Below are 57,671 nucleotides of genomic sequence, written 5' to 3'. Positions count from 1 at the left end.
TGTCATGTCACAGGCGTTCAACATGTTAATATTGGGAAATGCTCTACGGATTCCCTCTGAGATAATCGATTCTGGATTTGTATAATTTAAAATCCAAGCATTTGGCGCATGCTGTTGGATGTCTTCAACAATGGTTAACAACCCTCCCAATGAGCGCAAGCCATAAGCAAATCCCCCTACCCCACAGGTTTCTTGACCAACTAACCCGTATTTCAGTGGGATTTTTTCATCCTGTTCGCGCATGGCTAAACCACCCACACGAATTTGCGAGAAGATAAAATCAGCTCCTTTAAACGCTATCTCAGGATCGACCGTTTCAACCAACGTCACTGCCTGCATCTGATTCGTTGTTAATAATAATTGAATAATCAAGAACATGTCATGATTACGCTCCTGATCATTGTCATATAAACGAATCTCCTTTACGGGGAACACTTTTTTACTTTTTAAAATAGCCTGAATAATGCCCGGTGTATAAGTACTGCCACCACCTACAATGGTTATAATCAAGTTTTCCTCACTCAAGACTTTCACAACCTTCCATCCATTTAGTATACTTATAGTATAGTCAGTTACTTTTTGACCTACAATGCTTTCAAACTAAGTTGGTCCTGTGCTAAAAAATAAAACTCACGTCCAGTTTTTGGACTTTAGACCATCGACTATTATTATATGATGCTATTAAAAGGAGGAGTTATCATGTCTATCGAATTACGCATTAATCAATATTATTCAGCACTGAATGACAACGATTTAAGCGCTTTAAAATATATTATGGCAAATACTGAAAACGTCATTCATATGAGTGTGGAAGAAATTGCGACCAACTGTCATTCTTCTAAATCAAGCCTCATTCGACTCACTCAAAAATTAGCCTTTGCTGGTTTTTCTGAATTTAAATACTATTTACGCCACGAACAAAAAGAATCTCACACTGTTTATGAAAGTAACCTTAATTTGCTACATCAAGACATTGATGAAACCATTAAACTAATTTCACAAACCGATTTAACGCCTGCTCTTAAAGGGATTCACTCGGCTAAACGAATATTTGGTTACGGAACAGATTGGGGAGAGAAAAATGCCATTAACAGTTTAGCAAGAAATTTTATGTCTACAGGCACTTATATGATAACCATCCCTTCGATTACAGAATTTAACTGGATGATGGACTCTTTTACTGAGGATGATTTGATTATCTTGATCTCATACAGTGGCACGAATGGAGACTTGGAACAGAATATCGCAGTGTTAAAACTGCGAAATATTCCCTTTATTTCCATTACGCCTCTCGTCAAAAACACGTTGTCTCAAATGGCTACTTACAGCTTTTATTATCATGTAACCCCTTTGTATTTTGACGGTGACGATAAAAAAGAATACAATTTTTTTATCACATTAAATATTGTTGTCGATGCTATTTTCCGCGCTTACATCGACTATTACCCTTTTTATCAACAGGAAAAAAGCCAGAAACTTAAGCCCTGACTCTCTTTTTTCATATCTGTTATGTGATAGCCTCACTCAAAAAGGGAAACATTGGTTAACTATCGCAAAAGATTTTATTTGCTAGCTCCCACACCCAACCATATATTAGACAGCTCTGACACCCAAGGCGAAGGTCCACGTCTATTATCAAATGCTAAATACCCCTTGTAACGATAAATATAATCGATTTTCCATTGACGATTACCTAGATCTTTTTTAGCTAGTAACGTCATAAGAGCCTGAGCACGTGGCTCCTTTTGACTGTTGCTCTTCCCCACGATATAGACCAAGTCCATTAATGATAAACAATAACTTTGTGGGAACATCATATCCGTTATATGGGGACTAATCGGTTGATTAGTGGACCGTCTTAAAAATAACTGATGATCCAACATATAGTTGAGACCTTTCGCAATTAGGTTGGCAACCTCGCCATCTCTATTAGCTGTGTACTCCTGATAGGTTAACAAGGCCCGGAGAGTCTTGCCGACACCAATATAACAAGGCGTGGCTTTTAAGCAACCACCGTGCAGACAAATCCCTTTTCCTTGCCAACTTGATGTCTGATTCCGTTCAAAAAGTTGATACTTTTTTATCCAGTTTAACCCCCGAACAACTTCTGGACTTTGGGCCATTCCCAAACGAACATAGGATTCTAATAACATGGCGTTATAACAGGGCACGATTCCCCCTAGATCGCCTGTATAAGCAAACCCTTCTGATGTGGCCACTTCTTGATTAATAAACTTAACGATTTGTTGAGTGCCCCTTAGACGCTGACTTCCTGAAATTTCACTTAGCCCTACCAATTTAAAAATATTAGCTAATCGTTCTGAACTATTATCACGGGTTAACTTAACCACTAACAGAGATTGGTTGAGTAAACCGTCAATCTCTGTTTCCGATAATGATTCTCCCTTTTCCATTGCCAATCGTAATATTAAAGCTGAATCCATCCATTACTCCCTCCAACGACTTGTTTGACCAATTTCTTAAAACCAGACTAGCCAACAATCGTTTAGTTATTCTATTGTCATTATCCCCCCTCCTGTGCAGTGGAGGGCAAGTCCTTTGTTAATTTTTTTATTAGAAGGCAACATAAAATGAGCTCCTTTTTTCGAAGGGCCTCTGCACTATCTTAATAGACATTTTCCCCCTTACGAATCCTTCTTTTTGTGATATACTTTGACTTGACTTTGTATTTTTATACATTTGAGCTTGATAAGCTTAGATTAATCACCAGGAGGAGGATACTTAATGTCTAAAAAGTCTAATACAACACCTAAACGGGATTTAACTAAAATTAAAACGCCACATACTTATGCGATTATTTTTGGTGTTGTGATTGCTTGTTGGTTGCTAACTTTTTTAATCCCCGCAGGAAAATTTAGTGTCAATGAAATTGAAATTGAAGGGGCAGATGGGCAAACAACTACCCGAACAGTCCTTGATAAGGAGTCGTTTCGCTACAGCTATGCCATGAATAAGGAATTTGTCTTTGATCAGTTAGAAGAACTAGTCACTGATACATCAGCCTTAGCTGAACTCAACGTCGATCAGGAGGCACTAGAGGCAACTTTAGCAGCTGGAGAGCAAACGCTCTCTCAAGAAGCCCTAGATGAATTATCTTTGACCGATGACACTTTATACAATTTATACGGTGAAAAAATTTATCACACTGACAAAAAATTGCATAAAACGGCGAATCTCTGGGGAACAGATGATTTTGGCGGTTTTGGTTTTCTCAATTATATTTTTGAAGGGCTAACCTCTGGAGATAAGTATGGCTCTGCTGTCGGAATCGTTGCCTTGATTTTGGTCGTTGGTGGTTCCTTTGGGATTATCATGGCAACAGGCGCAATCGATGCAGGGATATACGCCTTTATTAGCAAGACCCGTGGACTAGAGCGTTTAGCATTGCCGGTCATTTTCTTTATGTTTTCATTAGGTGGGGCAACCTTCGGTATGGCAGAAGAAGTGATCCCTTTCGCTATGATCATGGTGCCTTTCGTGATTGCTCTTGGCTATGACTCGATAGTGGCTATAACCGTCACTTATGTGGCTTCTCAAATTGGAAATGCGGCGTCTTGGATGAGTCCCTTTAGTGTCGCGGTCGCTCAAGGAATTGCCGGCGTCCCCGTCTTATCTGGTGCCACTTTCCGGTTGACAATGTGGGTAGTCATTACGACTCTGTCAGCTGGTTATATGATGGTGTATGCCGAGCGCATTCGCAAAAAACCAGTATTGTCAACAACTCACGAATCTGATCAGTACTTCCGCGATCGAATTGCCACAACAACTGAAGAACAAAAACCATTTACTTTAGGTCACAAATTGATCCTGTTAGAAATGTTAGCCGTTCTGATTTGGATTATTTGGGGTGTTACCTCAAAAGGCTATTACATTCCTGAGATTGCCTCTCAATTCTTCGTCATGGGCTTAGTGGCAGGGATTATTGCCGTTGTTTTTAAGTTGAACGATATGGGCATTAATGACATTGCCAGTTCATTCCAAACAGGAGTGGCTGATTTAGCTGGCACAGCGATTGTGGTCGGAATGGCGAAAGGCATTCTACTTGTTTTAGGAGGTGCAGATGCTAACGTGGCTTCCGCACTTAACACCATTCTTTACAGCATTGGTAATCTCTTAACAGGTGTTCCAAGTGTCATCGGGGCTTGGTTCATGTACATCTTCCAGAGTCTCTTTAACTTAGTCGTTACGTCTAACTCTGGTCAAGCTGCTTTAACGATGCCAATCATGGCTCCACTAGCCGATATTTTAGGCGTATCACGACAAGTAGCCGTCTTAGCCTACCAATTAGGAGCAGGCTTTGTCGACGCCTTTACACCCGTTTCTGCTAGTTTAATCGGAGTTCTCGGTGTGGCTCGAATCGATTGGACAAAATGGGCGAAGTTCCAAATTAAAATGCAAGGATTCTTATTTGTTTTAGGAACAGCTTTTATTGTGATTGCTATTTTAATTGGGTTACAATAAACAGATCAAGTCATAGAAAGAGGGATTCAAATGAAAGTGATTCGTCAAGCAACAGTTTATGCACCTGATTACCTTGGGATTAAAGATGTCTTAGTGGTCAACGATAAAATTCAGTTAATCGCTGATAATATTCCCTTAGCTAGCTTACCTTTTGATGTCGAGGAAATAAACGGCACAGGCAAACTATTAACCCCTGGTTTTATTGACTGCCACTTCCATCTTTTAGGTGGTGGTGGTGAAGGTGGCTTTCAAAATCGCACACCAGAAGTAACTTTAACTAACTTGACCACTGCTGGGGTTACCACAGTAGTTGGTTGTCTGGGAACTGATGGCATTGGTCGAGATATGGTGGCATTAATCGCCAAAGCGAAAGGTCTGGAAGTCGAAGGAATCTCTACTTACCTCTATGAAGGGTCCTATCGGTTACCAATTGAACCGATCACCGATTCTTTGATTAAAGACTTTATGGTGATTGATAAAGTCATCGGTATTGGAGAGATTGCCATCTCTGACCACCGTTCGTCTCAACCGACCTTTGCAGAATTCAGTCGAGCCGTAGCAGATGCTCGGGTAGGCGGTATGTTGTCGAATAAAGCAGGCATTATCAACGTTCATCTGGGTGGCGGTAAAAGCAAACTCTCCCTGATTAACCAAGTCATTGAGGAGACTGAAATTCCGATTAGCCAATTCTTACCAACTCATGCCAATCGGACACCAGAACTTTTTGAAGCCTCATTGGCTTTTGCTAAACGTGGCGGCGTGATCGATTTCACCGCTAGCGATGATCCAGAATTTTGGGAGAAAACCGATGGTGAAGTCAGCTTCGCTAAAGGACTAAAACGTTTGTTAGCAGAGGATATCAATCTAAACAACTTCACGATGTCTTCTGACGGTCAAGGCAGCTTGCCTTATTTTAATGAAGCTAACGAATTTATCGGACTAGGAGTTGGCAGCTCAAAAGCCTTGCTGATCTGCATCAAAGATGCTTTTTTTAATCAGCAAATTCCCCTTGAAATTATTTTACGAGCAGTGACCAGCAATCCCGCTGCTATTTTGAAGTTGGCAACCAAAGGTCAGGTAGCAGCTGGCTATGATGCAGATCTGTGCTTGCTGGATGCTGACACACTAGATATCGATACGGTGATTGCCAAAGGGGAAACCATGGTTGCCAACCGACAAGTAAAGGTTTATGGAACATTTGAACAACACCCATAACAAAAAAAGCATTTAGCAGAGGTTATCACTCCGCTAAATGCTTTTTTACGTTTATTTTTGGTTATAGCGATCCATCAGTTTAATAATACACCAAGCTAGAACGCCTCCCGCCACCACTCCTGTTCCTAAGCCCAAAACATGAGAGGCCTCCTCTTTAGGAACAATCGCTGACACTCTTGAAATAACCAATAGACAGACCCCCAAAACAACTGCACCAGGCAACAGTCCTTTTTTGACCATTTGTTGGAAGTTAGTCGGTTTCTTAATTGAATACTGTAAATATTTGTTCTTAGCATAGACCGTAATAAACAAATTACCAAGCATGATAAACATAATAAGCAAGCTCGTATTACGCTCGATCTTAAACCCTTTCACCTCTAATAGATTCAACATGACTACTAGGAAAAGCAATAGATTGACTACCCCACTAGCACCTAAAACCACTTTACTCTCTTTTAATTCTGTCTTTCGTCTAATATCTTCCACCATACCGTTATCCTCCTTCAATAATCTGTCCAGAGAAATTTGATAGAGATTGCTCAAAGCGATTAAACTATCAATATCAGGATAGGTTCGCCCCGTCTCCCAACTGGAAATAGTCTGTCGTGACACAAATAAGTCAATGGCCACCGCTTCCTGTGTCAGGTTCAACTTATTCCGTTCATGTTTTAGTTGCTCGCCAAATTTCATCTCTTCACTTCCTCTGTGGATTAACTGTATGATAACTGTCTCAATAATACTAGACGAGGGATGTTGCCTGCAACTCATTTTTTGCTAGTTATTCAAGCAAGCTCAATCTATCAGCTTTTTTACAACAATCGGACTGTCGTAAAATAATTCAAACTCCTAGTTGCAACCCGCGTTGTTAACCCCAATTGTTCAATAATCTGAAACGATAAGCGGTTAACCTCACTTTTTTAGATCGTTAAATAAACAAATATTTTAAATACTAACCAGAAATACATGACGGCAAGTCAAATATCCGATACAATAAAGGAAGAATCTTAAAATGAGCAGCTGGATTTATGTGATTAGTCATAAATTTAGTACCGCTCTGAACCATACTAGAAGGAGGATGCACAATGAAATTCATTTCATGGAATGTCAACGGCTTACGCGCAGTAGTAAAGAAGGGCTTTGTTGATATTTTTAACGAGTTAGATGCAGATTTTTTCTGCCTTCAAGAAACAAAGCTTCAAGAAGGACAGATTGATTTGGAATTACCTGGTTACCATCAGTATTGGAATTATGCGGTTAAGAAGGGATATTCTGGTACAGCTATTTTCGCTAAAGAAAAAGCCTTATCAGTCTCTTACGGTATCGGCATTGAAGAACACGATCAAGAAGGCCGAGTAATCACTCTTGAATATCCGGAATTTTTCCTTGTCACTTGCTATACCCCTAACTCACAAAACGAGTTAAAACGATTGGATTATCGGATGACATGGGAAGAAGAGTTTAAAACTCACCTTAACTTGCTAGATGCTCAAAAACCTGTTATTCTCTGTGGCGATCTAAATGTTGCTCATCAAAATATTGATTTAAAGAACTGGAAAACTAATCGTAAAAACGCTGGGTTTACTGATGAAGAGCGTGAAAAATTCAGCTTATTATTAGCTGAAGGTTACGTCGATACCTTCCGTCATTTTTATCCTGATTTAGAAGGAGCGTACTCCTGGTGGAGCTATCGTTTCAACGCTCGTCAAAATAATGCTGGGTGGCGGATTGACTACTTTGTTACTTCTGAACGCTTAACAGACCGCCTTATCGATGCTAAAATTCATGCCGATATCGTCGGAAGTGACCATTGCCCTGTTGAATTACTCATAACTTAGAAGGGACCTACTATGAAAAAAATGCTTAACATCTTGATCATCACAGCCATCGCCCTACTGGGTTTTAGCCATTTTGATCACCACGTTTTGGCCGAAGATACCAAAGAGCCGCTTATTTCTGATTTAGTTTACGACAAAGAGAATCATGTCCTTACAGGGAAAACAGTCCCCAATGCCAATGTCTCCTTAGCTGATATTGTGGCGACAATTACAGCTGACGAAGAAGGTCATTTTTCGATACCAATCCCGGATGATTTAGAAAAAACAACCATTACCATTATGGACTTCCTTAATGATCAATCAACAGATGTAAACTACAACTTTGTGGCGCAAACAATCGATACGACTGAGGAGCATGTTGTGTCCCAATCAACGACCATTCCTAGCTCCCAGAGTAGTAGTACTCAGACTCAAACAGTGGCCAATAAACAAGAGCCAGATAAGCCCTCCCAAAAGGAGTCATCTGTCGTGATTTGGGTTGTGGTTCTGGTCATCATCGTGATTCTAACAATTCTAGGAATCTTTTTGGTCAATAAACAAAAAGCTGAAAAACAACAAGCTGAACTAATTCAGTCCAAAAAAACTCGTTCTGGTCGTCGAAAGCGACGTAAAAAATCATCAAAATAATTGGTTCGGAAGCGAGATTTTTCATTCTCCTTCCTTTTTTCTTTTGATAAAATGGGGTATAATAAAGGAATTCAGAGTGACGCTTAATCGCTTCACCCAACATTTTTTAGTAAGGAGTCTTATCAATATGAACTTTATCGCCTTTGACTTTGAAACGGCTAATTTCCAAAAACACAGTGCCTGTTCCGTCGCGTTGATTATGGTTCAGGATGACCAAATTGTGGGACGATACTACTCACTGATTCAACCAGAAACAGACTTTCATTGGAGAAATATCCAAATTCATGGCATTCACCCTGAAGACGTTGCAAATGCCCCTAAGTTTCCTGCTGTTTGGCAAGAAATCCAAGGCTATTTTCAGGAGAATCGCTTAATTGTGGCCCATAACGCTGCCTTTGACTGCGCTGTGCTAAAAGGTTGCTTAGAGTATTATGGAATTGAGCAACCCCACTATCTGTCTCTTTGTACCGTGCGAACGAGTAAAAAACTCTTTCCTGAGTTTGAAAACCATAAACTCAACACTGTCAGTGATAAACTTGGAATCAAATTGGACAACCATCACAACGCGTTAGACGACAGTTTAGCATGTGCAAATATTCTGTTGTATCAAGCCAATCGTTTTGGTGTTGACCCATTAAAAAAATTAGTTAAGTATATGTAAAAAGCGAAGAAATAACAACAGTTAATGTTATTTCTTCGCTTTTATTTAGATGGCTTGTTCAATTCTAGCCAATAAGTCTTGCCCCTTTGGTCCTGGGTAAATTTTTAGCTGACGGCTGTTAACCTCCGCTTGATAACTTAAGACTAATTCGACATAATCAGTTGGTAACTCCTCTTCAATCAATTTTCCCCACTCAATAATCGTTACGCCATCACCTTCAAAGTACTCATCCAACCCTAAGTCAGCAGCCCCCTCTTCTAAACGATACACATCCATATGAAAAAGGGGGACGCGACCTTTGCGGTATTCTCGAACAATCGTATAAGTAGGGCTCTTGACCATTTGTTCAATACCGAGACCTCGGGCAAGACCTTTGGTAAAAGTCGTCTTACCTGCTCCCAACTCACCGGTCAAAACCAAGCAGTCACCACTTTCTAGAACGGCCCCGATTTTTTCAGCCATTTCTTGGGTGGCTAACTCATTTTCTAAATATATTTCTTTCATGCTTTAACCTCACTTCATACAATATGCCATTTAAGCAGCTACTTACCTGACATATTATTTGGGATTAATACTCCTTAGTATCTTCTTCTCTAGTATACTCATTTACATGAAAAAAGACTACCCAACAAAATTGAGTAGTCCACGTGTAATCTAATCCATTAAAGACTGACCAGCAGTAATAATTGAAAGTTTGTAAACCTCTTCTTCATTGCACCCGCGAGACAAATCAGAAACGGGTTTGTTTAATCCCTGTAAGATTGGTCCAATTGCTTCAAAGTTACCAAAACGTTGCGCAATTTTATAACCTATATTACCTGATTGAATTTCTGGAAAAACAAAGACCGTAGCATGACCTGCAACTTTTGAATCTGGCGCTTTTTGTTGGCCAACTGATGCCACATAAGCCGCATCAAATTGTAATTCACCGTCAATTTCATATTCAGGTGCAAGAGATTGTGCGATTTTAGTCGCTTCTTCTACTTTAGTCACTTCTTCTGATTTAGCTGATCCCTTTGTTGAGAAACTCAACATTGCAACCTTAGGATCAATACCAAACATTTCAGCTGTTTTAGCACTTGCCACTGCAATTTCTGCTAATTCTTGTGCATTTGGATTAACGTTAATGGCACAATCTGAGAAAATATACTTTTCTTCGTCACGACCACGAACCATCAAGAAGGCACCGCTAGTACGGCTAATTCCAGGTTTAGTTTTGATAATTTGTAAGGCTGGACGAACAGTATCTCCTGTAGAATGAATCGCACCGCTCACCATACCATCGGCTTTATCCATGTATGTTAACATTGTTCCAAAGTAGTTAGGGTCTTTTAAAATAGTTCGCGCTTGATCGTCCGTTACTTTCCCTTTACGTCGTTCAACAAATGCGGCTACCATTTCATCAAACTCTGGGTATGTTTCGGGATCAATAAGCGTTAAACCTGATGTTCTTAAACCACGAGTGTTGGCAATTTCTTTCACTTCGACTTCATTTCCAATAACAATCGGTTCCAATAAACCTTCTGCACTTAACCGAATAGCTGCACCAAGCACTCTCAAATCCGTTCCTTCAGGAAAAACAATTTTAATCCCTTTGCCTTGAATTTGTTCTTTTAAGCCTTCAAAAATATCCACTGTAGTACCTCCAATAATTGTTTTATTGCTTTCTCTTCTATCATACACCCATTCCATGAAAAAGAACAGTTTAAATTAGCTGTATCACATATTTTTATACACGATTTAGACAACTATTCTCTAATTACAGCTTTTCTATTAATACAGATTAAAGATAATTATCATACAGTTTCCGATAACTGCCAATCAATTGGCTTTTTCCCCCATTTGGCCAAGGCACGATTGGTCTGCGAAAAAGGGCGCGTACCAAAAAAACCACGATGAGCCGACAACGGACTGGGATGTGGTCCCTCTAAAATCAAATGACGATCAGCGTCGATCATCTGAGCTTTGCTTTGAGCCGGTTTCCCCCATAAAATAAAAATAATTGGTTCTGACCGCTCATTCAACTGCCTGATAACTTCATCTGTTAAAATTTCCCAGCCCTTATTTCGATGGGAGTTAGCTTGACCATCACGAACTGTTAAAACAGTATTTAAGAGCAACACGCCCTCTCTTGCCCATTTCTCTAAATACCCATGGCCAACTGGTTGGTAACCTAAATCGCTAGCTAGCTCTTTATAAATATTGCGCAAAGAAGGGGGAATTTTATTGCCTGGCAAGACAGAAAAACTAAGCCCATGAGCTTGATTAGGACCGTGATACGGATCTTGACCTAAAATAACCACCTTAACCTCCTCATACGGCGTCAGTTTGAACGCCTCAAAAATTTTGTTTTGCGGCGGGTAAACTGCAGTCTTTTGATATTCACTCTTTAAAAATTCTTCCAGCTGTTGATAGTAAGGTTTAGACTTTTCAACAGCCAATAGCTTTTCCCAACTATTTCTTGGTAACTCCATCATCTGCTCACATCCTTTATCTCCTAGCATACTAAAACAACTTGAAACACTCAAGGGATTATCCTCTTTTTTTGCTCATTTAACCATCGTCTGTTACTCATTTGCTACTTTCTGAAAGGCAACAACAACTTTACATGCTGAATCAGTAAAAAAATGGTAAACTAGAGAGGACGACATTATGTCTAACTATTTGATGCACCACTAACCAACTAGTTAAATTAAGAATAGCTTTAAAAGCTGTCAATAAGGAGGAAATCAGATGATTAAATTAATTGCATCAGATATGGACGGCACGTTATTGGGGACGCGAATGAACGTCCCTCAAGAAAACATCGATGCCATTCGCTTTGCTGAAGAAAAAGGGATTCAATTTATGGTAGCCACTGGACGTGGGTACACCGAGGCCAAACCTCCTCTGGACGAAGCTGGTATTAATTGTCCAATGATAACGGTTAATGGAGCTCAAGCCTTCGATAAAGACGGCAACAACTTATTTACAGTTGATTTCGAGAGAGAAAATGCCAAAAAAATCGTCGCAGTTTTACAAGCTCATCATGTTTACTTCGAAATAGCCACAGACCACGGTATTTACTCTGATAATCAGCATCAGCGCATTGAAAACGCCGCTATTATGTTAGCCAATCAGCTGCCTCATTTAACCTTTAAAATGGCAATCGCGATGGCTGCTGCTCATTTGGAATTATTGGATATCAATTACATCACTGATTATCAGGAACTTCTTAATAACGGTGGCATTAAAATTTTAAAATTTATTGCCTTTGCTCCCGAAGAAATAAAAATATTAGGGCCTTTGCGAGAAGAAATCGAAAAACTACCGGATTTGATTGTCACCTCTTCGTACCCTAACAATATTGAGATCAATCATATTGATGCCCAAAAAGGAATCGCCGTTAAACACATTGCCAAAGATTTAGGTATTCCATTAAACGAAGTGATGACGATCGGCGATAACTTTAATGATGCGAGCATGCTAGAAGTTGCAGGTGTTAGCTTTGCTATGGGTAACGCAGAAGAAGGCGTCAAGAAAATTGCGCGCTATGAGACTGATCATCACATGGATGGCGGTGTCGGCAAAGCCATTATTCGCGCCATCGAAGAGAATCTTTAGTCGTTAAAAAACGCTTAGTTTGAGAAAGGGGTGACTGGATGAGCCACTATTATATTCGCCAAGACCTATTATCAAGTAGCAGTCGCACGATAATTAAAAACCAAAAAGGTGACGCCCTGTATCTTATGGTTGGTCGCTGGGGAATGCGTGGGGACGTCCTTTCCCTGTATCAACTGAATGGTGACATCGTTGCCAGTATTAAACAAGCCAACTTCGCCTTTAAACTTGGCTCGCGATTTGACCTTTACCATGAATTCGAAAAGGTTGGCTCCTTACAACGGGTCCTCTCGATTAATCGTGACTTTTACTTCGTTCATCAACTTGGATGGGTCGTCATGGGCGATATCAGCAATCATGATTACGCCATTTACCATCTGAACCGTCGTGTCATGAAAATGGAAAAAGCTTCCCTTACAACTGGTGACTTTTATGCTTTAGATATTCCTGAGAAAGAAGAAGCTCCTCTTTGTATTTGTATCGCTGCTGTTCTTGATTATTGGTTACTAAATCGAAAAAAAACCGAAGACCAACTCAAAAAACATGTCCCCAATTTAAGCTTTGATTAGAAAAAAGCTGGGACATCGAATCATTTTGTTTCCTCATAAGGCTACTGGTCACAGATAAGCACATGATCCAAGTAATCTCAAAATAGGATGCCCTCTCCTCTAGTATTTAAATGCATAGCGGTTTAGAGCATTAAAGATAGCAGACTTGTGGAAGGCGTCTAGCGCACAAGTTTCATGAAAACACTGGAGGCTGGGACAATAGTCCCAGCCTCCAGTTAACTTATATCTCCTTCTGCATATGGTCGTATTGATGACCACTAATGACAGCACGGCCAACCTCTTTAAATCCTTGCCGAATGTATAATTGCTTCGCTCGGGGATTGACATCATCCACACTCAACCCGATCTTATTAGCCCCTTGTTTAGTGGCAAACTTAGGCAAAGCTTCTAATAACTTGGCACCAATCCCGCGCCCGCGCTGGTCAGCACGTACCGCAATACTATCCAAATACCATTCATTTTCAAATGCTTCTTTGTCTCCAAACATCACTTCGTCCTCTGGAATCCCTAGTTTTCTATAGGCTGCTTTTAGCGGCTCATCGATCGTCGATTCTTCAGAATCGAGATAACCAAAGGCAACACCCAAAATTTCATTTTCTTCTTCTAACACGATGCCTCGTGCGTACCCAAAACGAAAATTTTCATCAGCAAAAGCTAACTTAAGGACCTCAACGAGTTTTTCCTCCCCGTATTTCTTTAAAAATACTAATTCCATGTCTTTTAAGATTATCATCACTAATGGTACAATCTGATCAACATCAGATTTTTTAGCTGAACGTATCAATTTTCTCCTCCTCACATCATCCCATAAAAATTGTACGGGTCTACTAGTTAAAAGTCAACCCTGACACATCCTCATTATTCTGGATGACATACAACCAAGTTGCCAACCAACTGCCACTCTCATTCCTAATTTCCAAACAAAAAAAGCCCCATCTAAAGTTAATTAGATGGGAACACAGTTTTTATTATAATACGGTAATAATGATTGAACGACGTCCAAAATTACGTGCTTCATTTTCACTGCCAACAAACATATCAATGATGTAACCATTAACTGCACCACCTGTATCTTCAGCAGTATAAACCCCTGAATATTGTGGCATGCTTGGTACTACGATTTGAACTCTGCTACCTAAAGGAATTCTACTAGGATCAACCGCAATCGTTCTGCCAACTGTTGGCACTGTGCCTGTGGCGGTATTATTACCAGTAGCAATATAAGCCGTGGCTTGTCCGTTAATGCCTCCTGTTGCTGGTGGAGTCACTGGCGGAACAACTGTCGGTGGAACTACTGGTGGTGTCGTTGTTTGGCCACCGCCAGAATTACTAGTATCCGTACCGGATTCTGTCGTGCTTGAGTTATTAGTAGCATTACTTGTTTGAACCAACTGCTTGGCAGCTTCTTCTTTAAGTCTCGTCTCTTCTGCAGCTTTCGCGGCAGCCGCTTCTCTAATTTCATTTTCTTTACTTACACGTTCCGCAGTTAAACTGTCTAATGTAGAAGCATTAGAGGCTAATTTATCTTTCAAACCAGCTACTTCAGTATCCAATGACGCTTTTTCAGCTTCGGCTGTTTGTTGTTGACTTTCTAAATTGGTTTGTGTTTCAATTAATTTCGCTTCTAGTTGACTAAGTTTTTCTTTGTCTTCATATAAAGACTCAATCTTAGAGTTTTCAGCATTTTGCAAAACGGTCACCGCATAGGCGCGATTAATAAAGTCGGAAAAACTCTCAGCTTCCAATAAAGCTTGTAAGGAATTTTGTCCCACTCCACGTAATTGCATATCTTTCATTCTTTCAGCTACAACTCCGCTGCGTTTCTCGATACTTTCTTGAGTTGCCACAATATCTGTTTCAGTCTGCTCAATTTCTTTTTGCGAATCAGAAATTTTGGAATCTAGTTTAGCTAAATCTTGATATTTAGCGTTAATAGCGGCAACAACTGAATCAATTTCTGCGTTAATTGTTTCGCCTTGTTTTTTTACTTCAGCTTCTTTATTTTTAATTTCATCTACAGAATCTGCTAACGCAATACTTGGCATAACCACAGCAACTAATATGGTTAGAACCATCAGATAGGTCATCTTTCGTGATTTCAACACCCACAACACCTTTCATTACTCTTCTATAAGTACAGTTATCTCTATTCCTTTTTTAGCTTCACCATTACATTATACTAGAAAAACTTAAGAGAAATATAACATTTTCTTTACAATATGTTACAGAATCGATAATCTATAGGTAGCATGTAATATAAAAAATACTGTAAAGGAGACTTTTTCATGCCTAAGCAACTATACTACGCTGCCCCACTTTTTTCAAATATGGAATTACAATACAATCAATACTTGGTAAAAAAATTGCGAGAAACCTATCCTGACGAACTCTTTTACGTTCCTCAAGAACAAATGAGCATTAACGATAAGGCTAATTATGCGGATTCCATGACTATTGCCAAATATGACACGGAGGCACTCTTGGCTAGCAAATTGATGATTGCTATTTTAGATGGACCTGTCATTGATGTCGGTGTTGCGTCAGAAGTTGGTGTCGCTTATCAAGCTGGCATACCAATTATCGCGCTGTTCTCTGATAGTCGCCAGCAAGGGGCCGAGTCTCCTGAGAAGCTAGAGGCTCTAAAAGAAGTAGCTGAATCACAATTCCCGTATGCTAATCTCTATACAATCGGCTTGATTAAACTTAATGGAAAGGTTTTGGCAAATGAGACAGATTGGATCCGTGAGATCGGCAATTATTTGTAAAAACTTAAACGCTTGCCTCGGCAAGCGTTTTTTGTCCTTCTTCCGCCTTATAGCAACTGATAAGTGCGTAAAAATTGTTTCATATTTCTTAGCTGACGCCTATACTTAAGAGACCAAAGGAGGTAATGCTCAATGAATTTAGCTGAAAATCTAAAATATTACCGAGAAGTCAATGGATTAACCCAAGACGCTGTTGCTCATAAATTGTGTATCTCTCGACAATCAGTGTCCAAATGGGAAAATGGGGAAAGTTACCCCAGCATCGATAACTTGATTATATTAAGGGATCTTTTCAATCTTTCAATCGACGAATTAATTATGGGCGAAAAATTTTTAGCCCTCCCCTTTAGTATTGGAAACAGTCATCCCGTTCGCAAGCAATTCTTAAAACGTCCTTTACTGCTGAGCACTCTAATTGGCGTTGTCGCTCTAATACTAACAAACTCTTTCATCTGGGGAATATTCTGTTTTATTATAAGCAACCTGGCCTTGATCTTCCTCATTTACACATTGAGTGTTGAATTAATTTATCAGCATTGGGTCTTAGAAAAAGACCAATTAATGTTTCTACCTGCTACAACTACTTTTAGATCAAATTTAACAAGAATGAAACACATTCTAAAAAAACAGGAACACCAGTGTTTGCAACCACTAAAGTACCAGGACATCTCTAATATCACCCTTATTTACCAGAAAAAAATTAGAGACCCATATACCACGAACTTAACCAGCTACAATTTAACACCAATCCTATTAGTGTCCATGAGAGATCCTTTTTACTTCTTAGTCGAAACGATGGACGGGCAAACGATCAAATTAGATTTAGCGGTAGACTTTTTTCAAACACGGGTCGCTTACCAGCATCTAACAGAAATTTGTCATTTTTTTGAAAAGAAGTTTATTCCAGTTGATGATCCCGATAATATTCTGGTTGCACAACAAGAACAACTCAACTTGTACGCTTATATCTATCGGGGGACGAATAACTCACTGACAGACAAAAACTAAAAAACGACGAACTTATCGTCGTTTTTCATTATACTCTTACACTATTCAATTCTGCCATAACCCGATCGACAATCTCAGGGACTTTAGCCATAGCCCCGATGCCAATGTCACCACATGCTAAGCGTTCTACAACCGGTTTAATTTCTTGATACCCATATCGGGCTAATTTTGCCATATTTTCTTGAGTGATGATCTGCTCGTACATTTTAGTGTTCATTGCAGGGGCATAAAATTTAGGTGTACTCGGTGGTGTCGCCATACAAACCGTTGACAGCATATCATCTGCAATACCGTTGGCAATTTTACCAATCGTATTGGCCGTGGTTGGAGCGATTAAAATCAAATCGCTGTTTTGCGCTAGATAAATGTGATTGATCCGTTCCACTGATGGCTCCGTCATAACGTCTACATGAACCGGATTTTCTGATAAAATCTGCATCGTTAAGGGGGTGATAAACTGAGTGCTGTTCTGTGTCATTATAACATGAACATCCACTCCCTGATTCTTCAATTTGGTAACAATTGTTGCTGCTTTATAAGCCGCAATACTAGCACTAACACCTAATACTACTCGTTTCATTTATGTTGTTCTTCCTTTCATGGTTTGCTCAATAATCCCTTGAGCAATAGCTTGCTTACTGGTATAGGTGGTAAACTCACCTTGGCGGTTAATCAGATATCCTAAATGTTCATCGCCACTAATCCTCGTTTTATCATTTGCCAAAACAAAATCGCAATCATTTTTTGCCATCAATTCCTTGGCTACTTTTACTAAGTGCTTTTCCGAGATATCTACCAACAGTTTAAAACCAACCAGACATGCACCTGGTTGCAACTGCTTGATAAGCGAAATAACCTTTGGTGTTTGTTGCAACTGAAAATACATGGTTTCTGTCTGTGAACTCAACTTACTGGGTTCACTGCTGATAGGATCAAATGCTTGGTTTAACGCCTCTAAAACTGATTTGTTTTTTCCTAACCTACTTATTAATGCTTCTTGGCTTGCTGTCCCTGTCAGATAATAATCACTAACTGCCATACTGTGAACCACGATATCAAATGAGGTCTGTTCCAACTGGTTGGTAACCTCCATTATTAACTCCTGAACACTTTCAACTTCTATGATTCTAATAGCAGGATTGCTTGGCTTCAGCGAGCGTTTAGCACTAATCAAGGTCACGTCAACATCGGCTAACTGACTATAAGCGTCTGCTACTAAACTGCCTAATCTGCCTGTTGAAAAATTCGTAATCGCTCTAACATCGTCAATCCGCTCAGAAGTTCCACCTGCTGTAATCAAAACTCGCATATTGGCCACCCTATCCTTCGACTTATCTTTTATTAACCGTTGCTCCTTTCTTAGTGTAGTAGAGATTCCACTAAAATGAAAGTAGTTCGTCCCACATTCTCCAAAAAGTTGATATTATTCACCAAACCCCCTCCTCACTTTGTAGTTCTCCATTTATTTTCAACATATCGATCCTCAATAACTGATAATCATTATCAATTATGATATACTACTTAAAGATATTTGCTTTATTAAAAATAAGCCTTATCAATACAGTCTAGCATGCTAGATTGTGAAAAAATAATCATTTTAAAGAAGGAGTCATTATTATTTATGGGTAAATCACTTAAAATTCAAGACATGATTACCATCGGCGTATACTCTGCCATTTATTTTGTCTTAACTGCTATTGCATCTGGAGCTGGCACAGCACTACTCCCAGGCTTTTCCGTGTTACTATTACCTGGTCTTTGTGCTCTGATAACGGGCCCTGTCTACTTAATACTAATTAAAAAAGTGCCAAAATTCGGTGCTATTTCTACTATGGGAATTATTATGGGATTATTTTTTATTCTTATTGGCCGCTTTATTTTAGCAATCGTCCCTCACATCGTCTTTGGAATCGGCGCAGATTTAATGGCAAAAAAAGGAAATTACGTTGACCGCCGATTAAACCAACTTAGCTTCCTAATTTTTTCATTAAATATGACCGGCCCAATTTTACCCCTTTGGTTTTTCAAACACGGCTACACGCAAAGCCTTGTTAACCGTGGGAAAGATGCTGAGTATGTCGCACGAACCTTTGCTAATATTACTTGGCCAAACTTAGCGGTTTGCTTGATCTTTACAGTTATTTGTGCCGCCATTGGTATTGTCATTGGTCGCAAAATCGTTGATAAACATTTTTCAACTAATTAATCTGGTTCTTTTTACTTTAACGAAAGGAGACAGCCCCATTTGTCCCAAACGTTTTCCTTAAACACCCAAACTAAACTAGTCCTACTGATTTTTGCCAATTTCCTGACTTTTTTCCAATTCTCTTTAGTAGATGAGTTAGTCAGCATCGGCTTCCTTTTGTTGATCACTCTCATCATTGGTGGAAAAAAGAGAGCGGCAATTTATCTTTTGATTTACTCGAGCTGCCTCGGGATTGAACAATTATTGATGGGCCACTATCTAAACTATTTTGTATCTTTTTTCTCTCTCTATGCGGTCACCTTAAGACGCCTCCTACCACTTTTACTTGTTGGGGGGCTCTTTATCAGAACAACCAAAGTCTCCGAATTAATGTATACATTACGAAAATGGCATTTACCTGAATTTATCGTTATCCCATTTAGCGTTCTATTCCGCTTTTTTCCAACTCTGAAAGGAGATTACCAGCACATTCGTTCAGCTATGCGCCTTCGTGGTATCGCTGTAACAACTGTTGATTTAGTAAAACATCCTATTCAAACACTAGAATATATTGTGGTTCCATTATTAATGTCTGCCTCAACAACAGCCGTTGATTTAAGTGCAGCTGCCTTAACTCGTGGTATTTCTAACCCCAAACCACATACAACCATTGTTCACAACGGCTTGAGATTGTTTGACTATCTGGTCCTAGCTATAGCTTTAGCAATTATTCTTCTGAGAGGAGTTTTTTAACATGACCGTCGAATTTAAAAATGTTACTTTTCAATACGAAAATAATCAAGGCCTGTCTGAAATATCATTAACAATTCCTAAAGGAGAATGCTATATCCTTTGCGGCAAAAGCGGTTGTGGCAAAACCACTCTCACTCGGCTAATAAACGGACTGATCCCTGAATTATATGAAGGAACAATCAATGGCGATGTGATGGTCAATCACCATCACACAACAGAAACACCTATCTACACATTATCAGAAATCGTAGGGTCTGTTTTCCAAAACCCTAAAACACAATTTTTTACAGTTGATGTAGAAAGTGAATTGGCTTTCGCTTGCGAAAATATGGGGGTAGCAAGGGACACTATCTTGAAACGAATGGCTGAAGTTGCTGTGCTCTTTGACATTCAACACCTGTTAACTCGCAAAATGTTCGATTTATCCGGAGGAGAAAAACAATTAGTCGCCTTTGCTTCTGCTTACATGATTCAACCTGAAATTTTAGTTTTAGATGAGCCTTCAAGTAACCTCGATTTAGTGACGATTGAAAAAATTAAAAATATTTTATTTGCGATCAAAAAACGAGGCTGCACAATTGTTATTGCCGAACACCGACTTTATTACTTAAAAGATTTGGCTGATCAATTTGTCTTGATAGTTGACGGCAACATCCAAACAACCTTTTCAACTAAAGAGTTTGCAACCCTCGATGAGCAGACTTTAAAAAAATGGGGTCTACGTTCCTTATCGATCGAACAGCTAACAACGACACCACCAATTGTCTCTCTTAGTCGAACAACTGATACTCTCACTATCCCAACTCTTCAGTTTCGCTACCCTAAATCCGAAACTAATGCTTTGAATTTATCAGATTTAACCTTTACATCTGGTGACGTTATCGGGATCTTAGGTCGAAACGGCGCAGGTAAATCGACTTTCGCTCGTTCATTAGTAGGTTTGCAAAAAAAGGCGGTTGGTAACTTCTTTTTAAACCAAACAACCTCATTATCTCGCAAAGAGCGGCTAAAAATGAGTTACTTAGTCATGCAAGATGTCAATTATCAACTGTTTTGTGAGACCGTTGAAAAAGAACTACTATTAAAAGCTGGACACCCTGAGCTGTTCAATCAAGTTGTCCGTTCGTTCAACCTAGAAAAGATATTAGCTCGCCATCCAACAAGTCTCTCTGGCGGCCAAAAACAACGAGTAGCTGTTGCTACTGCAGTATTATCTGGAAAGAAAATTATTATTTTGGACGAACCTACCAGTGGCTTAGATTACTATCATATGCAACAAATCAGCCAGATGGTTGCCAACCTAAGAAACCTAAATATCTTCATTTTCATCATTAGTCACGATTTGGAGTTTATTCAAAGTACCTGTACAAAATTGCTGACGATTGAACAAGGGCAAAAAGGAATTGAACTCCCCCTTGATAAAACAACGACAAAGGACTTAATAAAGATTTTTAATGAGCTAAGCCACTAAAGTGGCTCCAACTTCTGGTACGATTAAACTTAATATTTGAATCTAATCTCAAGACAAAGCTGATTTTTCAGCTTTTTTTTGTTCCCCTAAGACTTCTCCATAATTTCTACAAAACTCTTAGGTATAATCTGGAGGAGTTAATAGATAGGAGGAAAAAGATGAAAAACAACAATCTGCTAATTACCATGGCAATTATTTGTATAGTTTTTGCCAGTTTGGGATGGTTCATTACAGGACAAACAACAATTATTTCTGAGGCTCAACAAGACCAACGGGCGACAACACCAGTATTAGCTAATATAAAAACAAATGACTCTCTCAACGATCCCTCTGACAGACTAACTGGTTACAAAAGTAATCATCACCGCTCAAATGGTCAACATTGTGATGAGCAAGCGATCAACTAAAGAAAGAAGGATTATTTTATGTTAAATCACTGTACAAACTTTTTTTCTCGAGGAGGATTTGGTATGATGATGCCAATGGGTTGGATTTGGTTGTTATTATTATTGGGTGGCGGTCTGTTATTGTGGCGTGCCTTGACTAATAGACCCCAACAAGACAAAATGGCGGCAACAGAGCCAAAGTCTGAATCCCCTCACGAGATACTATTAAAAGAATTTGCTAAAGGCTCCATTACTGAAGAAGAGTACTTACAGAAAAAGAAATATATGGATTAGCAGGTTAACAGGGAGACGACATGATGAAAATTTTAATTGTAGACGACGAACCAAAAATTTTAGAAATTGTTGACGCTTATTTAACTGCCAGTCACTATGATGTGATTCAAGCCAGTAATGGTCTCGATGCCTTGGAGCTGGCTTTAAATGAAACACCTGATCTCGTCGTCCTTGATCTCATGTTGCCTGATCTTAGTGGCCTAGAAGTTTGTCGTCGCTTAAGGAAACAGTCTGAGGTCCCAATTGTCATGTTGACAGCAAAATCAGCCGAAGATGATATCTTAACCGGCTTAACTACTGGAGCAGATGATTATTTGGTGAAACCCTTTAGCCCTAAAGAGTTAGTCGTCAGAATCGCGACTGTCTTACGCCGAACACAACCTAAAACGACGGCACCTTTGGTATTTAGAGATTTAGTTATTCATTCTGAGACTCAGCAAGTATTTCTGGATAATTCGGAATTAAACCTAACCACGACTGAATTTAAACTTTTAGACGTCTTAGCTAGACGCCCCTCCCAAATATTCACTCGCGATCAATTAATTGAACACGTCAAAGGGGATAGTTTTGATGGTTTTGACCGCGCCATCGATTCACATATTAAAAATTTACGGCAAAAACTGGGTGATAACCCAAGAAAACCAACTTATATTGTGACGGTTCACGGTTCTGGCTATCGTTTTGGTCATTGCCTATGAAGATAAAACGAACCATCCGCACTCAGCTACTATTTTCTTTTCTTTTAATCTCCATTTTACTTATTGGGTTTCTAAGCATCATCACCATTAATTTAATGAACACTCATTTTGCTAAATATGTTAATGATAAGTATGCTGAAACCTTAGCGGGCTACCAACAGACTGTCGAAAATGCTTTTAATCCTCAAATAAATGAATGGTATCAGCAAGAGGTTGTCGCAATTGGAGAGCAAGCTAGCATCAATAATGTCTTAATGACCATTAAGGACCAGGATGACCAACTAATCTGGAGTACTGAGACAAATCAAGGTAGCAAAGGACGGCATCATATGATGCAAGATCACTGCGCAGAAGCTGTCGCTCGCATTGACAAGCATAATCCCGACTATGTTGAAACCTCTTTACCTTTGAAATTGGCTGACAAACAAATCGGTACTGTCACCTTTGGCTATTACGGCGCCTTAAAATATACAGAAAGCGACTTGCTGTTTATGAGCAGGATGAAACGAAATTTGGCGTTTGTAGTTATATTAGCCTTGCCCCTTTCTTTATTACTGGCATCATTAATCGCTCGCCAAATTAGTCGTCCGTTAATTACTGTTAATCGTTTAACAAAAAAAGTGGCTCAAGGCGATTACTCTCAACAAATTGAACTAGTGACACCCATTACTGAAATCAGTGAATTAATTCAGTCTGTTAATGAATTAACTCAGCGTTTAGGCAAACAAGACGCTCTTCGTAAACAAATGTCTACAAATATTGCTCATGAAATTCGCACCCCCTTAACCACTCTCCAAGGAAATGTAGAGGCGATGATTGACGGCATTTGGGATATCACCCCAGAGCGATTGCAAACCTGCCATGAAGAGATTTTACGCTTAACGCGACTTGTCACATCTATCGAGCGAATTTCCCGCTTAGAAGAACAACAAGAACCACTCATAAAAGGTTCTTTTGATCTCTTGAAATTAAGCCAGCAGATTGCAGATAATTTTCGAGCAGTTGTTAATGAAAAAGAGCTTACCCTTAAGATTCAAGGCCATTCCACTTTCATTAACGCTGACAAAGATCAATTAAGTCAAGTTTTGACAAACCTTCTTTCAAATGCTATCAAATTCACATCGACTAAAGGCGCCATCACTCTGACGATTACCTCTCAGAAAAATGAGGCAACACTTATTATCCGTGATAATGGTATCGGCATGTCAACGGCAGAAACAACATTAATCTTTGACCGTTTTTATATGGTTGACCCTGCAAGAAATCAAAGCGTGGATGGTCAAGGAATTGGTTTAACTATTGTTAAAAGCATTGTTGACGCTCACGGCGGGACCATTTCAGTTGAGAGCTCTCCCCAATCAGGCACAAGTTTCACCATTATCTTACCTCAACATTAATGAAATCGAGTTGAGAAATAAAGTCATTTTGTTTCTTCTTATGACTACTCGTCACAGATAAACACATGCCCCAATCAGACTTTTTGGAGCCGTTAATCGCACACTGTTCATGAAAATATCGGAGGCAGGGATAGTCCCTGCCTCCGATATTTTGTTATTTTCTCAACACATCGTGATAAGCTGGCGTTCGCTCAATTTCTGCTTTAGCAAAGGGACATAAAGGAATAATTTTTTTATCTTGGGCACGGGCTTTCTCCACAACTAACTTCACTAGCTGTTGCGCCAATCCTTTACCACGATACTGATCATCCACGAAAGTATGATCGATAATATATGTATGATCTCCGGCTATGCTAAAAGTAATCTCGGCAATCAACTTTCCCTCTTCATCCGTTTGGTAAAAACGAGTCGTTTCTTCTATCATTTCCATATTACGGGCTCCTAACATTTCATTTTTTCAACTATCAATGCTGAACATACTTTAACGCACCACTTGGGCAAGTGTTGATGACACGCATTACTTCTTGAGCCTCAGCATTATCAGGTAATACCCAGGGACGGCGATCCAAATTGAATATTTCTTTGTTCCCTCTAACGCAGTTCCCAGAATGAACACAAATTGACGTATTAAAAAAAACATCGATCGCTTCACCGCTGTATTTACGATACCCTTGTGCTAATAATTCTGATTCCATTCGATCATTTCCTTTCTTCCTTATTGCATTATGTAAAAGATCCTCCTCGTGAAACTTAGTAGAGTCAATCTATCAATGCCTAACATTTATCGCTGTCTTCACTAGACAGCTCACCTTTTAATGCTCGAGGGCTTTACGATGAATTTTACTCATCATGCGAGAAAACTCTTGTAGCTCATCTACCGTTAATGCTTCCGTAAAAAAACGCTCTTGAAAAGCTTCTTGACTAGGTTGTGCCTGTGATAGTATCGCTTCACCTGCTTGCGTCAAAGAAATTGTTTTCGTCTTCCACTCCGTCTTTCGGTGAATATAGCCATCTTTTTCAAGACGACTAAGCATGCGAGAAATTCCTCCTTGAGTCACGGTTGTTTTTTCAGCTAACGCCCCTTGAGTCAAAGGCTGATAAACTTTAATTTGAATCAGAGTATCAAATTGTGCCACTGTTAGACCAAATTCTTTTAAGTGTTCGTTGGATAATTGATTACTCAAATGAATAAAACGAATCATTCGCAACCAAACGACATTACTTAAACTAATTTTCTCCAATTTCCCACCTCTTCTCTATACCATCACTTTACTAGGCAAGTGATAAAAATGCAAGTGATTCATCTCATTTATCAGATCCCTCGCTTTCAATAAGAATTCCTCGCTAAAAGGACTTTACCTGTGACACTTGAAAGTCTATCCTATTCGTTACATTCAGTCAAAAAAAAGACAGGTCACAATGACCTGCCACAGGATAGAAGCGGGCCCTAGCCAGTTACTCACCGCTCGCTTTAACTTAGCGACCTAAACTGAATCCTTTACCCATGACTTCACTGGCTGCCATCGCCACCACAAAACCATGAGGGTCAATAGCCAATACTCGCTCTCTTAATTCCAGAAATTCCTTCTCAGGTATCACACACATCAGCATCTCTTGCTGCCCTTGAGAGTATCCCCCTTTAACAGGAATTGCGGTCACGCCTCGATCCAGCTCTTCTAAAATCATGGTTTGAATCTCTTTGGATTTATCGGAAATAATCAACACATTTTTAGAGCGATCAAAACTAACTTGTACTAAATCAATGACGCGTCCAATAACGAACAGGCAGATCAGCGAATAAAGAACTATTTCCACATCAAACGCGATCAATGCTCCTAAAATAACAAAACCATCCACAACCGAAACTGCAACACCAATAGGAATTTTCAGATATTTTGTTACAATTTGTGAAATAATCGCCGTACCACCAGTTGATGCATTCCCTTTAAAAACCAACCCTAATCCCAGCCCTGTTACAATTCCACCAAAAATACCAGCTAACAAAGGATTATTTGTTAGGACTGGCATATTTTCCGTAATTCCCACAAAAAAAGGATAAATCATACTGCCAACAATCGTTTTCATTCCCACTTCTTTTCCTAACAAAACAAAACACAAAACCAACAGAGGGATATTAATGATGTACAACACTGTTGAAACACTATAACCAAAAAGATGATTGATAATGATACTAATTCCATTAGCACCGCCTGCCACAATTTGATTAGGCAATAAAATAGCGTTGATCGAGATGGCTAAAACTAAGGCTCCACTTAAAACATACACCAAGTCCAACACTCGTTGCTTCGTAACAATTTTCGACATTCCTAACACTCCATTTCTATCGCAAGCTATAACAACTTCTCTTATAGCTAAATCACATTGAATAGATCAAAAAAACTACTTCTAGCTTACAAAAAGGCATAAAAAAATAGAAAAATGGGAGGTCCCAAATTTCTATTTATAATGCTTCCTTTGTATTATAACGAAGAGCAAGAAGAAAAGTCAATCAATTCTTACGTCGTCGTGGTAAAGAGTTGGGTCAAAAATAAGTGAATCGTTCGTTGAAAAGCCATGGTGATTCTTGCAAAATAACCAAGGAGGTAGAAACTACCAGTTGCTAAAACGAGTGACGATAGAAAATTTACTAAAACAAACGATTGTCCTCCGATAAAGACCAGCCCCATTACTAACAGTGGGGATACTAGGGCCATTCCAATTACCAGCCATATCATTGCAATCAAACAAATCGCGCAAACCGCTAAACTTTGCTTCACAAGTTTCCCCATTAAGTGACTGACAAACTTTTTCATCTTTCTTATCTCCCTTTCATTTCTCCAGTTAATACTCCACGTACTGGCTTTTCTTTTAGTATAAGACATTGAGAAAAAGAAAAAATCGGTCTTAAGGCGGCTATTTACAACGAATGCTCTCAGACTTTAGTCATACTTGGCAAAAAAGCGAAGCCTAATCTCCCCCTCTAAGAGAGTCATCTAACTAACTGACGGTGGAAAACAAACATATTACATGGGCAAATCGACGAATTATCTGAAAATTAAAACTTTTCAGTTAAATCCCTTGTTTTTTTCAGTTAATTGTGGGAATATTATAAAGAGATTAGGTGATGATTAAAAAACAAAGAGTATTTTATCGAAACTTTCGTTATTAACTCCTTGTTGATATTCTCCCTATTCTTTAAAAAAGTTGAACTTTGCTAGCTATAGTCAATACTATTGCTGCAAACAACTTTCCCCCCCTTTTAAAGCCAAGGAGCATGTAATGTTCTCCTTGGCTTTTTACCTTGTTTCCAACACCTTTATAGAGGATAATTGGACGTAGTTTAAAAATAATTCTTAGTAAATAAGATAAAAGGAGATTATTATGACCACATTTTATTGTGTGCGCCACGGCAAGACTGAATTTAACCTTAATAAAACCTTTCAAGGTGGTGGTATTGATTCCCCTTTACTGGCAGAAGGACGGGCAGGTGCAACTTTAGTTGGCAACCATTTAAAAGCTGTGCCCTTTAAAAAAGTTTTTGTCAGTCCTCAAAAACGCGCTCAAGATACCGCTCAGCTTATTTTAAATCAACACAGCCAGTCCTTAAAATTGGAAACCATTGATGATTTACGTGAGATGGGTTTTGGGTCCTGGGATGGCCAACCTGAAAGCAATTACCACCATGAAACTGAATTTCAACACCTGGTTCATCAACCGCATCTTTACGATCCCAGCCATTTTGGCGGTGAGACTTTCGCAGCTATGATCCAACGAGGAAAATTGGTCTTCCAACGGATAGCCAAGGAACATCCTGAAGATGATATCTTGATTGTCTCTCATGGTCTTTTTCTGCAAACTTTACTGAAAGATCTCCAAGGCATTCCTTTATCAGAGATTCGTCAAGGCAGTTTTTTAGACAACACCAGCGTTACGACAGTCATCAGCTCTGATGAAGGTCAGACTCTGACTATCGACACTTGGAATGACACTAGTTTTATCCCTTAATAAACAGCCGGCTTACACCCCATTGCTAGGGAAGTAAGCCTGCTATTTTGTTAATCCAGTTGGTATAATTGACGCAATCGCTTTTGATCCACAAACAAATCGGGACCGAATTCAATGAAGTAAGGCCGTTGCCACTTCTGGGTAGCCAAAGCTTGAGAACTAGTTGGCTGATCCCAAACTGGATAGACCCGCATTGCCATTTTCCCTGGTTTCTCTTGACTTAAAATTCCTCGTCTGATCAATTCTTCTTTAGGGAAAACAAATTGTCCAAACCTTTCTGACGTGAAGGTATTAACCACTAAAACATCGGGACTGTCCGTTGCCGAATAAGGGGTATTCTTCCCTTGATGTTTATACCAAAAGGCCACGAATTGGCCCGTTTTTTTTGGTGTTATTTTAGCCACGCGATATCGGACACTGGTAGTTTCCAGCCAAAATTGACCAGCACCATACTCTTGATTTTGAGATTCTGAGCTCACTTTATCGGGGGTTAACGTCTGATACAGTTCTTTTTGCACAACTGCTAAACTTTGCCTAAAATCAGTCATCTTGAGCCACCTTTTCTTGCCAAAAATCTTGAATCTGCTGATTTAACTGGCCGAGAGAATGAGCAATTTGTCCATGCTGCCAATGAGGTGGAAAATAACGTTTATACCTCTGAGTGTTAAACCGTTGATCCAACAATAAAACAACGCCGATATCCTGACTGTCACGAATAACACGACCAGCAGCTTGCAAAACTTTATTCATGCCTGGTATTTGATAGGCGTATTGAAACCCATCGCCGTTTTGCTGATCATAATAACCCTTTAATAACTCCTGCTCTAAGTTCATCTGAGGCAACCCTACACCGACAATTGCCACACCACTTAAGCGATCTCCTTTCAAATCAATGCCCTCCGAAAAGATACCGCCTAACACACAAAAAGCAACTAAACTCGAGGTTGGTTCTGGAATAAACTGATTCAGAAATGCTTCCCGTTCTTCCTCACTCATCTGACCTGTCTGAGTCAGGGTTAATATTTCTGGATGAGCCTCACTAAAACCGTAAAGAACTTGATCTAGGTACGCATACGAAGGAAAGAAAACCATGTAATTACCGGTTTTCCCTTTAACCATTGAAACGATACTCTCGATTAAATCGGGGATGCTTTTCTCCCGTTCACGGTAGGTCGTCTGTAAATAATCTGCCACCACCAATAACTGGTTATGGGGATCGAAGGGCGAAGGTAGTTGATAGGTTAATCCCTCATCACCACCTCCTAATACATCTGAATAATAAAACAAGGGTGACAAACTAGCTGAAAACAAGACACTGGCTTTGCCTTTTGCCAATGTTTGCCCTAATAAATAGGAGGGGTCCAGACACAGCTGCTTGATATAAACATCCTTATCTTGGCATGAAACATACGTTATATAGCGCTCATCGTACAATTCACTGATCTTCAAATAATTGATGACCTCAAAATAAAGGCCGAGAACCTCCTTTTCTCCCTGGCCATTCAAATGTTGGGGTAACCATTCCTTAACAGCCTCATTTAGTTGATACAAATGATGAAATAGGGAGTCTACCGGTTCACTTTGTTTCATGAAATCGCGGTCTTCACAAGCATCCCCAAATTGCTTTAATTCTTTCATCACACGGGCTAAACGGCGGCGCAATAGTTTGTCTTCCGTTGGCAGGATCTTTTTAACTACGGCAAATTGATTCCGTGATAAACTAGCTGAAAACATCTCTTTCCCCCGATTGACTAGGTTGTGAGTCTCATCCACTAAAAAGACATAATCCTCTTTCTCTGCTTGAAAAAAGCGTCTCAAATAGACAATTGGATCAAATAGATAGTTGTAATCACAAATGATTGTGTCACACCACAAACTAACATCCAATGACAATTCAAACGGACAAAGACTATGTTTACGAGCATATTCTTCAATCACCTCACGGGTTAACTGATTTTCATGTTCCAACAAATCAAAAAGGCCTTCGTTTAAGCGATCATAATAACCATTGGCAAAGGGGCAATGATCGGGCGTACAGATTCGCTCGTCCATAAAACAAATCTTGTCCTTAGCTGTTAAAGTGACACTTTTTAATTTCAGCCCCTTTTGCTTCATCCCTTCAACGGCATCTTCTGCCACCTGGCGAGTGATGGTCTTAGCCGTCAAATAAAAAATTTTTTCGGTCTTTCCTTCGCCAATGCTTTTGACAGCTGGAAATAACGTGGAAATTGTTTTACCGGTACCTGTGGGCGCCTCTGTGTACAATTTTTTTTCCAACAAGATGGTCTTATAGGTGGCCACAGCTAATTCCCGCTGACCTTTACGATAATCTCCGTAAGGAAAGGTCAACTCTTGAATGGAGGCATTACGGATTGTCGTCCAATTGTCTTGAAAAATTAACCAAACTTCATACTGGATGATTAATTCTTGAAAAAAGGCCTCCAATTCAGCGAAGGTATGGGTTCTCTTTTGACGAGTAATCTGCTCTGTTACACTTTGCATATAGGTCAACTGGATCTGAATTTCACTAAGCTCCTCTTCATTGGCTACCATATAGCCATAACACATAGCCTGATACCAGTAAAGATCAAGTTGTTCCTGAGAAACATCCTCAAACTCACGCTCAGAGGTTTTGATTTCATCAATGGTCACCCCACTGTCATCACGAATAATTCCATCTGCTCGTCCATCAATCACTAACTCACGTTCTGCTAATGGCACTTTTATTGATAAGGTGACTTCTTTTTGATAGTCAGGGCCCATGGCTTTCTGAATTTTAGTGTGGAGGCGGGTTCCTTCTGCCATGGCATTATCCAAGCTGGTAATACGTGAATCAATGCTACCTTTTCGCATGATAAATTCAACTAAACGCCTGACAGATAACTGATTTTTAATCGCCATTTAGACCTCCTTGCTTGCCTGTTTCATATTTTTTCCTACTCTTCACTAATTGGTTTAAGCGAGATGGCTTGCTTTCTCTTGTTTCTCTATTATAGAACATACATTCCCATTGTACAAATCAAATCATTGACATTTTTCTTTGGAGGTACTAGACTGATAAAGAATAACGGCTTACTAAATGTAAGTTAAAAACCAAAAGAGGTGCATTCATGAAAATAGATATTTGGTCTGATTTCGCTTGTCCGTTTTGTTACATCGGCAAGCGTCACTTAGAAACTGCTTTAAATGGTCGTGAGGATGTGGAGGTTGTTTTTCACAGCTTCGAGCTTGACCCGCAAGCCGCCACTCACTATGAAGAAGACATTCACCAACTGATTGCCAATAAATATGGCATTAGCTATGAACAATCTAAGGCTAACAACGATCAGGTCAAACAAATGGCTGCTGCAACAGGATTAACTTACGACTTTGATGCTATGCAACCAACCAACACTTTTACTGCTCATCGTTTAGCTCAATTCGCTAAAGATCAAGGCAAAGGCAATGAATTTGTCGAAGCCGGCATGGCTGCTTATTTCGCTAAAGGGGCGTTCTTAAATGATGAAGAAACCTTAGTGACCATCGGAACCAGCGTGGGCTTAGATGAATCCGAGCTACGCCGAATCATCAATTCCACAGACTATCTGGCACCCGTCCGAGTTGATCAGACAAAAGCCATGGAATTAGGCATTCAAAGTGTCCCCTTCTTCTTAATTGACGATCAATATGCCATCAGCGGCGCACAACCGGTTGCAACCTTTGAAAACGTCTTAAAACAAGTCCCAACTGTGAGACAACCCAGTAAGGGACTAAATTGTGAAGATGGTTCTTGCAGTATTTAATCACACTTAATCAACCCCACAACAAATAAATAAGGCTTTGGACATCAGTCCTAGCCTTATTTCCTTTGCTCTTAGCGACTTGCTAGTTGTCCCTCTCTGGTAATCAACGCTTCTTCCAAAACTTGATTCGGCTTCCCACTCATCAAATCATCTAAATAAGTTGCAACCACCGTTGAGATTGATTGACTGGACTCTTGAAAGAAAATACTCGGCGTATGATCAACGGCATAGTGAATCACACCATCAATTGTATAAATAGGCTCTTCCATCGTCGTTGGGATCGAACTCTCAATCGCCCCATGCTCATCGCAACTGACATCAATCAACAATGTACCGTTTTTCAAGCGCTTTAAATCCTCTTGATAAATTAAATGATCCTGTCGAGAACGATCCCACAATGTACCGTTGACAACCACCTCATACATTGGTAACTCTTCACGGAATAAGTCTTCTTGTCGTCGGTTAAAGACTGTCACGTTGGCACCAAGTTGATTCAACAACTCGATTGCCCCTTGAGCCACATTTCCACGGCCAATCACGGCTACTTTTTTGTTTTGAGGTAATTTTCCAATAAGTCGAAAGGCATCGATAACGGCGGCTCCGCCTGCTAGTTGATTGTTGCGCCAAAAGCTATGGCGCCCCTTTTTATACATATTAGCCCACTCGTAAGCAGTCAATTTATTACGTTGAAGTACAGCTAGGCGCTCTGGGTTCGCTTCAGCGTGAATCCATCCAAAAATCGTCTGCCCAGGTTGGAGTTGAGTTAAATAACCTGCATCGCCAATTTTAGGATCCGCGACAATTTGTTGACTCAAGGCTTCCTCCCGTGAAACGATGTGACATCCTAACGTTCGATAGTCTTTATCTGAAATCTGCATCACTTCACCATAATTCTTTTCAAAATAAAGCTCGGATTTATATGCTAACTTTCCAATATCAACCGGCAATAGCCCTCGGCGATGTTCATTTTCTTTGGAACTGATGACAAATCCAACCGTTTTTACATTGTTCATTTTTTTCATACTCCTTCTTCTAAGTAAGCAGATGAAACCAGATGACTGACGGCAGTGTCCGAGCAGGCCCCAAAAAAGCAAGCGTGCTTCACTAAACTAATAAGTGACTCCCTCTAATCTAACACAAAAATACAGATAATAGGTGAATGACGGTTTATCGACTCTCCCATCCTCATCTATTATCTGTTAATTAATTTCTAGTCCACAAGTCGTTCTCGCTTAATCTGTTTTAATTCAGCCACCAACATAATGCTGATAATAATCAGTAAATACCAGCTAGTAATTTTTCCAAGATGAACAGGACGCCAACGTTCCAATTGATCAGGATATGCCCAGGCTCCAAGGAAACTAGCAATGTTTTCAGCCAGCCAAATAAAAAAACCGATGAGAAAGAACGAGAGGGTCATCGGCATGGTTAACCTCAGGTCGTCAACTTGAAATGAGACGCGCGTTCGGAAAAAGACCACAAAAACCAAGCTGATTAACCACCACCTAAAATCCCATATATAATGATGGGTGTAGAAATTAAAGTAAATCCCACCACATAACAACCACACAATCACTGATTTAGGCCAATGAGCAACGTGTAAATCAAACACTTTCCAAGCTTTGCAGATATAACTGCCAATACTCGCATACATAAAACCACTGTAAAGTGGCACACCACCAAGCTTAATCAGCCCTGGTTCAGGATAGCTCCATGAGCCTACTTGAATCTTGTATATTTCCAAGGCCAAACCTATAACATGAAACAGCATGATCACTTTAAATTCGTCCAAGGTTTCAAATTTTATTCCCAATAAGACCAATTGTATCAAGACACAAATCACAAATAAAAGATCATACCTGGCAATGCCTGGAATACTGACTACTTTTGTCACAGCTAAGGCCACAAAAATCAATGCAGGAAACAAACAACAACGCACTTGATTCATGCCAAATGTCCAAAACAGAGCAGCCCCTTTCTTCAAAGATACACTCTCACTAACGTCCATCTCCAACCTCCTAACCCTTTCACTATTAGTCTAGCGGTTAGTATGATACCCGTCACAGATCTTAAGAACTCTTTAGCAATTAATAGATTATTTACTAAAAACCTAATATTGTTTAAAAATTCTTAAAAAAGGAAGCCACCTTTAAGATGACTTCCCTCATTACATTAAACTGTTTCTTTAGCTAGGCTTTCACCTAAGGCATTTAAACGCGCTTCCCACTGATCGTGGCTTAGCTCATGTTCCACGACATAGCGGTTAGCCTCATGAACGCGACATTCCGCAGAACAGCCACGGAGATATTTATGTTCGTTCTCTTCTGAAGCAATCATTTGACGATTACAATAAGGATTGGAACAGTTACAATAACGTTCACAAGGTTCCCCATCAAACCAATCTTTCGCAATCACCACATGCTCCACATGATTGATCGGCACGCTTAAACGTTCGTCAAAGACGTACATCATACCGTCCCAAAGATCACCACGAACCTCTGGGTCCCGACTGTACATGGCAATACCGCCATCTAATTGACCGACGTCTTTAAAGCCTTCGCGGACTAACCAGCCAGAGAATTTCTCACAACGAATACCGCCTGTGCAATAAGTCACCACGCGTTTTTCCATAAATTGCTCTTTATTGTCTTGAATCCATTGTGGCAAATCACGGAAGTTACGAATATCTGGACGAATTGCCCCACGAAAATGACCGAGATCATACTCGTAGTCATTACGAGCATCAATTACAACCGTGTTATCGTCCATTAGAGCCTCGCGAAAGTCTTTAGGCGATAAATACTCACCTGTTAGCTCGTGAGGGTTAATATCGTCTTCTAGGCTCAATGAGACGATTTCTTCGCGAGACCGCACATGCATCTTTTTAAAGGCATGACCATCAGCTTGATCAATTTTAAACAACGTGTCTTTAAAGCGAGAATCATTGTGCATAGCATCGATATATGTTTCCGTATCCTCTGTCAACCCTGACAGAGTGCCATTAATTCCTTCACCAGCCACTAAAATACGACCTTTTAAGTTAAGGGACTTACAGAGAGCCAGGTGCTCCTTTGCAAATTGTTCTGGATTCTCGATGGTAACATATTGATAATATAGTAATACTTGGTACTTCTTCAACCTAATTCCTCCTAATTTGAAAAGCCATTTGCAGATTCTCCGCCTTTTCGAAGTCACCTCATCGGCTTGTCTTAACTAATATCGACCTTAGCTTCTTTCATAAAACGCCCTGACAGAAAACAAGCCAAAAAATTCGTTCATTAAAATTATAGTGTAAGTACTACTAAAACATCAACTTTATTGCTTATTTCACAAAAATCGGAGGAAGTCTGGCAAATTAATTAGAAATAGTTGACTAGCTGATGTTTTCTGGTTAATCTAATCTATAGACAATGAATTAAACTATCGCGTATTGGAGCGGAAACTATGTTCTGGAAAGAAATCAAAACACAATTTAAATTATTCGATGGCATCATCATCGTGGTCCTTATTATTTTATCTTTTGCGCCTTATGGAGTATTAGCAATTACTCAAAAGGATTTAAGTATCAGTACCAAGCAGACAACAGCCATCATTTCAATTGACGGCAAGGAAGTCGACCGTTTTACATTATCAGAAGATACTGAACATCAATTGGTGACCTATCACCCTTCCAAAAAGCAGTACAACATTGTGGAAATCGAAGGTACTCGAATTCGTGTCAAAGAAGATAACAGCCCTGATCAAATTGCTGTTAAAACTGGTTGGATTAGCAAGCCTGGCCAGACATCCATTTGTTTACCTCATCGGTTAGTCGTGGAAATCGTCGGCGTTTCAGACGATCCTGACGACGATATGATTATTACGTATTAAAGCAAAAAAGATCTAGCTTACGCTAGATCTTTTTTGTCTATCAAATGAAGCGTTCCTGACTGTTACTTTTTGATCGGCAACAGCAGTCTTAAGCCATTAAAGATAACCACCAACGTACTGCCTTCATGAACTAAAATACCGATAGGTAAATTCATTTTGCCGAAGATGTTTAAAATAACCAAGAACACCACCACAGCCATCGAAAAGTAGATATTTTGCCAAACAACCTTATCTAAGCGTTTCGCTATTTTATGTGCATAACTCAATTTTGTTAAATCATTATTCATGAGAACTGCATCAGCAACATCCATCGCCACATCTGTCCCATCTCCCATCGCAATCCCAATATCAGCATTCACTAAAGCGGGGGCATCATTTACCCCATCACCCAGCATGGCCACGACGCCAAACTTAGCTTGTTGATCTGCGACAATTGCGGATTTATTTTCAGGCAAAACATTGCCGATAATTTCGTCCATTCCCAGTTGTCTCCCAATAGCTTGCCCTGTTTTTTCTGAATCCCCTGTAATCATCGTTGTGTGAATTTGTTGAGACTTCAGGTAACTAATAACTCCTTTAGCATGCTCATTAGGGACATCCATCATGGCAATTAAACCAACCACATGCTCATCCTCTGAAATATACACAACAGTTTTCCCCTCATCTGAATAACGATGATTTAGGTCCCTCATGGTTTGGGATACATCACTAAAACTTTCTGGTTTTCCAATCCGATAAACACGATTGTCAATTCGTGATACTAACCCTTTCCCAATTTCATTTTCCACTTCTAAACTCAATTCTGTCTGACACTTGAACTTAGCTAAAATCGCATTAGCTAATGGGTGATTGGCTGTTTTCTCCATCGCTACAATAATATCTACAACATATTGTTCCTGAGTAGTGTCAATAAAAAAATAATCTGTCACTTGAGGTTTACCCGCTGTTAATGTGCCTGTTTTATCAAAAGCCACTGCTTGAACATCGGCAAGATTAGAGAGATAGGAGCCTCCTTTAAAAAGAACGCCTTTTTTAGCTAGGTTAGATATCGCAGATAAAGTAGCTGACACAGCACTAGCTGCTAAAGCGCAAGGGGACGCAACTGTCAGAAAAACCATCCCACGATAAAAACTTTCATACCAATTCCATCCCATAATAAAAGGCATCACCACAATGAAGATGGGAACCATTAGTAAAACACTTTTAACATAAATTGGCTCTAGTTGTTGAATTTTAGTTCCTGTCTTTGTTAAATTAGATTGAGACTGATTGACTAACTGTAAAATTTTGGCAAATAAGGTATCCCGACTGTCCTTCGTCACCTCCATAGTGAACGTGCCATTGCCATTAATTGTACTACCAAAAACATCATCCCCAACGCTCTTTTCCCGAGGGATGCTCTCACCGTTAATGGAGCTTTCATCAATTGCACTGTAACCAGTTAAAATAATGCCGTCTGTGGGAATTTGATCGCCATTTAAAACCTGCAAATGATCACCAATGGCTAAAGATGTCACTTCTACTGTCTTTGTGGAACCATCTTCTTGAATCAACCGCGCCTCTGTCGGATTCATTTTCATTAAATTAGTTATTTCCCGTCTACTTTTTCCTTCAGCGTAGTCTTCCAAAAAATGAGCTGAGGCAAAAATGACAATTAATAGCGCTCCTTCTTCAAAATCACCGATTAATGATGCTCCTAAAGCCGCTAAGGTCATTAACACGTGAACATTCGGGGTAAACTTCCCTTTAGCTTTTGTAGAAGCAATCGTATCACTAATCCCTTCTTCAATAATGTGATAACCCGACATCAACATGGCCAACACATACATCCCATTTTGAAGTATTCCCTCATCAAGGAACAACGCCAACAAAAAAGCCGCTAAACCAACAAAAAAGAGTATGACTGGCATTTTCCCATGATCGTGATCATGAGAGTGTCCATGTTCATGCTCATGATCATGATCATGATGGTCGTGTTGACAATCATGAACGTGGTCCGTTGTTTTTTCCATAAGTTTTCTCCTCTTTCCTCACTTACTTTATATAAGTCATAAATGAATACCTGTTCATGTGTTTAGTATACAATGTTTCCTTAAAATGTGCAAGAGATTTTGCTAAAAAAAAAGCGAAAGGCATCAAAACGGAATGATTTCTATTTATACGCAAAAAATAATGAACACATTTTAAGAAAAAGTTCTATAAAAAGCGCAAAAAGACCTTAAAATAAAGGCCTTTCACTCACTATTTCCTTGGTTACTGCTTTTCTTTAATACCAACTAACCGGAATCGCTTGATCGTCTGTAAATAAATCCGGTTCTCTCCTCAATAGGGCTGAAACCAACTCATAAACTGGTTTGGCTTCAATGACTGATGATGACGCCTTACCAATTGAGCCTTGACGAATCAACTGATGCGCAATAAAGGGCTCATAAAGCTTATCATAATGTTGAGACACATCGCCAATATGTCGGTGCTGAGGCGATTGGATAATTCCCGTAGGCAATTTGATTTGCAGCAATTCCCGCTCGTCTGTTAAACGTTTAGGAATGTCATTCCACTCTTCTACGCCATGAATAAAGGTATTGCTTTTCAACGTGGCACCTAAAAATAAAATTTTAGCCTCCATATCCAATAATTTCCCCCAACAGCCTTGACGACCACAAGGGGTATCAATTAGCTCCTCGCCTGCCACGAACGACTCTGCCCCAGCGCCAAACGCTGCTACTGAATGAGTCGGGTGAAGTGAACGAAGGACACCAGCTTGAGCCATAAAAATATTAGGTAAAATCCCAACACAAGCAGGTTCAGTTGCCGGATCAAACAGGGGGTTCTCTTGATTAATCTTCCCCCATGTATGGGTTGGCAAAATCAAAAGACCTTCATTGAAATAACTCATCAATGCTTGAACCAGTCCGACAGGTCCTCCTTCAAACTGACCAACAGCTTTATAAGATGAATGAACTAACAATTTATCCCCTGGAGAGATACCTAAAGCTTGTAATTCATTAACTAACGCCTTTTTCGTATGCATTCGCTACTCCTCCTTACAATAATGCTCCCACAACAAAAAGTATGGCATAAAGCATAACCGTTAACGCCAGATTCTTAATTGCCAAAGGGAAAGTTTCCAATTTAATTTGACGGTTGGAAAAGGCTGAGATATTCTTAAAAATCACTGGAAAAATTAGCCACATTCCTAAAACTAACCACGGCACTAAACCAATAATAACAGCTACCGTCACAACAATAAAGGGCGATAATCCCAAAAACCAAAACAGACGTATAGCAGCCTTTTTACCTATATAAAATACCAAGGTGTGGCGGTTATTCAAAATATCTTCTTCTAAATCACACGTATTATTAGCCAACATTAAATTGGCAATCGCAAAGACCGCTGGGAGAGACATAACTAAAACTTGCCCCATTAATTGCCATGTAAACGGTGCTAAATCATAGATATTGAGATAGACACAAATCAATGGAATCACAAATCCCATTGCTAGTCCCGATGCTACTTCCCCAACAGGCATACTAGACAGTGGTTTAGGACCCGCAGAATAAAAAATACCTACTGAATAGCTAATCATACCTAACCACAAAATCACCCAGCTCGTTTGTGAGGCTAAATAAATCCCCATAACCGCTGAAACAACAATAAAGGCAATCATCAAATTACGCACCAATGGCAGTGATAATTTCTCTCTGCCAATAATATTGGTCTCATCTTTATACTCATGAACATCCGTAGCATTGTGATAATCCATGTAATTATCCAATATATCAACTGCCATATTAAACAAGACCATGGCAACAAAAAAGAACAACATATTACCAACATACACCTGCTGATAATGAAACCAACTATAAGCCATTCCTAACACAAAAGGGAAGACACTTGCTGTTTTAGCTTTTAATTCGACCAACTCTGCAAATACTTTCCAACTCATTATTTGACGCCCTCTTCCTAAAAATCCATCATTTTCACATATTTATTTGATTATCTCCTAATTCTCTCAAGAAGTCTAACATTCCTAGAGCAATCAATTGACACAATCTTCATTTTAAGCTAAATTGGAATTAGTGTAAAGAATAGTGCAGGAGGCCTGATATGGCGATTCACCCATTATGGAATAAATACCCAACAATGCAAGAACAATTAATAGAAACACAAAAAGTAATGAATAAATCGGTTAAAATTCGCAATAAAGAAATGACAGAAGCCCTGCAATTGTTTTTTGAAGCTGGCGGCAAGTTGCTTCGTCCAGCCTATTTTCTTCTGTTTAGCAGTTTTGGACATGTCCCTAATAATAAAATCAAGTACCAAATGGCAGCCTCACTTGAAATACTGCATGCCGCGACCTTGATTCACGATGACATCATTGACGACTCTCCAATTAGAAGAGATTGTCCATCAATACAAGCAGCTTATGGCAAAGATATTGCTGTTTACGCTGGCGATTTTTTATTTACAGTTTATTTTCAGTTATTAGCAAATTCATCTCAAACAACAGAGGCCTTAGAGTCAAACGCCCTCAATATGAAACGAATTTTGGTTGGTGAATTAGACCAGATGCACTTACGGCATAATTCCCGTATTAGCATTAAACAATACCTGCAACACATTAAAGGAAAAACGGCTCAATTATTCCAATTCAGCTGCTATCAAGGAACTCAAGTAGCCAATACTTCTCTTCGCGTGCAAATTTTAGCCCAGCGAATTGGTTATCAAATTGGCATGGCTTTTCAGATTTTAGATGACGTACTAGATTTTACATCAACTGAAGCCGAACTTCATAAACCGATTTTAGAGGACATTCGAAATGGTAACTACACTTTACCATTGATTTACGCGATGGCGGAAAATCGTGATGCCTTTATGATCTTAGAAAAAGGCCCTGAGCTGACTGATGACGATATTCAATTAGTGGTGGCTAACATCAATCGCTACCACGGTCTTGAAAAAGCTCAAAAGTTAGCAACCCGCTATACCGATAAAGCCTTAGCGGACATTGCCAAATTACCTGATACCCTTGAACGGCAAATACTCACAGAACTAACAGAACGCTTATTAAATCGGCAAGATTGACCTCAAAAACAGGGTGGGACTTATGTCCCACCCTGTTTCAGTTTCACGACTATTATGCAACAGACGCACTTCTTTTTATTTTGACTCTATTTCTTCACAATACAATTCCAAAAACTGATTCAATAAAGCATACGCTTGCAACATGCTTAACGTTTCGAGATTGGTCACATAATTAGCTTTATTAAACATCGGCTTGCGCACATTAAAATCCAAGTCTTCTTTGAAATTCGGTAAATGATCAATAAATTGTTGAACCCAATTTAAAAATTCGTCATTGTTCCTTCCTTCCTTGTGTAGCATTGCTTGGCTCCATTGATAATCTAAAAAATCAATGGCTGTAATATAGGAATAATAATCATCCCGTTGTACTTTTATCCGCTTTTCATGTTCTGGTTTCTGAGATTGTTTGAACAACTCTCTAATTTTCAGTTCTAATTGATATTTTGAGCTTGTGACAACATTCCCCGTATTTGGTAACAACGTTGACTTTGTGGCTATATCAGCTGGTCGTTCCACATTGGCAATTTGTTCATTGACAGACGCCTTTAACCGTTCTCGCATACTTTCAATCTTTGGTGAAACTTTAGGTTGGTTTTTATCTCGTTCACCTAAGTGACGAAAATCCGCATCCATATGAACATCAGAAAAACGTTTAATTTGACGGAATTCCTGAGTTATTTCAATAGCAGGCATATTGTATGTATGATGGTCATCCCCTGTCTCTAGCGGCGCTACTAACTCCGTATCTCCTTCTTTTGCCTCCTCAACAACTTGTGCCGTTTGCTTTAAGACTTCTTGAGGTTTTTCACCAATATCTTCTCCCTGCCGTTCGACGCGTTCATCCAACTCTTCCAGAACTTGTTGAAGGACTAAAACCTTCCCCTTAGCTTCTTCAGAATTTTCTTCAACTGATCGGACTGGAGTAGCCACTTTTTTAGTGACTTCTGCCAATTTTTTTAACGAAAGAGTCTTATTTAGCGACTCTTGATCAGAGTTAGTTCCACTGGTCAATTCCTCCGACAAGGATGTTTCAATTTCGGCTTCCACGCTAGGTTGTTGCTGTTTAGCCTTGTGTAGATCAACAATCAGTTTATCGTCTGATACCTTTTTGGGCTTCACTTCTTGGTGTTTCCCTTTTCTCATCTCATCATACAGCTGTTGCAATTTTTCTAGCTGTTCATTTTTAAGTTGGATATCCTGCTCAACTTGTGATCTAAATGATGCATAATCGGCTTCCAAGGTATCAATTTTAACCTGACGGCTAACCAGCTCTTGATCCATTTGATTGTATTTATCGTGCAGATCATCCAGCTGTTCTTTTTTCATTAAAATGTCTTGTCGAACTTGTTTTCTAAATGCTTCATGATCCGCTTCTAATTCCACAATTTGGTATTGTTTGGACAAGTCGTCTGAAATTTTGGCAAACTTCTCCCGTAAGCCTCCAAGCTGCTCATCTTTCTGCTTAATATCATGCTCTGCTTGGGCGGTAAATTTCTTTTGCTCTTGTTCAATTGAACTGATTTGCTCTTGTCTTTCTGTTAATTCATTCGTCATCAAACCATATTTAGTTTGCAGTTCGATCAATTCTTGATTTTTTTTATTTAACTCACTTTCAGCTAATTCCTTAAAGACTTCAAGGTTACGCTCTAATTTACTAACTTTTTGTTGACGGCTTATCAGCTCTAAACTTATCTCTTCATGCTTGCGCTCTAACTCTGCTAATTCTTCGTTTTTAGCGATTAATTGCTCTTCAGATTGTTGTTTATAGCGTTCAAAATTAGGAATCGACTCATCCAATAAATGCTGTTTAGTGGTTAACTTTTCTTGTAGATCTTTGACTTCATTATTTTTTCGGACAATATCTTCTTCTGTTCGTTCTCTATAAAGATGATGATCTTGCTCAATTTTCTTGATCTTCTCTTCATAAAAGGACAGTTCGTCTTCTAATTTTTCATAACGCGTTTGCAAAATATCCAATTGTTCGTTTTTATTTTCAACATCCAACTCTGCTTGCTTTCTAAATATTTCATGGTCCCGCCCAATATTGTTAATTCGTTGTTGGCGAGCAGCTAATTCTTCATTTAATTGTTCATAGCGTCCTTGTAAAATATCCAGTTGATTACTCTTAGCTTGAATATTACGGGCAGCTTGTTGACGAAAGTGTTCATGATCTTTCTCTAAATCATTGATCCGTTGTTGCCGAGAAGATAAATTTTTATCCATTTGTTTGTATTTTGCTTGTAAACGATCCAAATAATGATCTTTTTCCTGTAAATCCTGTTCTGATATCTCACGGTATGTTTTATATTCCAATTCCAACTCATCAATTTGTTTTTGACGAGCCGTTAACTTTTCATCTAAATGATTGGCCTTGCTAATATCAATTTCTCGTAAACATACCGCCAACAGTTCCGCTGCCTTGTCTTTCAGATCATTCGTTTCTCCTTTGATTCGCCGTTGTCCGCGTTGAAAATTGACGCTTAAGGCAAAATCGCCTGCTTCACTGAATTCATAGTAAAGCTCATGTAAGATGAAGTTGGGGAAAAATCGATTCCAGTATTCCATAAAACGATGACTTGCAGGTTCAAAAAATTCTGTAGGAATCCCTTGCTGTTTACAAAAAATGGTTAGTTGCATTAATTTAGCATAATCAATGGTCGCTTCTTTTAATAAAACAGTTGTCTTTGCATTACGTTTTTGGACTTCTTTAAACATTCGGGACTTCATGTGAATGACATGCTGCAACATAAAAATCCACCTTTCTAAATACTTTTACCTGTATTAATAACTATAGGTCGTTTTTCGAACGATATATATACACTTTTTTTACATTTTCAACAATATACTTCAATAGTACCCATTTATTCAGTCTGTGTAAAGAGAAAGTTACGAAAAAAAGAAACTGTTAACCACAGCAAATTAATGAAAAGAAAAGAAGTGAAGAAAATTGAGAGAGAAACCCCCAAGCTCCTTCACTTATGTTATCTTTCTTAGTTATAGTCCAAACTAAGCAAATATTGATAATGCAAATTTGTCTCTTTCAATTCTTGTGGCGTGTCATCCATAATAATTTCACCTGTTTGAATAAAAATCACTCTGTCCGCCTGTTCAATTGACATCAGATGATGGGTGATCCACAGAACCGTTTTATCTTTTAAGACCGATAAAACAGTCTCCAGTAAGGCCCGTTCTGTTAGGGGGTCTAATCCAATGGTCGGCTCATCAATAATCACGATTGGCGCATCTTGTAAGAGAATACGCGCCAATGCAATCCGTTGCTGCTCACCGCCTGAGAATCGTTTACCACCTTCTTCAACAAGGGTATTAACCCCTTCAGGTAATTTATCAATAACTGATTGCAAGCCCGCTTGGTATATCGCCGCTAACACCTCTTCGTCAGTCGCTTCCAAATTTCCCAAACGAACATTGTTTAAAATACTTGTATTGAATAAATGAGGCGACTGATTTAAAACGCCAATATAGCGCGACATCTCGCCTAAAGACGCCACAGGTTGCCCGTTGATCAAAACGCGTCCCGCTTGTGGGCTTAAGTCTCCCCGTAAAATTTTGGAAAGTGTTGTTTTTCCAATGCCGCTTTTCCCCAAAATGGCTAATGTTTGCCCAGCCACAACATGTAAATTAAATGCTTGAAAAATGACTTTTCCCGTTTCTTGATAACTAAAAGTGATATTTTCAAAATCAATTTCAGCGTTGACTAAAGGCTCATCGACAACGACTGTTTCATCTACAGCTGCCGCTGGTTCCGCCACTGGCAAACTATCTAACCGTTGTGCTGAATCCTCATACATCGGTAATTCTGTCACCCCTTGACTAATAGGAGAAAAAGCATCCATCAATGGAAAAACAGCTAAAACAAAAGCTGCTACCCAATTTAAACTACCTTTTGGACCACTTCCAAAATAAGTACCAGCCCAGATAAATATCGCCACGATAATCAAACCAAATACTAATTGAATCATAAAATCTTGAAATCGAGTGTACTTATTAAGTTTAACATCTTCAGCACGGACATTCTTTTCGGCATCGTTATAACGAGCTAAAAACTCCTCATAACGACCACTGTATTGCCAATCCCCTACACCTAGAATGGAGTCCGTCAATTGATTATATAATGTGTGTCGTTCTTGTTTTCGGCGATAAACTCTGGCTTGATTAACTGCGACTGAGGCTAATGGCAAAATAATGACAATAACCCCCAGCATCACTAAGATCAGCAGCGCAAAAGGAAGTGAAAAGACGCCGAACCCAATGACAATTAGGACGTATAACAATAAACCAATTAAAGTTGGAAAAATCGTGCGCAGATACAGATTTTGAATATGTTCAATGTCTTCAGCTAAAATCCCTAAAATACTCCCAGTTTGAAATTCTTCCTTCGATTTAGCCGCTCGTGATTCTAATGAGCGATATAATTTCAGTCGAATATCAGAAGTCATCCGCAAAACCCAATCGTGACTTCCTAAACGCTCCATATAGCGGAATAAAGGACGCCCAATCCCAAAGGCTCTCGTCAGGACAATCGGCACATAAACGGCCAACACATTCCAAGGACGAGACGCTGATTTACTGATTAAAAACCCAGAGGTGAACATCAACGCACTACCTGCAAAAAATGTCAACAGCCCTAAAAACAAAACCAGTATTAATAATTTGCGATATTTTCTAAAATAAGGACGTACCCAAGTATCTTCTTTTGATAACAATAAGCGGGGGTTCGTTGCTTTTTTACTCATCTACTTGTCCTCCTACAACGTCACTGGCAAAACGGTGATAATCACCATTTCTTGTGGTTAACTCCTGATAAGTTCCTTGTTCCACAATTTGCCCCTCGTCCATGACTAAAATATAATCCATCTCTTTCATCCAATGGAGCCGATGAGTTGCAAAGATGACTAACTTTTCTTCAAACAGCGGCAACATGGTCTCCTTTAATTCCGCTTCCGTCTCGATATCCAGATGAGCTGTTGGCTCATCAAACAGCAACACTTTTCGCGAATGATCCAAAAAGGCACGTGCTAAGGCCACCCGTTGCATCTGGCCCCCACTTAATGTTTGGCCACCTTCACCAATAATCGTTGCCAACCCCTCTGGCAGTTCTGTTAACAAGTCTGTTAAACCCGCTTGAGCAATGGCCGATAAAATTGCTTCTTCACTTGCATCTGGCACATAAAAAGCCACATTTTCTTTAAAGCTGGCATGAAACACATAGGGATCTTGAGGGATATAAAACATTTGCTGCTGCCACTCCCGTTGCTTCAACGTACTAAGCTCTTGGTGGTTAATCTCAATATGACTTTCTGGTGTTGGGTTTAAGAACCCCCCTAACACTTTAATTAAGGTTGATTTACCCGAGCCCGACCGGCCAACCACTCCGATTTTACCATAGCCTTGCCAATTAAAATCAAGGTTCCGAATAGCATCTAGGTCAATGGCTTCCCCATAGCTAGCCCCTAAATTTTGAACACTCAAATTATCTGTTACATCCCACTGATGAGTTAAACTAAGGTCTTCTTGGACCCCGCTTTCTTTAGCATCCAAGACAGCAAAGATACTTTTTAACGTGTTCCCACCATTAAGTGTTGCATGATAGTCATTCGCAAAGTCACGAATTGGCAAGAAAAAATCGGGGGCTAAAATTAAGACAGTTAGGGCTGGGAATAAAGGCATCAATCCGTTGATTAAATTCAATCCTAAGAATAACGCAATAATGGCAACTGATAAAGTCGTAAAGAAGTCTAAGGCAAAGGTCGATAGAATCGCAATGCGCAAGGTACTCATAGTCGCTTTCCGATAATTCTCACTGACATTATAAACATTTTTACCATAGCGTTTACTTAATCCCAGAAGGTTTAAGGTTTCCAAGCCACGTAACGAATCAATAAAATGATTACTTAAAATTTGAAACCCTTCGTATTGTTTATCGGCTTTGGCTCGCGCCGCATATCCCAAGATAATCATAAATAAAATAATGATTGGAAAAACTAAAATCAGCACCACACCTGAACGAACATCTTGTGTAAAAACAAAAGCCGCGATCAACCAAGGAACAATCATCATATTGGTAATCTTAGGCAAAATGATGGTGATATAATTTTCCAATTGGCTAATCCCCTCAATCGCCATAGTAACCATATTGCCTGTGCCTTCTTTTTGGACAAAATTAGGGCCCAAAGAAAAGACTTTTTTTAATAATTGTTGACGAATCTCTTTTGACTGTTCATAGGCGTAACCATCCAACCATTTATCTTTAATAAAATGACCGACTTGGCGCATCATAAAACAAACAAAAAACAAGGCGACTTGCGGCAGTTGCGACGCAACAGTTGCCCCTCCCCAAACACTACTAATAGCTTTTGATAAAAAATAAGCTTGACCTATAATCAAAAGAGCTTGCAGGACAGCTAGTCCTGCAAGCCCAATAAAAACAGGTCTGATTTTATTGAATCGAAAAACATTTTTATCTATCATCAGAGTTTACCCCTTTATTTTACCTGTTTTCAATCTTTTAGCAAAAATGAAATATGACCATGCCTGGTAAGCCAAGACAAATGGTAATAGACAAGCTGTTACGATTGTCATAATCTTCAATGTATACGGTGAGCTAGACGCATTTACGATTAATAAATCATAAGCTGAGTCGATTGAACTAATCATCACACGTGGGAACAGACCATTGAATAATAACACCACAATTCCTGCTAAGACAGCACCTGTCGCTATGAAAGAAAGTAACTCTTTTTCTTTAAATGTCCCCAGTGCAGCAACAACTGCTGCTAACACAATCACGACCAAAATAAGCAACGTTGAAATCGGACGCTTATCAAAGAAATCCGTGTCTTTCCAAAGTAAGCCTGCAAAAACAACCAACCCTACAAATAATACGGGGTAAAGGCGTTTCGCATACATAGCTGCACGATGACGAATCGGTCCATCCGTTTTCAAGCGAATATAATTTAACCCGTGAATAAAACAGATCAAGGTCACGGCAACAGCTCCCACAATCGAGAACAAGTTAACATAATCACCAAAACCGGCATAAATGTTCTTATCGGCCTTCATTGGCATTCCCTGAACCATACTAGTAAACATTAAACCAAATAAAAATGGGGTGATCGAGCTACCGATAAACAGCGCCCACTCCCAAATATTACGACCACGATCCGATTCCATATGATCGCGAAACTCAAAGGAAACCCCCCGTAAAATTAAGCCGAATAAAATTAAGAACAACGGGATATAATACCCACTAAAGAGTGTGGCATACCACTCTGGGAATGAAGCAAATAAAGCTCCACCAGCGGTAATCAACCAAACTTCATTCGCATCCCAGACGGGTCCAATCGTCCCCATCACTTGTTCACGTTCTTGGCGGTTTTTTGCCAAGAGTTTCGTTGCCATACCGACACCAAAGTCAAAGCCTTCCAAAAAGAAGAAGCCAATAAACAGAACGGCAATTAATAAGAACCATAATAATTGTAAGAAAGTCATGTCCATACTAGAACGCCTCCTTCGCTAAGGGGTCAATTGTTGATAAAGCCTCTTTATCCTCTTTATAAGGCCCATACTTAGCCACTCTCTGAACCAAGAAGACCATCACACCACCTAATAATGAAAATATGAGGAAGTAAACGATATTTGTAAATAATAACTGATTAGCAGTGACACTTGGCGAAACACTGTCGGCTATCGTAAATAAACCATAAACAGTCCAAGGGAAACGACCTAATTCCGTAATCAGCCAACCACACGTATTAGCGATAAATGGTGCCGCAATACACAAAGTAAAGATAATCTGCAACCACTTCATCTTGAAAATCCGATCATTTTTAAGTGCCCATAAACCAACAATAGCAAGCAATGCCATTAAACTACCAAAACCTGCCATAAAACGGAAACTCCAAAACAAAGTATTAACGGGCACATAGAAATCCATGTCCTTGCCCCATTTTTCTTGCAATTCTTTGTTTAAACTATTCATCCCTCTAAAATCACCATCATGATCACTGCCCAAAATTGACAACATATAAGGGATTTCGATACTTGGACCTTCTGTACGATTCGTTTGATCCATCAAGCCCACAACCTTCCAAGGAGCAGGTTGTGCCACATCTTCATAAATTCCTTCCATAGCGGCAAATTTCATCGGTTGATCAGCAATAACCGCTTGTGTTTGCGCATGACCGAAACCAATTGTTACAATCGACGAGATTAAGCCAATAATCAAGCCTACCTTCATTGACTTTCTAAAGAAAATGACGTCTTCCTTACGCATCATTTTCCAAGCTGAAATTCCGACAATCACAAAACCACCTGTTACAAAAGCACCAAAAATAACATGGGGTAATTCAAGCCATAATTGATGATTTTTTAAGAGCTCCAAAAAGCTAGTTAGCTCTGCTCGTCCAGTCTCAGGATTAAATTGATAGCCCACTGGATTTTGCATAAATGAATTAGCGGCTAAGATCCACAAGGCGGAAAGCGTTGAACCAATCGCCACGAGCCACATAAAAATCATGTGGGTACGAGGTTTCACTTTATCCCAAGTAAAATGCCATAGGCCGATAAAAGTTGACTCTAAAAAGAAAGCCAATAAAGCTTCTACCGCTAATGGCGCACCAAAAATATCACCCATAAAACGCGAGTATTCCGACCAGTTCATTCCAAATTGAAATTCCTGAATGATTCCTGTCACAACCCCGACGGCAAAACTAAGTAAGAATATCTTCCCCCAAAACTTAGTCATGTCTTTGTATACTTCTTCTTTCTTTACAACGTACATTGTTTCCATGATAGCCACGGCCAATCCTAAACCAATGGATAAGGGCACAAAAAAGAAATGAAAAACAGTCGTCATTCCGAATTGAATCCGTGCTAATGTTAATACATCCATGTAAAGATCCTCCTTTTGTTCATTTTTTCATCTTTAGAATAATTATCATTACATTACTATTATAGTCTATAATCTCACAAAAGGAAAATTCCCCTTAAAAAAAGCAAGAAATATGCTAATAAGGATAATCACGTACTTTTTCTTAATAATTTATTTTTAGCGCATCGTCACAAATTCTTCTGCTGCCGTGGGATGAATTGCAACGGTGTTATCAAAATCTTTTTTGGTTGCGCCCATCTTAATCGCCACAGCAAACCCTTGTAACAACTCATCCATCCCGAGTCCTACACCATGTAACCCTATAATCTTTTCCTCTTCACCTAAACAGACCAATTTCATGGTTGCTTTCACTTTACGCGTTTGAAGGGCATATTGCATCGGGTTAAATTGTGAACGGTAAATTTTAATCTGTGATTGATCATATTTCGCCAACGCTTCCTGCTCAGTCATCCCAATTGTTCCAATCGGCGGATGACTAAACACCACGGTTGGCACTAATTCATAATTTAAATACTCATCAGTCTTACCATTAAACAAGCGCTCGGATAAACGTCGGCCAGCTGCGATCGCCACAGGGGTCAATTCCAGTTTGCCAATAATATCTCCTATAGCATAGACACCTGTTTGGGTTGTATTTTGAAATTTATCAACCTTGACCTGTCCTTTATCATTCAGTTCAACGCGCGTTTTGGTCAAGTCTAAACCTGCCAAATTTGGTTTGCGACCAATTGCCCAAATCACCGCATCTACCACTAACTCCTGACCGTTCTCAAAATGTAACACCAAAGAGCCATCCTGCGCTTTGCTAACACTTTTAGGAATTGATAGAGGATGAGCGGCAATCCCCTCTTGCTGATAAATAGCCAATAGGGCATCCACAATTTCCGTGTCAAACTCCCTTAAAGGTCGTTCTTTCCGATAAACCAAATGAGTCTCAGCGCCTAAACCATTTAAGACTCCGGCCAGTTCAATCGCAATATAGCCTGCCCCAACCACTGCAACTCGCTTAGGTAAATGAGTCAACTCAAAGAACCCATTGGAATCAATCCCCAAATCAGCTCCCGGAATATTCGGATAGCTGGCTTGACCACCAGTAGCAATCAAAATGTGCGGTGCTGTGTAATGCTGACCATTAACTTCTACCACATCTTCTGCTACAAATTTGCCATAACCTTTTACGTAGGTCACACCATTGCTTTCTAATCCTGATTCATATAAACCATTCAGTCGTTTAATATAGGCCTGGCGGTTGGCAACTAACTTAGCAAAATCGAATGAATCAATCGTCACATCGAAACCATAACTCTCTGCGTCTAACAAGATATTTTCTCTTAATTGAGAAGCTGACCACATCACTTTTTTAGGCACACATCCAACATTAACGCAGGTCCCACCAAGTTCGTTGCCCTCAATTAATAAAACACTAGCCCCGTGCATCCCAGCTCGATTCGCTGAAGCAATGCCACCACTACCGCCACCAATTACGATATAATCGTATCTTTTCATTGTCTTCATCCTTCCGCAGTATCTACCACCCTAAATTATACGAGAAACCACCTCTATAAATCAAGATTTCGGTTTGTGAATTTCCTGAAAATGCCGAATCCATGTGCCATGAGCCTTTCAATCATCTATTCATTTCTTTTCACTCAAAAAGCTTGGCACATGTCACTCATCGCTACTTCTTTTTCCGAATCATATCACCTGGTTTTACAGGTTGCGCAACTGGCATTGTTAAGATCATCATAGCGTTTGGCGCTTTTTCAATTGACTCTCCCTCTTCATTCCACATAACTTCAACTGTTTGGTCAAAATGATTAAAACCCGGACCATAAAATTCTATTTCATCCTTCACTCGAAAATGATTCCGTTGACGGATAGTTGCAACCCCTGTTGCATCATCATATGCAAGGACTTCACCAATAAATTTAAATACAGGAATTTTGCGACGTGCGCCAAAAAGTTGTTCCTCCTCACTCGGTGTTTGATAATAAAACCCAGTAGACAATTCTCGTTGGGCAACTTTCCACAGCTCATCCACCCATTCCTGCTTGCATTCATAATGATCCGGATCAGCCATATAACTGTCAACGGCCTTCTTATAAACATTGGCAACCGTCGACACATAATGAATTGACTTCATTCGACCTTCAATTTTAAAGCTATCTACGCCATTTTGGATCAGGTCAGGTATGTGTTCAATCATCGACATATCAACAGCACTCATCGAAAAAGCTTCATCTTCAATTTCACCATTGGTTTGCAACGAACGACGCTCTCCAGCATAAGGCATATCAAATAAGTCATATTTCCAACGACAAGACTGGGAACACCCCCCCCGATTAGCATCTCGTTTTGACATGTGATTGGATAAGGTACAGCGACCTGAATAAGATATACACATGGCGCCATGGATAAACGCTTCAATTTCCACATCCGTCTGTTGACGAATTTCAGCAATCTCCGCCATTGAAACTTCTCGAGCCAAAACCACTCGTTCTAATCCTTCTTTTTTCCAAAATTCCAAGGTTTCAACATTAGTGGCAGACGCTTGTGTTGATAAGTGGATCGGCAACCCCGGTGCATCTGTTGCACAAATTTCAATCAAAGCTGGATCAGAAACGATAACGGCACTAATGCCAATTTCACGTAGTTTTAAAAAAAACTCACCAGCCCCTTTGGCGTCTCCTTCATGAGTCACCATGTTAGCTGCCACATAAACCTTAGCACCGTAGGTATTCGCAAAAGCCACTCCCTCCGCCATTTCTTCAAAACTAAAATTACCGGCCCGACTGCGCAACCCATAAGCATCTCCCCCAATATAAACGGCATCTGCTCCGTAGTGAATCGCGGTTTTCAATTTTTCCAACGTACCTGCTGGCGCTAAAACCTCAGGTCGTTTTAACTCTGTTTTAAGTGTCATGATTAAACTCCTTCTATTTTACTTCATCTGGGTCCATCAAAAAGAATCCAGTATCCAAACCACGCCCTACTGGGTGGTGTTCTGTTACTTTTACCGATAATTCTTGAGCTAGCGATTCTGTCCACTCCTCGGCCAATAACGCTATCTTAGCTTTAACAAATAATTTGGCAATCTCGACAAACGAGTCTCCAGGTGTATATAGCCCCTCTAGCTTCCAATGTCCATAGTTCAATTCAACTAATTTGGGCAATTCCATCATCAAATTAAGATCGTTATCTGCAAAAATATGGGTGCCATGGCTATCTTCATAAATCGAATAGTGCGTCTCCTCTTTCTTGGGCTCCGCCAAAAAGAGCCCCCGCTCCCTGTTAACTTCGTCTTCTGCTTTTGTATAAGCAAAATAATTTTCAACTAAAGGCCGTTTCGATTGATGAATACAAGTTGCACCATAAACCAGAATTTCGCCATCAACCGCGATCGTTTCAGACATTTCTTTGAGCTCCAAATAAGGTACCTCTCTGGCCATAACAGCCCCAACAGCTCCCCGTTTTGCCCAAAAATTAATTTGACGAGAACTGGTTACCAACATCTGAGCATCGTAAATGTAAGGCAACTGATAGCCATCCCGTTGCAAAACAAAAATAACTCCCGTGTCACCAACCGCTATTTGATCAACCTTGATTGATTCTAAAAAAGTTAAATAGTCAGGTATTAGCCGCATCTTTTCTGGGTGCATGATCCCGTTGACTGCCACGGTAACTTTTTTATGATGACGATGAGCCAATTCAACAAGTTCTTGTTGCTCCTCTCGAGAAAAATAAGTTGGTAGCCTTAAAGCAAATAACTCTTCACCAAAATATAAAACATCTACACCACTTTCCAATAATGCCTGAGCTTGGTTAATTGATTCCACTGTAGCAGTAATTTCAATTGCTTTCATAATAAAAAACTCCTTTTCTAGCGTTATTACGCGTGAACACACATGCCCACAGAAAACTCTGTATGTTTTTTCACAATAAAAATACCGAAAAAGCTGGTAGGCGCCTTGGTTTTGCACCTACCAACTTCAAAGTTTGTATTTATTTTACCTATTTAGTTTAAACCTTTTCCGACACTTTTTCAAGAGCTTTTTCCGTTACATTTAAAGTAATTTTACCTTTTGATGCCCCGATTGTGACTTTATCACCCAAAGCGATTTGACCTGATAACAGTGCCTCACTTAATTTATCTTCCACTTCTTTTTGCAATGCCCGTTTAATTGGGCGGGCCCCATATTCCGGATCGAAGCCCTCCTTGCCAACAACATCTAAAGCTGAAGCGGTAATCTTTAAATCAATTTCTTGTTCGCTTAAACGAGTCACAATCGATCGACTCATAATTTTGACAATTTCTCGTAATTCATCTTTAACTAATGAGCGGAAAACAATCGTCTCATCAATTCGGTTCAGGAACTCTGGTCGAAACGCCTTTTTTAATTCTTCAATAATCTTAGCTTGCATCGCCTTATGATCTTGACTAATATCAGAAACGTTAAAACCAACCGATTTATCTTCTTTTAAAGCCGTTGCCCCTACATTTGATGTCATGATTAAGATGGTGTTTCTAAAATCGACTTTGCGTCCCTTAGAATCAGTTAAATGACCATCATCCAAAACTTGCAATAAAATATTAAAGACATCTGGGTGAGCTTTTTCTACTTCATCCAGAAGAATTACTGAATAAGGTTTCTGACGAATTTTTTCGGTCAACTGGCCACCTTCATCATAGCCAACATAACCTGGAGGTGACCCAATTAAACGACTGGTACTGTATTTTTCCATAAACTCAGACATGTCCACTCGCACCAAGGCATCTTCAGCACCAAACACCGCTTCTGCTAGAGCTTTGGCCAATTCCGTTTTACCGACCCCTGTCGGGCCTAAAAACATAAATGAGCCAATTGGTCGATTAGGATCTTTAAGCCCACTACGAGCCCTTCTAATCGCTCTAGAAACAGCTTCTACAGCTTCATCTTGGCCAACAACCCGTTTATGTAGCTCCCCTTCTAATCTCAGTAAACGATCGCTCTCTTTTTTCTCTAATTGCTGTAATGGAATACTCGTCCACTGCGAAACAACACCAGCAATATCTTCACCTGTCACTTGGTGAGCATAGCCTTCTTTATTCGCCAATTGTTTCTCATCATAAGCGCTAATTTTTTGTTCTTGTTTTTTCTCACGTTTACGAATCAGCGACGCTAGCTCAAAATCCTGCTCAAAAATAGCATTGTCTTTTTCTGTTTTTATTTCTGCTAACTTCTGCACTAACAGTGTTCTAGGTGAGGCTTTATCAGAAAAACTTAAGCGTACCTTGGCGGCTGACTCATCAATCAAATCAATCGCCTTGTCTGGTAATTGACGAGAATTAATGTAACGAATTGATAAATAGACGGCCTCATGAATCGCTTCTTCTGTAATCGTCACTTTATGGTGATCTTCGTAACGTTTTTTTAATCCTGTTAATATTTCAATTGCTTCCTCTGCCGTTGGCTCATCCACTAAAATGCGGGCAAATCGGCGTTCCAACGCCGAATCTTTTTCAATATACTTCTGATACTCATCTAAAGTTGTCGCTCCGATAGTTTGCAACTCGCCACGAGCTAAGGCTGGTTTTAATATATTCGACGCATCGATCGCCCCTTCAGCACCACCTGCTCCAATTAACGTATGTAATTCGTCGATAAAAAGAATGATATTGCCATCATGATAAATTTCATCAATCACTTTTTTCATGCGATCTTCAAATTCACCACGGTACTTAGTCCCTGCAACCATCGATCCCATATCGAGCATCATCAAACGTTTTTCTGTCATTTCTTCTGGAACTTCCCCTGATACGATCCGTTGAGCAAGTCCTTCAGCAATCGCTGTTTTACCGACACCTGGTTCGCCTACTAGCACTGGATTATTCTTTGTACGCCGGCTTAAAATTTGGATTAAACGCTGAACCTCTTTCGTTCTACCAACAACTGGATCCATCTTACCAGCACGTGCGAGTGCCGTTAAGTCTCGGGCCAGAGAATCCAATGTAGGGGTTCCTTCTTCAGGACGTGGCTGATTCCCCATTTTTTTCATCGCTTGCTTATTAGCCTTTGTGTCTGCCACACCTATTTTCTTTAAGATGATTTGACGAGTTTTTGGCAAATCCAACCCAAAATTACGCAAAATTCGAGAGGCTAAAATATCGTCATCCCTTAAAATACCTAATAAAATATGTTCTGTTCCTACATTAGGTGCATCCAAACGTTTAGCTTCATCACCAGCAAAAGATAAAATTTTCTTTGCACGAGGTGAATAAGGTAAATAAACGCCTTGAGTGTAGCTACGCGCAGAGCCGTAGCCCGTTAATTTCTCAATTTCTTCTTTAATGTCTTCTGCTTTAATTCCAGCTTGACGCAATATTTTACCAGCAATGCCACCTTCTTCAATCACTAGCGCATAGAGTAAATGCTCTGAACCGATTGACTGGTGACGAAAATACTTAGCTTGTTCTTGAGCGATCACTAAGACCGCTTTAGCTTTTTCTGTAAATAATTCATCCATAATCGTTACTCCTTTTCTTCGTAGTGAAGACGTTCTAATAAAACCTTCATCATACGAGCTCGAGTTTTTTCTTCATTGTGCTTATCCATTTGTAAAACGTCACTGGCGATTACTGATAACAGTAAATTGCCTTCCCTCTTACTAATAATATCATAGTTATACAGTTGCTGCAGAATTGCTATTCCATCATTTTGAGACAGAGAGCTCCCCACCATATTAGACAAATCTGCTAAGATCTCACCATGATGATTCAAGTTAACTTTTTGAATTCTAATATATCCACCGCCACCACGTTTGCTTTCTACGCTATAACCTTGGGCAACCGTAAAACGAGTGTTAATGACATAGTTAATCTGAGAGGGAACACAACTAAATTGATTAGCCATTTCAGCACGTCGAATTTCAATTTTCTCCTGTTCTCTCAGAATCTCTTTTAAATATTCTTCGATCAAATCGGAAATATTTTGATTTTCCATTTTATTGCGACACCTCTTATCTATCAATATTGACTAACTTTGACCTTCATTATACTAAATTTGACAATAAAGGGAAAGAAGTTTGGTTCTAAAACGATCAAATGAGAGCAAAATTAGGGTTTTAACGCAAAAAAAAAGACCTGACAGGTCTGAAAAAATATAAAAATCGGGAAGACAGGATTCGAACCTGCGACCCCTTGGTCCCAAACCAAGTGCTCTACCAAGCTGAGCTACTTCCCGTAAAAAATGTTGCAATGCACCCAAGAGGAGTCGAACCTCTAACCGCTTGATTCGTAGTCAAGTACTCTATCCAATTGAGCTATGGGTGCAAAAACAATGCCGAGGGCCGGAATCGAACCGGCACGGTAATTACTTACCGCAGGATTTTAAGTCCTGTGCGTCTGCCAGTTCCGCCACCCCGGCTAATTAAAACTGGTCTTTCCATATAAAAAATAAAAAGCGGAAGACGAGGTTCGAACTCGCGACCCCCACCTTGGCAAGGTGATGTTCTACCACTGAACTACTTCCGCATGTTTATTATTATCAACCTATTCATAATACACGATAATTCACTTTTTTTCAAGACTAAATGTATTAAAAAAAGAGAGTCATCTACTCTCTAATGCCGGCTAAAGGATTTGAACCCTCGACCCTCTGATTACAAATCAGATGCTCTACCAACTGAGCTAAGCCGGCTTTAGTTCTTTATGCGGGTGAAGGGACTTGAACCCCCACGCCGTTAGGCGCTAGATCCTAAATCTAGTGCGTCTGCCAATTCCGCCACACCCGCATTTGGCAAAAAAAAATGACCCGTACTGGGCTCGAACCAGTGACCCTCTGATTAAAAGTCAGATGCTCTACCAACTGAGCTAACGAGTCATATGGAGGTTAACGGGATCGAACCGCTGACCCTCTGCTTGTAAGGCAGATGCTCTCCCAGCTGAGCTAAACCTCCAAAATACAAAATATAAGCGTGGCAACGTCCTACTCTCACAGGGGGAAACCCCCAACTACCATCGGCGCTAAGAAGCTTAACTACTGTGTTCGGCATGGGAACAGGTGTATCCTTCTTGCTATCGCCACCACACTTA

At 39.7% G+C, this 57,671-nt stretch carries 54 protein-coding genes, 8 tRNA genes and 1 rRNA gene (1 of these 63 running past the window's edge); 21 read left to right on the top strand and 42 right to left on the bottom strand.

Annotated features, from left to right (window positions below):
- On the bottom strand, positions 1–525 hold the 5' portion of the coding sequence (locus I6N95_RS23670; protein ID WP_209532154.1) for a family 4 glycosyl hydrolase. Its footprint begins 804 nt before the window's first position; only the first 525 of its 1,329 coding nucleotides appear in the window; the start codon lies at positions 523–525; its stop codon lies beyond the left edge, outside the window.
- Positions 526–699: 174 nt separating this feature from the next.
- Here I6N95_RS23670 and I6N95_RS23665 point away from each other — a divergent pair, with 174 nt between their 5' ends.
- Positions 700–1,488, top strand: a complete 789-nt coding sequence (locus I6N95_RS23665; protein WP_209532062.1) for a MurR/RpiR family transcriptional regulator — start codon at positions 700–702, stop codon at positions 1,486–1,488.
- 74 nt (positions 1,489–1,562) lie between these two features.
- Here I6N95_RS23665 and I6N95_RS23660 read toward each other — a convergent pair whose 3' ends face one another.
- Positions 1,563–2,444 carry a hypothetical protein gene (locus I6N95_RS23660; RefSeq protein ID WP_209532060.1) on the bottom strand — a complete coding sequence of 294 codons (882 nt, stop codon included), beginning with the start codon at positions 2,442–2,444 and terminating at the stop codon, positions 1,563–1,565.
- Positions 2,445–2,745: 301 nt separating this feature from the next.
- Here I6N95_RS23660 and yfcC point away from each other — a divergent pair, with 301 nt between their 5' ends.
- Positions 2,746–4,482, top strand: coding sequence for a putative basic amino acid antiporter YfcC (gene yfcC / locus I6N95_RS23655; RefSeq protein WP_209532058.1), 1,737 nt, complete (start codon positions 2,746–2,748; stop codon positions 4,480–4,482).
- A gap of 30 nt (positions 4,483–4,512) precedes the next feature.
- A complete protein-coding gene (gene iadA / locus I6N95_RS23650; protein ID WP_209532057.1) occupies positions 4,513–5,697 on the top strand; it encodes a beta-aspartyl-peptidase in 1,185 nt (394 codons plus the stop codon).
- Positions 5,698–5,748: 51 nt separating this feature from the next.
- Here iadA and I6N95_RS23645 read toward each other — a convergent pair whose 3' ends face one another.
- Entirely contained in the window at positions 5,749–6,387 is a 639-nt protein-coding gene (locus I6N95_RS23645) for a helix-turn-helix domain-containing protein (protein WP_209532056.1), read from the bottom strand.
- 392 nt (positions 6,388–6,779) lie between these two features.
- On the opposite strand from I6N95_RS23645, the gene I6N95_RS23640 reads away from it, so the two are divergent.
- The 3 genes from I6N95_RS23640 (at position 6,780) to I6N95_RS23630 (ending at position 8,820) form a co-directional block, all read left to right on the top strand.
- Positions 6,780–7,532 (top strand): exodeoxyribonuclease III, encoded by a 753-nt coding sequence (locus tag I6N95_RS23640; RefSeq protein WP_209532055.1) that lies wholly within the window; start codon positions 6,780–6,782, stop codon positions 7,530–7,532.
- 12 nt (positions 7,533–7,544) lie between these two features.
- Positions 7,545–8,159, top strand: coding sequence for a hypothetical protein (locus I6N95_RS23635; protein ID WP_209532054.1), 615 nt, complete (start codon positions 7,545–7,547; stop codon positions 8,157–8,159).
- Between the two features lie 127 nt (positions 8,160–8,286).
- Entirely contained in the window at positions 8,287–8,820 is a 534-nt protein-coding gene (locus I6N95_RS23630; RefSeq protein ID WP_209532053.1) for a 3'-5' exonuclease, read from the top strand.
- 45 nt (positions 8,821–8,865) lie between these two features.
- Here I6N95_RS23630 and tsaE read toward each other — a convergent pair whose 3' ends face one another.
- The 3 genes from tsaE to I6N95_RS23615 form a co-directional block, all read right to left on the bottom strand.
- Positions 8,866–9,324, bottom strand: coding sequence for a tRNA (adenosine(37)-N6)-threonylcarbamoyltransferase complex ATPase subunit type 1 TsaE (tsaE, locus tag I6N95_RS23625; protein ID WP_209532052.1), 459 nt, complete (start codon positions 9,322–9,324; stop codon positions 8,866–8,868).
- A 150-nt stretch (positions 9,325–9,474) separates the two neighbouring features.
- On the bottom strand, positions 9,475–10,455 hold the full coding sequence (gene pta / locus I6N95_RS23620; protein WP_209532044.1) for a phosphate acetyltransferase: 981 nt from the start codon (positions 10,453–10,455) through the stop codon (positions 9,475–9,477).
- A 161-nt stretch (positions 10,456–10,616) separates the two neighbouring features.
- Complete coding sequence (locus tag I6N95_RS23615; RefSeq protein ID WP_209532042.1) at positions 10,617–11,297, bottom strand: uracil-DNA glycosylase; 681 nt, start codon at positions 11,295–11,297, stop codon at positions 10,617–10,619.
- Between the two features lie 256 nt (positions 11,298–11,553).
- Between I6N95_RS23615 and I6N95_RS23610 the strand changes: the two genes are divergently transcribed.
- Complete coding sequence (locus I6N95_RS23610) at positions 11,554–12,423, top strand: Cof-type HAD-IIB family hydrolase (RefSeq protein WP_209532040.1); 870 nt, start codon at positions 11,554–11,556, stop codon at positions 12,421–12,423.
- Positions 12,424–12,461: 38 nt separating this feature from the next.
- The gene (locus I6N95_RS23605) at positions 12,462–12,989 is read left to right on the top strand and encodes an LURP-one-related/scramblase family protein (protein WP_209532034.1); all 528 of its coding nucleotides are present in this window, start codon (positions 12,462–12,464) and stop codon (positions 12,987–12,989) included.
- A gap of 220 nt (positions 12,990–13,209) precedes the next feature.
- On the opposite strand, the gene I6N95_RS23600 is transcribed toward I6N95_RS23605, so the two are convergent.
- Positions 13,210–13,773, bottom strand: a complete 564-nt coding sequence (locus I6N95_RS23600) for a GNAT family N-acetyltransferase (protein ID WP_209532032.1) — start codon at positions 13,771–13,773, stop codon at positions 13,210–13,212.
- A gap of 184 nt (positions 13,774–13,957) precedes the next feature.
- Entirely contained in the window at positions 13,958–15,091 is a 1,134-nt protein-coding gene (locus I6N95_RS23595; protein ID WP_209532030.1) for a coiled-coil domain-containing protein, read from the bottom strand.
- Positions 15,092–15,274: 183 nt separating this feature from the next.
- Between I6N95_RS23595 and I6N95_RS23590 the strand changes: the two genes are divergently transcribed.
- Positions 15,275–15,754, top strand: coding sequence for a nucleoside 2-deoxyribosyltransferase (locus I6N95_RS23590; protein WP_209532028.1), 480 nt, complete (start codon positions 15,275–15,277; stop codon positions 15,752–15,754).
- Positions 15,755–15,886: 132 nt separating this feature from the next.
- The gene (locus tag I6N95_RS23585; RefSeq protein ID WP_209532026.1) at positions 15,887–16,762 is read left to right on the top strand and encodes a helix-turn-helix domain-containing protein; all 876 of its coding nucleotides are present in this window, start codon (positions 15,887–15,889) and stop codon (positions 16,760–16,762) included.
- Between the two features lie 28 nt (positions 16,763–16,790).
- On the opposite strand, the gene I6N95_RS23580 is transcribed toward I6N95_RS23585, so the two are convergent.
- On the bottom strand, positions 16,791–17,342 hold the full coding sequence (locus I6N95_RS23580; RefSeq protein ID WP_209532024.1) for a flavoprotein: 552 nt from the start codon (positions 17,340–17,342) through the stop codon (positions 16,791–16,793).
- Positions 17,343–18,071: a phosphopantothenate--cysteine ligase gene (gene coaB, locus I6N95_RS23575; protein WP_209532022.1), complete on the bottom strand. Its 729-nt coding sequence runs from the start codon at positions 18,069–18,071 to the stop codon at positions 17,343–17,345. It lies immediately after the preceding gene.
- A gap of 312 nt (positions 18,072–18,383) precedes the next feature.
- Here coaB and I6N95_RS23570 point away from each other — a divergent pair, with 312 nt between their 5' ends.
- The 7 genes from I6N95_RS23570 to I6N95_RS23540 all read left to right on the top strand — a co-directional run bounded on the left by I6N95_RS23570 (position 18,384) and on the right by I6N95_RS23540 (position 23,946).
- Positions 18,384–18,968, top strand: coding sequence for an MptD family putative ECF transporter S component (locus tag I6N95_RS23570; protein WP_209532019.1), 585 nt, complete (start codon positions 18,384–18,386; stop codon positions 18,966–18,968).
- 39 nt (positions 18,969–19,007) lie between these two features.
- A complete protein-coding gene (locus I6N95_RS23565; protein ID WP_209532017.1) occupies positions 19,008–19,700 on the top strand; it encodes an energy-coupling factor transporter transmembrane component T in 693 nt (230 codons plus the stop codon).
- A gap of 1 nt (position 19,701) precedes the next feature.
- Positions 19,702–21,171, top strand: coding sequence for an ABC transporter ATP-binding protein (locus tag I6N95_RS23560; protein WP_209532016.1), 1,470 nt, complete (start codon positions 19,702–19,704; stop codon positions 21,169–21,171).
- Between the two features lie 158 nt (positions 21,172–21,329).
- A complete protein-coding gene (locus I6N95_RS23555; RefSeq protein WP_209532014.1) occupies positions 21,330–21,578 on the top strand; it encodes a hypothetical protein in 249 nt (82 codons plus the stop codon).
- A gap of 63 nt (positions 21,579–21,641) precedes the next feature.
- Entirely contained in the window at positions 21,642–21,851 is a 210-nt protein-coding gene (locus tag I6N95_RS23550) for an SHOCT domain-containing protein (protein ID WP_245249844.1), read from the top strand.
- A 23-nt stretch (positions 21,852–21,874) separates the two neighbouring features.
- Positions 21,875–22,549 carry a response regulator transcription factor gene (locus tag I6N95_RS23545; RefSeq protein ID WP_209532012.1) on the top strand — a complete coding sequence of 225 codons (675 nt, stop codon included), beginning with the start codon at positions 21,875–21,877 and terminating at the stop codon, positions 22,547–22,549.
- On the top strand, positions 22,546–23,946 hold the full coding sequence (locus I6N95_RS23540; RefSeq protein WP_209532010.1) for a HAMP domain-containing sensor histidine kinase: 1,401 nt from the start codon (positions 22,546–22,548) through the stop codon (positions 23,944–23,946). Before I6N95_RS23545 ends, I6N95_RS23540 begins: the two co-directional genes overlap by 4 nt.
- Positions 23,947–24,100: 154 nt before the next feature.
- Here I6N95_RS23540 and I6N95_RS23535 read toward each other — a convergent pair whose 3' ends face one another.
- The 5 genes from I6N95_RS23535 to I6N95_RS23515 form a co-directional block, all read right to left on the bottom strand.
- The gene (locus tag I6N95_RS23535; RefSeq protein ID WP_209532009.1) at positions 24,101–24,376 is read right to left on the bottom strand and encodes a GNAT family N-acetyltransferase; all 276 of its coding nucleotides are present in this window, start codon (positions 24,374–24,376) and stop codon (positions 24,101–24,103) included.
- Positions 24,377–24,410: 34 nt separating this feature from the next.
- Positions 24,411–24,641, bottom strand: a complete 231-nt coding sequence (locus tag I6N95_RS23530) for a (4Fe-4S)-binding protein (RefSeq protein WP_209532007.1) — start codon at positions 24,639–24,641, stop codon at positions 24,411–24,413.
- A 117-nt stretch (positions 24,642–24,758) separates the two neighbouring features.
- A complete protein-coding gene (locus I6N95_RS23525) occupies positions 24,759–25,187 on the bottom strand; it encodes a MarR family winged helix-turn-helix transcriptional regulator (protein ID WP_209532005.1) in 429 nt (142 codons plus the stop codon).
- A 235-nt stretch (positions 25,188–25,422) separates the two neighbouring features.
- Complete coding sequence (locus I6N95_RS23520) at positions 25,423–26,271, bottom strand: YitT family protein (RefSeq protein WP_209532003.1); 849 nt, start codon at positions 26,269–26,271, stop codon at positions 25,423–25,425.
- 191 nt (positions 26,272–26,462) lie between these two features.
- Positions 26,463–26,759: a hypothetical protein gene (locus I6N95_RS23515; RefSeq protein ID WP_209532001.1), complete on the bottom strand. Its 297-nt coding sequence runs from the start codon at positions 26,757–26,759 to the stop codon at positions 26,463–26,465.
- A 568-nt stretch (positions 26,760–27,327) separates the two neighbouring features.
- Between I6N95_RS23515 and I6N95_RS23510 the strand changes: the two genes are divergently transcribed.
- Complete coding sequence (locus I6N95_RS23510) at positions 27,328–27,951, top strand: histidine phosphatase family protein (protein WP_209531999.1); 624 nt, start codon at positions 27,328–27,330, stop codon at positions 27,949–27,951.
- Positions 27,952–28,001: 50 nt separating this feature from the next.
- Here I6N95_RS23510 and I6N95_RS23505 read toward each other — a convergent pair whose 3' ends face one another.
- Positions 28,002–28,499, bottom strand: a complete 498-nt coding sequence (locus tag I6N95_RS23505) for a MepB family protein (RefSeq protein WP_209531997.1) — start codon at positions 28,497–28,499, stop codon at positions 28,002–28,004.
- Positions 28,492–30,852: an ATP-dependent DNA helicase gene (locus I6N95_RS23500; RefSeq protein WP_209531995.1), complete on the bottom strand. Its 2,361-nt coding sequence runs from the start codon at positions 30,850–30,852 to the stop codon at positions 28,492–28,494. Before I6N95_RS23500 ends, I6N95_RS23505 begins: the two co-directional genes overlap by 8 nt.
- Positions 30,853–31,061: 209 nt before the next feature.
- On the opposite strand from I6N95_RS23500, the gene I6N95_RS23495 reads away from it, so the two are divergent.
- A complete protein-coding gene (locus I6N95_RS23495) occupies positions 31,062–31,733 on the top strand; it encodes a DsbA family oxidoreductase (protein ID WP_209531994.1) in 672 nt (223 codons plus the stop codon).
- A gap of 71 nt (positions 31,734–31,804) precedes the next feature.
- Here I6N95_RS23495 and I6N95_RS23490 read toward each other — a convergent pair whose 3' ends face one another.
- From I6N95_RS23490 to trhO, 3 genes are all read right to left on the bottom strand, one after another.
- Entirely contained in the window at positions 31,805–32,746 is a 942-nt protein-coding gene (locus I6N95_RS23490) for a N(5)-(carboxyethyl)ornithine synthase (protein WP_245249843.1), read from the bottom strand.
- A gap of 197 nt (positions 32,747–32,943) precedes the next feature.
- Positions 32,944–33,741, bottom strand: a complete 798-nt coding sequence (locus I6N95_RS23485) for a DUF817 domain-containing protein (protein WP_245249842.1) — start codon at positions 33,739–33,741, stop codon at positions 32,944–32,946.
- A 164-nt stretch (positions 33,742–33,905) separates the two neighbouring features.
- Positions 33,906–34,871, bottom strand: a complete 966-nt coding sequence (trhO, locus tag I6N95_RS23480) for an oxygen-dependent tRNA uridine(34) hydroxylase TrhO (protein WP_209531989.1) — start codon at positions 34,869–34,871, stop codon at positions 33,906–33,908.
- A gap of 306 nt (positions 34,872–35,177) precedes the next feature.
- Between trhO and I6N95_RS23475 the strand changes: the two genes are divergently transcribed.
- A complete protein-coding gene (locus I6N95_RS23475; protein ID WP_209531988.1) occupies positions 35,178–35,603 on the top strand; it encodes a NusG domain II-containing protein in 426 nt (141 codons plus the stop codon).
- Between the two features lie 62 nt (positions 35,604–35,665).
- Here I6N95_RS23475 and I6N95_RS23470 read toward each other — a convergent pair whose 3' ends face one another.
- The 3 genes from I6N95_RS23470 to I6N95_RS23460 all read right to left on the bottom strand — a co-directional run bounded on the left by I6N95_RS23470 (position 35,666) and on the right by I6N95_RS23460 (position 39,550).
- Positions 35,666–37,615 carry a heavy metal translocating P-type ATPase gene (locus tag I6N95_RS23470; protein WP_209531986.1) on the bottom strand — a complete coding sequence of 650 codons (1,950 nt, stop codon included), beginning with the start codon at positions 37,613–37,615 and terminating at the stop codon, positions 35,666–35,668.
- Between the two features lie 254 nt (positions 37,616–37,869).
- Complete coding sequence (locus I6N95_RS23465; RefSeq protein WP_209531983.1) at positions 37,870–38,634, bottom strand: AAC(3) family N-acetyltransferase; 765 nt, start codon at positions 38,632–38,634, stop codon at positions 37,870–37,872.
- A gap of 13 nt (positions 38,635–38,647) precedes the next feature.
- Positions 38,648–39,550 carry a prenyltransferase gene (locus tag I6N95_RS23460; RefSeq protein WP_209531981.1) on the bottom strand — a complete coding sequence of 301 codons (903 nt, stop codon included), beginning with the start codon at positions 39,548–39,550 and terminating at the stop codon, positions 38,648–38,650.
- A gap of 161 nt (positions 39,551–39,711) precedes the next feature.
- Between I6N95_RS23460 and I6N95_RS23455 the strand changes: the two genes are divergently transcribed.
- Entirely contained in the window at positions 39,712–40,689 is a 978-nt protein-coding gene (locus I6N95_RS23455) for a polyprenyl synthetase family protein (RefSeq protein ID WP_209531979.1), read from the top strand.
- 75 nt (positions 40,690–40,764) lie between these two features.
- Here the strand turns inward: I6N95_RS23455 and I6N95_RS23450 are convergent, their stop codons facing one another.
- The 19 genes from I6N95_RS23450 to rrf form a co-directional block, all read right to left on the bottom strand.
- Positions 40,765–43,437 (bottom strand): coiled-coil domain-containing protein, encoded by a 2,673-nt coding sequence (locus I6N95_RS23450; protein ID WP_209531977.1) that lies wholly within the window; start codon positions 43,435–43,437, stop codon positions 40,765–40,767.
- A gap of 242 nt (positions 43,438–43,679) precedes the next feature.
- Positions 43,680–45,443 carry a thiol reductant ABC exporter subunit CydC gene (cydC, locus tag I6N95_RS23445; RefSeq protein WP_209531975.1) on the bottom strand — a complete coding sequence of 588 codons (1,764 nt, stop codon included), beginning with the start codon at positions 45,441–45,443 and terminating at the stop codon, positions 43,680–43,682.
- The gene (gene cydD, locus I6N95_RS23440) at positions 45,436–47,178 is read right to left on the bottom strand and encodes a thiol reductant ABC exporter subunit CydD (protein ID WP_209531972.1); all 1,743 of its coding nucleotides are present in this window, start codon (positions 47,176–47,178) and stop codon (positions 45,436–45,438) included. Before cydD ends, cydC begins: the two co-directional genes overlap by 8 nt.
- 6 nt (positions 47,179–47,184) lie before the next feature.
- Positions 47,185–48,198, bottom strand: coding sequence for a cytochrome d ubiquinol oxidase subunit II (cydB, locus tag I6N95_RS23435; RefSeq protein ID WP_209532148.1), 1,014 nt, complete (start codon positions 48,196–48,198; stop codon positions 47,185–47,187).
- 7 nt (positions 48,199–48,205) lie between these two features.
- Positions 48,206–49,600: a cytochrome ubiquinol oxidase subunit I gene (locus I6N95_RS23430; RefSeq protein WP_209531970.1), complete on the bottom strand. Its 1,395-nt coding sequence runs from the start codon at positions 49,598–49,600 to the stop codon at positions 48,206–48,208.
- A 156-nt stretch (positions 49,601–49,756) separates the two neighbouring features.
- Positions 49,757–51,106 (bottom strand): glutathione-disulfide reductase, encoded by a 1,350-nt coding sequence (gene gor, locus I6N95_RS23425; protein WP_209531968.1) that lies wholly within the window; start codon positions 51,104–51,106, stop codon positions 49,757–49,759.
- Between the two features lie 172 nt (positions 51,107–51,278).
- Complete coding sequence (locus tag I6N95_RS23420; protein WP_209531966.1) at positions 51,279–52,523, bottom strand: peptidase U32 family protein; 1,245 nt, start codon at positions 52,521–52,523, stop codon at positions 51,279–51,281.
- A gap of 13 nt (positions 52,524–52,536) precedes the next feature.
- A complete protein-coding gene (locus I6N95_RS23415) occupies positions 52,537–53,463 on the bottom strand; it encodes a peptidase U32 family protein (protein ID WP_209531964.1) in 927 nt (308 codons plus the stop codon).
- A 157-nt stretch (positions 53,464–53,620) separates the two neighbouring features.
- The gene (locus I6N95_RS23410) at positions 53,621–56,104 is read right to left on the bottom strand and encodes an ATP-dependent Clp protease ATP-binding subunit (protein WP_245249841.1); all 2,484 of its coding nucleotides are present in this window, start codon (positions 56,102–56,104) and stop codon (positions 53,621–53,623) included.
- Positions 56,105–56,109: 5 nt separating this feature from the next.
- Positions 56,110–56,580 carry a CtsR family transcriptional regulator gene (locus tag I6N95_RS23405; RefSeq protein WP_209531962.1) on the bottom strand — a complete coding sequence of 157 codons (471 nt, stop codon included), beginning with the start codon at positions 56,578–56,580 and terminating at the stop codon, positions 56,110–56,112.
- Positions 56,581–56,746: 166 nt separating this feature from the next.
- Positions 56,747–56,820 (bottom strand) — tRNA-Pro (locus I6N95_RS23400).
- 15 nt (positions 56,821–56,835) lie between these two features.
- A tRNA-Arg gene (locus I6N95_RS23395) sits at positions 56,836–56,909 on the bottom strand.
- Positions 56,910–56,917: 8 nt separating this feature from the next.
- Positions 56,918–57,003: transfer RNA gene (locus I6N95_RS23390), tRNA-Leu, on the bottom strand.
- 35 nt (positions 57,004–57,038) lie between these two features.
- Positions 57,039–57,110: transfer RNA gene (locus tag I6N95_RS23385), tRNA-Gly, on the bottom strand.
- 93 nt (positions 57,111–57,203) lie between these two features.
- Positions 57,204–57,276, bottom strand: a tRNA-Thr gene (locus tag I6N95_RS23380).
- Positions 57,277–57,288: 12 nt separating this feature from the next.
- Positions 57,289–57,370, bottom strand: a tRNA-Leu gene (locus tag I6N95_RS23375).
- Between the two features lie 16 nt (positions 57,371–57,386).
- Positions 57,387–57,459 (bottom strand) — tRNA-Lys (locus I6N95_RS23370).
- Positions 57,460–57,462: 3 nt separating this feature from the next.
- Positions 57,463–57,535, bottom strand: a tRNA-Val gene (locus I6N95_RS23365).
- 16 nt (positions 57,536–57,551) lie between these two features.
- A 5S ribosomal RNA gene (gene rrf, locus I6N95_RS23360) occupies positions 57,552–57,667 on the bottom strand.
- Between the last annotated feature and the right edge of the window lie 4 nt (positions 57,668–57,671).

Source organism: Vagococcus allomyrinae, assembly GCF_017829975.1.
Lineage (GTDB): Bacteria > Bacillota > Bacilli > Lactobacillales > Vagococcaceae > Vagococcus_D > Vagococcus_D allomyrinae.
This window is presented reverse-complemented; position numbering and strand designations above follow the sequence as displayed.

Coding starts and splice junctions, on each gene's coding strand:
- I6N95_RS23570 (WP_209532019.1), top strand. CDS start 18,384: ATGGGTAAATCACTTAAAATTCAAGACATGATTACCATCGGCGTATAC.
- I6N95_RS23580 (WP_209532024.1), bottom strand. CDS start 17,342: ATGAAACGAGTAGTATTAGGTGTTAGTGCTAGTATTGCGGCTTATAAA.
- I6N95_RS23405 (WP_209531962.1), bottom strand. CDS start 56,580: ATGGAAAATCAAAATATTTCCGATTTGATCGAAGAATATTTAAAAGAG.
- I6N95_RS23530 (WP_209532007.1), bottom strand. CDS start 24,641: ATGGAATCAGAATTATTAGCACAAGGGTATCGTAAATACAGCGGTGAA.
- I6N95_RS23490 (WP_245249843.1), bottom strand. CDS start 32,746: ATGAACAATGTAAAAACGGTTGGATTTGTCATCAGTTCCAAAGAAAAT.
- cydC (WP_209531975.1), bottom strand. CDS start 45,443: ATGAGTAAAAAAGCAACGAACCCCCGCTTATTGTTATCAAAAGAAGAT.
- I6N95_RS23630 (WP_209532053.1), top strand. CDS start 8,287: ATGAACTTTATCGCCTTTGACTTTGAAACGGCTAATTTCCAAAAACAC.
- I6N95_RS23455 (WP_209531979.1), top strand. CDS start 39,712: ATGGCGATTCACCCATTATGGAATAAATACCCAACAATGCAAGAACAA.
- I6N95_RS23535 (WP_209532009.1), bottom strand. CDS start 24,376: ATGGAAATGATAGAAGAAACGACTCGTTTTTACCAAACGGATGAAGAG.
- I6N95_RS23415 (WP_209531964.1), bottom strand. CDS start 53,463: ATGAAAGCAATTGAAATTACTGCTACAGTGGAATCAATTAACCAAGCT.
- I6N95_RS23635 (WP_209532054.1), top strand. CDS start 7,545: ATGAAAAAAATGCTTAACATCTTGATCATCACAGCCATCGCCCTACTG.
- I6N95_RS23645 (WP_209532056.1), bottom strand. CDS start 6,387: ATGAAATTTGGCGAGCAACTAAAACATGAACGGAATAAGTTGAACCTG.
- I6N95_RS23640 (WP_209532055.1), top strand. CDS start 6,780: ATGAAATTCATTTCATGGAATGTCAACGGCTTACGCGCAGTAGTAAAG.
- I6N95_RS23495 (WP_209531994.1), top strand. CDS start 31,062: ATGAAAATAGATATTTGGTCTGATTTCGCTTGTCCGTTTTGTTACATC.
- I6N95_RS23500 (WP_209531995.1), bottom strand. CDS start 30,852: ATGGCGATTAAAAATCAGTTATCTGTCAGGCGTTTAGTTGAATTTATC.
- I6N95_RS23540 (WP_209532010.1), top strand. CDS start 22,546: ATGAAGATAAAACGAACCATCCGCACTCAGCTACTATTTTCTTTTCTT.
- I6N95_RS23610 (WP_209532040.1), top strand. CDS start 11,554: ATGATTAAATTAATTGCATCAGATATGGACGGCACGTTATTGGGGACG.
- yfcC (WP_209532058.1), top strand. CDS start 2,746: ATGTCTAAAAAGTCTAATACAACACCTAAACGGGATTTAACTAAAATT.
- cydB (WP_209532148.1), bottom strand. CDS start 48,198: ATGACTTTCTTACAATTATTATGGTTCTTATTAATTGCCGTTCTGTTT.
- I6N95_RS23410 (WP_245249841.1), bottom strand. CDS start 56,104: ATGGATGAATTATTTACAGAAAAAGCTAAAGCGGTCTTAGTGATCGCT.
- I6N95_RS23605 (WP_209532034.1), top strand. CDS start 12,462: ATGAGCCACTATTATATTCGCCAAGACCTATTATCAAGTAGCAGTCGC.
- I6N95_RS23660 (WP_209532060.1), bottom strand. CDS start 2,444: ATGGATTCAGCTTTAATATTACGATTGGCAATGGAAAAGGGAGAATCA.
- I6N95_RS23520 (WP_209532003.1), bottom strand. CDS start 26,271: ATGTCGAAAATTGTTACGAAGCAACGAGTGTTGGACTTGGTGTATGTT.
- cydD (WP_209531972.1), bottom strand. CDS start 47,178: ATGATAGATAAAAATGTTTTTCGATTCAATAAAATCAGACCTGTTTTT.
- I6N95_RS23460 (WP_209531981.1), bottom strand. CDS start 39,550: ATGAGTTGGAAAGTATTTGCAGAGTTGGTCGAATTAAAAGCTAAAACA.
- I6N95_RS23485 (WP_245249842.1), bottom strand. CDS start 33,741: ATGGACGTTAGTGAGAGTGTATCTTTGAAGAAAGGGGCTGCTCTGTTT.
- I6N95_RS23430 (WP_209531970.1), bottom strand. CDS start 49,600: ATGGATGTATTAACATTAGCACGGATTCAATTCGGAATGACGACTGTT.
- I6N95_RS23465 (WP_209531983.1), bottom strand. CDS start 38,634: ATGCATACGAAAAAGGCGTTAGTTAATGAATTACAAGCTTTAGGTATC.
- I6N95_RS23545 (WP_209532012.1), top strand. CDS start 21,875: ATGAAAATTTTAATTGTAGACGACGAACCAAAAATTTTAGAAATTGTT.
- I6N95_RS23585 (WP_209532026.1), top strand. CDS start 15,887: ATGAATTTAGCTGAAAATCTAAAATATTACCGAGAAGTCAATGGATTA.
- I6N95_RS23550 (WP_245249844.1), top strand. CDS start 21,642: ATGATGATGCCAATGGGTTGGATTTGGTTGTTATTATTATTGGGTGGC.
- I6N95_RS23555 (WP_209532014.1), top strand. CDS start 21,330: ATGAAAAACAACAATCTGCTAATTACCATGGCAATTATTTGTATAGTT.
- I6N95_RS23665 (WP_209532062.1), top strand. CDS start 700: ATGTCTATCGAATTACGCATTAATCAATATTATTCAGCACTGAATGAC.
- I6N95_RS23450 (WP_209531977.1), bottom strand. CDS start 43,437: ATGTTGCAGCATGTCATTCACATGAAGTCCCGAATGTTTAAAGAAGTC.
- I6N95_RS23615 (WP_209532042.1), bottom strand. CDS start 11,297: ATGATGGAGTTACCAAGAAATAGTTGGGAAAAGCTATTGGCTGTTGAA.
- I6N95_RS23475 (WP_209531988.1), top strand. CDS start 35,178: ATGTTCTGGAAAGAAATCAAAACACAATTTAAATTATTCGATGGCATC.
- I6N95_RS23510 (WP_209531999.1), top strand. CDS start 27,328: ATGACCACATTTTATTGTGTGCGCCACGGCAAGACTGAATTTAACCTT.
- I6N95_RS23505 (WP_209531997.1), bottom strand. CDS start 28,499: ATGACTGATTTTAGGCAAAGTTTAGCAGTTGTGCAAAAAGAACTGTAT.
- coaB (WP_209532022.1), bottom strand. CDS start 18,071: ATGCGAGTTTTGATTACAGCAGGTGGAACTTCTGAGCGGATTGACGAT.
- iadA (WP_209532057.1), top strand. CDS start 4,513: ATGAAAGTGATTCGTCAAGCAACAGTTTATGCACCTGATTACCTTGGG.
- tsaE (WP_209532052.1), bottom strand. CDS start 9,324: ATGAAAGAAATATATTTAGAAAATGAGTTAGCCACCCAAGAAATGGCT.
- I6N95_RS23590 (WP_209532028.1), top strand. CDS start 15,275: ATGCCTAAGCAACTATACTACGCTGCCCCACTTTTTTCAAATATGGAA.
- gor (WP_209531968.1), bottom strand. CDS start 51,106: ATGAAAAGATACGATTATATCGTAATTGGTGGCGGTAGTGGTGGCATT.
- I6N95_RS23470 (WP_209531986.1), bottom strand. CDS start 37,615: ATGGAAAAAACAACGGACCACGTTCATGATTGTCAACACGACCATCAT.
- I6N95_RS23515 (WP_209532001.1), bottom strand. CDS start 26,759: ATGAAAAAGTTTGTCAGTCACTTAATGGGGAAACTTGTGAAGCAAAGT.
- I6N95_RS23420 (WP_209531966.1), bottom strand. CDS start 52,523: ATGACACTTAAAACAGAGTTAAAACGACCTGAGGTTTTAGCGCCAGCA.
- I6N95_RS23560 (WP_209532016.1), top strand. CDS start 19,702: ATGACCGTCGAATTTAAAAATGTTACTTTTCAATACGAAAATAATCAA.